This is a genomic window from Kiritimatiellia bacterium (assembly GCA_018001225.1).
Classification (GTDB): Bacteria; Verrucomicrobiota; Kiritimatiellia; order CAIQIC01; family JAGNIJ01; genus JAGNIJ01.
The window spans coordinates 1-57,671 of sequence record JAGNIJ010000003.1 but is presented as its reverse complement, the minus strand read 5'-3'; the positions used below and the strand labels follow the sequence as shown (position 1 = coordinate 57,671).

49 protein-coding genes (1 of these 49 running past the window's edge) are annotated in these 57,671 nt (G+C 68.3%); 23 read left to right on the top strand and 26 right to left on the bottom strand.

The window, feature by feature from the left end; genetic code table 11:
- The 10 genes from KA248_02020 to KA248_01975 all read right to left on the bottom strand — a co-directional run.
- On the bottom strand, positions 1-1,062 hold the 5' portion of the coding sequence (locus KA248_02020; protein ID MBP7828675.1) for an AAA family ATPase. 603 nt of this gene lie to the left of the window's left edge; the window shows 1,062 of its 1,665 coding nt (coding positions 1-1,062); its start codon is at positions 1,060-1,062; its stop codon lies off the left edge, out of view.
- Positions 1,059-2,132 carry a hypothetical protein gene (locus tag KA248_02015; GenBank protein ID MBP7828674.1) on the bottom strand — a complete coding sequence of 358 codons (1,074 nt, stop codon included), beginning with the start codon at positions 2,130-2,132 and terminating at the stop codon, positions 1,059-1,061. The genes KA248_02020 and KA248_02015 overlap by 4 nt, the downstream gene beginning before the upstream one ends.
- A 58-nt stretch (positions 2,133-2,190) precedes the next feature.
- Complete coding sequence (locus KA248_02010; protein MBP7828673.1) at positions 2,191-2,457, bottom strand: hypothetical protein; 267 nt, start codon at positions 2,455-2,457, stop codon at positions 2,191-2,193.
- Positions 2,454-3,218, bottom strand: a complete 765-nt coding sequence (locus KA248_02005; GenBank protein MBP7828672.1) for a hypothetical protein — start codon at positions 3,216-3,218, stop codon at positions 2,454-2,456. Before KA248_02005 ends, KA248_02010 begins: the two co-directional genes overlap by 4 nt.
- Positions 3,211-3,825 carry a hypothetical protein gene (locus tag KA248_02000; GenBank protein MBP7828671.1) on the bottom strand — a complete coding sequence of 205 codons (615 nt, stop codon included), beginning with the start codon at positions 3,823-3,825 and terminating at the stop codon, positions 3,211-3,213. Before KA248_02000 ends, KA248_02005 begins: the two co-directional genes overlap by 8 nt.
- The gene (locus tag KA248_01995) at positions 3,822-5,021 is read right to left on the bottom strand and encodes a ThiF family adenylyltransferase (protein ID MBP7828670.1); all 1,200 of its coding nucleotides are present in this window, start codon (positions 5,019-5,021) and stop codon (positions 3,822-3,824) included. Before KA248_01995 ends, KA248_02000 begins: the two co-directional genes overlap by 4 nt.
- Entirely contained in the window at positions 5,018-5,563 is a 546-nt protein-coding gene (locus tag KA248_01990) for a hypothetical protein (GenBank protein MBP7828669.1), read from the bottom strand. Before KA248_01990 ends, KA248_01995 begins: the two co-directional genes overlap by 4 nt.
- Before the next feature lie 194 nt (positions 5,564-5,757).
- Positions 5,758-6,483 (bottom strand): hypothetical protein, encoded by a 726-nt coding sequence (locus tag KA248_01985; protein ID MBP7828668.1) that lies wholly within the window; start codon positions 6,481-6,483, stop codon positions 5,758-5,760.
- 365 nt (positions 6,484-6,848) lie between these two features.
- Positions 6,849-8,897, bottom strand: a complete 2,049-nt coding sequence (locus KA248_01980; protein ID MBP7828667.1) for a hypothetical protein — start codon at positions 8,895-8,897, stop codon at positions 6,849-6,851.
- Between the two features lie 58 nt (positions 8,898-8,955).
- Positions 8,956-9,528, bottom strand: coding sequence for a hypothetical protein (locus KA248_01975; protein MBP7828666.1), 573 nt, complete (start codon positions 9,526-9,528; stop codon positions 8,956-8,958).
- Positions 9,529-9,765: 237 nt separating this feature from the next.
- On the opposite strand from KA248_01975, the gene KA248_01970 reads away from it, so the two are divergent.
- Genes KA248_01970 through KA248_01955 form a run of 4 tightly spaced genes read left to right on the top strand, consistent with a single transcriptional unit; the run spans position 9,766 to position 15,526 of the window.
- Entirely contained in the window at positions 9,766-11,334 is a 1,569-nt protein-coding gene (locus KA248_01970) for an extracellular solute-binding protein (GenBank protein ID MBP7828665.1), read from the top strand.
- On the top strand, positions 11,321-12,718 hold the full coding sequence (locus KA248_01965; protein MBP7828664.1) for a hypothetical protein: 1,398 nt from the start codon (positions 11,321-11,323) through the stop codon (positions 12,716-12,718). The genes KA248_01970 and KA248_01965 overlap by 14 nt, the downstream gene beginning before the upstream one ends.
- Before the next feature lie 4 nt (positions 12,719-12,722).
- A complete protein-coding gene (locus KA248_01960; GenBank protein ID MBP7828663.1) occupies positions 12,723-14,648 on the top strand; it encodes a hypothetical protein in 1,926 nt (641 codons plus the stop codon).
- A complete protein-coding gene (locus KA248_01955) occupies positions 14,645-15,526 on the top strand; it encodes a hypothetical protein (GenBank protein ID MBP7828662.1) in 882 nt (293 codons plus the stop codon). The genes KA248_01960 and KA248_01955 overlap by 4 nt, the downstream gene beginning before the upstream one ends.
- 20 nt (positions 15,527-15,546) lie before the next feature.
- On the opposite strand, the gene KA248_01950 is transcribed toward KA248_01955, so the two are convergent.
- The gene (locus tag KA248_01950) at positions 15,547-15,972 is read right to left on the bottom strand and encodes a hypothetical protein (GenBank protein ID MBP7828661.1); all 426 of its coding nucleotides are present in this window, start codon (positions 15,970-15,972) and stop codon (positions 15,547-15,549) included.
- 185 nt (positions 15,973-16,157) lie between these two features.
- Positions 16,158-16,646, bottom strand: coding sequence for a hypothetical protein (locus tag KA248_01945; protein MBP7828660.1), 489 nt, complete (start codon positions 16,644-16,646; stop codon positions 16,158-16,160).
- Between the two features lie 497 nt (positions 16,647-17,143).
- Between KA248_01945 and KA248_01940 the strand changes: the two genes are divergently transcribed.
- Positions 17,144-17,524, top strand: a complete 381-nt coding sequence (locus tag KA248_01940) for a hypothetical protein (protein MBP7828659.1) — start codon at positions 17,144-17,146, stop codon at positions 17,522-17,524.
- A 16-nt stretch (positions 17,525-17,540) separates the two neighbouring features.
- On the opposite strand, the gene KA248_01935 is transcribed toward KA248_01940, so the two are convergent.
- The 7 genes from KA248_01935 to KA248_01905 all read right to left on the bottom strand — a co-directional run bounded on the left by KA248_01935 (position 17,541) and on the right by KA248_01905 (position 24,913).
- On the bottom strand, positions 17,541-18,518 hold the full coding sequence (locus tag KA248_01935) for an alpha/beta fold hydrolase (GenBank protein MBP7828658.1): 978 nt from the start codon (positions 18,516-18,518) through the stop codon (positions 17,541-17,543).
- 141 nt (positions 18,519-18,659) lie between these two features.
- Positions 18,660-19,898: a PD40 domain-containing protein gene (locus tag KA248_01930; protein MBP7828657.1), complete on the bottom strand. Its 1,239-nt coding sequence runs from the start codon at positions 19,896-19,898 to the stop codon at positions 18,660-18,662.
- 29 nt (positions 19,899-19,927) lie between these two features.
- Positions 19,928-20,332 (bottom strand): hypothetical protein, encoded by a 405-nt coding sequence (locus KA248_01925; GenBank protein ID MBP7828656.1) that lies wholly within the window; start codon positions 20,330-20,332, stop codon positions 19,928-19,930.
- Between the two features lie 13 nt (positions 20,333-20,345).
- A complete protein-coding gene (locus KA248_01920) occupies positions 20,346-20,678 on the bottom strand; it encodes a hypothetical protein (protein MBP7828655.1) in 333 nt (110 codons plus the stop codon).
- Between the two features lie 14 nt (positions 20,679-20,692).
- On the bottom strand, positions 20,693-21,286 hold the full coding sequence (locus KA248_01915; protein ID MBP7828654.1) for an RNA polymerase sigma factor: 594 nt from the start codon (positions 21,284-21,286) through the stop codon (positions 20,693-20,695).
- A 54-nt stretch (positions 21,287-21,340) separates the two neighbouring features.
- Positions 21,341-22,876 (bottom strand): hypothetical protein, encoded by a 1,536-nt coding sequence (locus tag KA248_01910; protein ID MBP7828653.1) that lies wholly within the window; start codon positions 22,874-22,876, stop codon positions 21,341-21,343.
- Between the two features lie 3 nt (positions 22,877-22,879).
- Complete coding sequence (locus KA248_01905) at positions 22,880-24,913, bottom strand: hypothetical protein (protein ID MBP7828652.1); 2,034 nt, start codon at positions 24,911-24,913, stop codon at positions 22,880-22,882.
- 183 nt (positions 24,914-25,096) lie between these two features.
- Between KA248_01905 and KA248_01900 the strand changes: the two genes are divergently transcribed.
- A complete protein-coding gene (locus KA248_01900; protein MBP7828651.1) occupies positions 25,097-25,474 on the top strand; it encodes a response regulator in 378 nt (125 codons plus the stop codon).
- A 46-nt stretch (positions 25,475-25,520) separates the two neighbouring features.
- Positions 25,521-27,812 carry a glycogen debranching protein gene (locus tag KA248_01895; GenBank protein MBP7828650.1) on the top strand — a complete coding sequence of 764 codons (2,292 nt, stop codon included), beginning with the start codon at positions 25,521-25,523 and terminating at the stop codon, positions 27,810-27,812.
- Positions 27,813-27,841: 29 nt separating this feature from the next.
- Here the strand turns inward: KA248_01895 and KA248_01890 are convergent, their stop codons facing one another.
- Positions 27,842-28,195, bottom strand: coding sequence for a hypothetical protein (locus KA248_01890; protein ID MBP7828649.1), 354 nt, complete (start codon positions 28,193-28,195; stop codon positions 27,842-27,844).
- A 184-nt stretch (positions 28,196-28,379) separates the two neighbouring features.
- Between KA248_01890 and KA248_01885 the strand changes: the two genes are divergently transcribed.
- Positions 28,380-28,934: a GNAT family N-acetyltransferase gene (locus KA248_01885; protein ID MBP7828648.1), complete on the top strand. Its 555-nt coding sequence runs from the start codon at positions 28,380-28,382 to the stop codon at positions 28,932-28,934.
- Between the two features lie 89 nt (positions 28,935-29,023).
- Here the strand turns inward: KA248_01885 and KA248_01880 are convergent, their stop codons facing one another.
- Positions 29,024-30,316, bottom strand: coding sequence for a nucleotidyltransferase family protein (locus tag KA248_01880; protein ID MBP7828647.1), 1,293 nt, complete (start codon positions 30,314-30,316; stop codon positions 29,024-29,026).
- 144 nt (positions 30,317-30,460) lie between these two features.
- Here KA248_01880 and KA248_01875 point away from each other — a divergent pair, with 144 nt between their 5' ends.
- The 7 genes from KA248_01875 (at position 30,461) to KA248_01845 (ending at position 34,385) form a co-directional block, all read left to right on the top strand.
- Entirely contained in the window at positions 30,461-30,934 is a 474-nt protein-coding gene (locus tag KA248_01875) for a nucleotidyltransferase family protein (GenBank protein ID MBP7828646.1), read from the top strand.
- A complete protein-coding gene (locus KA248_01870) occupies positions 30,921-31,106 on the top strand; it encodes a hypothetical protein (protein MBP7828645.1) in 186 nt (61 codons plus the stop codon). The genes KA248_01875 and KA248_01870 overlap by 14 nt, the downstream gene beginning before the upstream one ends.
- A 133-nt stretch (positions 31,107-31,239) precedes the next feature.
- Positions 31,240-31,530, top strand: coding sequence for a PqqD family protein (locus KA248_01865; GenBank protein MBP7828644.1), 291 nt, complete (start codon positions 31,240-31,242; stop codon positions 31,528-31,530).
- Between the two features lies 1 nt (position 31,531).
- On the top strand, positions 31,532-32,602 hold the full coding sequence (locus KA248_01860) for a radical SAM protein (protein ID MBP7828643.1): 1,071 nt from the start codon (positions 31,532-31,534) through the stop codon (positions 32,600-32,602).
- A 93-nt stretch (positions 32,603-32,695) separates the two neighbouring features.
- Positions 32,696-32,854: a hypothetical protein gene (locus KA248_01855; GenBank protein ID MBP7828642.1), complete on the top strand. Its 159-nt coding sequence runs from the start codon at positions 32,696-32,698 to the stop codon at positions 32,852-32,854.
- A gap of 87 nt (positions 32,855-32,941) precedes the next feature.
- Positions 32,942-33,802, top strand: a complete 861-nt coding sequence (locus KA248_01850) for a hypothetical protein (protein ID MBP7828641.1) — start codon at positions 32,942-32,944, stop codon at positions 33,800-33,802.
- Positions 33,803-33,821: 19 nt separating this feature from the next.
- Complete coding sequence (locus tag KA248_01845; protein MBP7828640.1) at positions 33,822-34,385, top strand: hypothetical protein; 564 nt, start codon at positions 33,822-33,824, stop codon at positions 34,383-34,385.
- A gap of 8 nt (positions 34,386-34,393) precedes the next feature.
- Here KA248_01845 and KA248_01840 read toward each other — a convergent pair whose 3' ends face one another.
- A complete protein-coding gene (locus KA248_01840) occupies positions 34,394-35,749 on the bottom strand; it encodes a purine permease (GenBank protein MBP7828639.1) in 1,356 nt (451 codons plus the stop codon).
- 7 nt (positions 35,750-35,756) lie between these two features.
- Positions 35,757-37,457 (bottom strand): hypothetical protein, encoded by a 1,701-nt coding sequence (locus tag KA248_01835; GenBank protein MBP7828638.1) that lies wholly within the window; start codon positions 37,455-37,457, stop codon positions 35,757-35,759.
- 137 nt (positions 37,458-37,594) lie between these two features.
- On the opposite strand from KA248_01835, the gene KA248_01830 reads away from it, so the two are divergent.
- The 3 genes from KA248_01830 to KA248_01820 are packed head-to-tail and all read left to right on the top strand — an operon-like array spanning position 37,595 to position 39,976.
- On the top strand, positions 37,595-38,404 hold the full coding sequence (locus KA248_01830) for a diaminopimelate epimerase (protein MBP7828637.1): 810 nt from the start codon (positions 37,595-37,597) through the stop codon (positions 38,402-38,404).
- Entirely contained in the window at positions 38,401-39,255 is an 855-nt protein-coding gene (locus KA248_01825) for an SDR family NAD(P)-dependent oxidoreductase (GenBank protein ID MBP7828636.1), read from the top strand. The genes KA248_01830 and KA248_01825 overlap by 4 nt, the downstream gene beginning before the upstream one ends.
- Position 39,256: 1 nt before the next feature.
- A complete protein-coding gene (locus KA248_01820; protein MBP7828635.1) occupies positions 39,257-39,976 on the top strand; it encodes a methyltransferase domain-containing protein in 720 nt (239 codons plus the stop codon).
- A gap of 15 nt (positions 39,977-39,991) precedes the next feature.
- Here the strand turns inward: KA248_01820 and KA248_01815 are convergent, their stop codons facing one another.
- Positions 39,992-46,999, bottom strand: a complete 7,008-nt coding sequence (locus KA248_01815; GenBank protein ID MBP7828634.1) for a VCBS repeat-containing protein — start codon at positions 46,997-46,999, stop codon at positions 39,992-39,994.
- Between the two features lie 584 nt (positions 47,000-47,583).
- Here KA248_01815 and KA248_01810 point away from each other — a divergent pair.
- A complete protein-coding gene (locus tag KA248_01810; GenBank protein MBP7828633.1) occupies positions 47,584-50,739 on the top strand; it encodes a hypothetical protein in 3,156 nt (1,051 codons plus the stop codon).
- A gap of 64 nt (positions 50,740-50,803) precedes the next feature.
- Complete coding sequence (locus KA248_01805; GenBank protein ID MBP7828632.1) at positions 50,804-52,117, top strand: phenylacetate--CoA ligase family protein; 1,314 nt, start codon at positions 50,804-50,806, stop codon at positions 52,115-52,117.
- Here KA248_01805 and KA248_01800 read toward each other — a convergent pair.
- Together KA248_01800 and KA248_01795 are read right to left on the bottom strand one after the other, a co-directional pair.
- A complete protein-coding gene (locus KA248_01800) occupies positions 52,091-52,528 on the bottom strand; it encodes a hypothetical protein (GenBank protein ID MBP7828631.1) in 438 nt (145 codons plus the stop codon). The genes KA248_01805 and KA248_01800 overlap by 27 nt on opposite strands.
- A gap of 12 nt (positions 52,529-52,540) precedes the next feature.
- Positions 52,541-53,857 carry a hypothetical protein gene (locus tag KA248_01795; protein ID MBP7828630.1) on the bottom strand — a complete coding sequence of 439 codons (1,317 nt, stop codon included), beginning with the start codon at positions 53,855-53,857 and terminating at the stop codon, positions 52,541-52,543.
- Between the two features lie 423 nt (positions 53,858-54,280).
- On the opposite strand from KA248_01795, the gene KA248_01790 reads away from it, so the two are divergent.
- The 3 genes from KA248_01790 to KA248_01780 all read left to right on the top strand — a co-directional run.
- On the top strand, positions 54,281-55,621 hold the full coding sequence (locus tag KA248_01790; GenBank protein ID MBP7828629.1) for a VWA domain-containing protein: 1,341 nt from the start codon (positions 54,281-54,283) through the stop codon (positions 55,619-55,621).
- Between the two features lie 67 nt (positions 55,622-55,688).
- On the top strand, positions 55,689-57,302 hold the full coding sequence (locus KA248_01785) for a HAMP domain-containing histidine kinase (GenBank protein MBP7828628.1): 1,614 nt from the start codon (positions 55,689-55,691) through the stop codon (positions 57,300-57,302).
- The coding region (locus KA248_01780) for a response regulator (GenBank protein ID MBP7828627.1) at positions 57,299-57,671 on the top strand (373 nt) is incomplete at its 3' end. The genes KA248_01785 and KA248_01780, both read left to right, overlap by 4 nt.

Genomic DNA, 57,671 nt, shown 5'->3' with positions numbered 1-57,671 from the left:
CGGGTCCAGGCGTTGAAGAAACGTTGTGAGGATCCGGTCATAGACCCCGTCGTGGTCCGTGCCGCGGTGCCGGCCGAGTCCCTCGATTTCCTCGCCGACGACGATGACCGGCAGCGGCACGGCGGTGCCGTGCGCGCCCCGGACGGGCGCGCGGGCGAGCTGGCCGATCTCGTCGAAGCAGCGCGCCACGTTGGCGTCCGAAGTACCGAGCCAGGGGCTCAACAGCTGGTCCGGCCGGAACCGGATCACGCGCGGCGGGACCTGGGCCGGCGGCACGCCGAGCGCCCGGGCCATGAGCTCGGCCGCCCCGCGCAGGATCGCCTGGATCGCCAGCGTCTTGCCGGTGCCCGTCGGCCCGACGAGCAGGTGGAAGGCCGAGCGCGGAAGGCCGTAGCGGCGGCGGACCCCGGGGGCGCGCAGTTCCTGGTCCAGGTGCTGCAGGCATTCCTCGATCAGGGCCGGCGGGCCGCCGATGTCCCGCGCCGGGACGATGTCGGGGATGGGCGCGCGGTCCAGGAATTTGAACCAGGAAAACTCGTTGGATTCCGGCAGGTCCGCGAACGCCACCCGCTGGCGCAGGTTGGCGATCAGCAGCGCCCCGGGCCGGACCTCGCCCGCGGCGACCCGCCGAGCGAGCCGGCGCGTGCAATGCAGGACATGACGCTCGTCCCGGCTGGAGACTTCGACCAGGGTTTCGGAGAGCGTCCGCTCCAGGCGCACCGTTTCGCCCGCGTGCGGTCGCGCGCCGTCCAGGCCCAGCAGCGCCGTCGCGCGGTGGTCCACCAGCACCTGGTCGCCCGGCGCCAGGGCCGTGGCCAGCTCCGGGTCCAGGACCACGGGGATCGCCTCGGTCCCGTCCTCGAACACGCACAGCGCGCGGGTGTGCGGACCGAAGCCCGGCATGATGCCCAGGAACACGGCGGGCCGCGCCGGGCCGGACCTCAACTCCTCCTTGCGCTGCTCGTATTCCTCGATGCTCTCCTCCAGCCGCGTGGCGGCGTCGGTTTCCTTCGGGGCCAGGCTGAACAGGTCGCCCAGCGTCGTGCGGTCGCGCTTTTTCATGCATCCTCCCCGGGGTGGATTGGAAAATCTTCGGGCCGCCGCGAAATCACGTTGTACGTCCTCGCCTCCCAGGCGCCGCCCTCCAGGCTGTACAGCCCCTCGGCGGGGCCGCCGCGCGCGTCGAGCCCGAAGACGTGCGCCACCTGCCACGGGCTGCGGTGCGCGAACACGGAGGCCATCCACCGCCGATCTTCTTCCGACATGAAGACGGAGGTCACGTCGCATTCTTTCCGCCGCGCGCAGTCCGGGCAGGCCGAGGCGTCCATCCCCGGCAGGAAGGGGTGCCCGTGCGCGAACCCCACCGGGCGCGCAACCGACCCGGATTCGCGGCGTCGGCGCAGGATCGCCTGCAGCGAGGCCCACGCGCGGCCGGTCATTTCCATGTGGTAGGGGCCGGCTTCCGCGCCCTCGATCAGCAGGGCCTCCGTGATCACCAGGAACAGTTCGCCGCTTTCGGGACAGGAGCATGGATGGCCCAGCAGGAAGCATCCGGTCTCCACCGGCGGCGACTGCGCCGCGCCGAGCCGGGCGAAGCGCTCCGCGCGCTCGCGCGCGCCGGCCAGGTAGTACACCGGGAACGGCGCCGGCCAGGGGGCCTCGCGGTTCGCCGGCTCGGGGAACCGGCGCAAGGGATAGCGGAGCAACCCGGGCGGCCGGTAGGTCACGCCCGGCCGGTGGAAGGCGTCGCCGAGCGGCAGGCCCTTGGCATCGATCACGATCCGGCCGGAGACCCGGGCGTCCGGGTCCGCCGGCCGGCTCTTCATCAGCGCCGCGGTCATTTCCAGCCACACGACCTGCAGGGCCGGGGGCAGAAACTCCAGGCGGGCCCAGGGCTCCGCCGAATCCCGGACGCGGCCCCGGAGCGCGAAGCCCCGGTCGAGTCCCGGCACGAAGCGCCCAAGCACGAGCGCCAGGTCGAGATCCTCGAACGTCACGTCCGGGCGGCCGCGGCGCAGGAACTGTTCGCGCCAGAATTCCGAGCCGCACAGCGCCAGGTCGGCGGGCTGCAACGGGCGCTCGAGCAGCACGCGGCCGGTGGCCTGGTCCAGCAATTCCAGACGGGCGGACATGGTTCCTTTCCGGGCTCCTCCGGCCCCGGGCCCGCGCCCGGGGCCGGCCTCACCCCGGCTACGCCGCCTTCGGGTTCGGCGTCAGCGTGACTTCCAGCATCCGGCTGTGATCGGCTTCCACGTACGAACCGATGGGCCGGTCGGTCGCGGCCAGGAACTCGCCCGTGTCGGACCGGTGGAAGCTCCACGGCACGTTCTGCGGGAGCTGGAACGCGGAGGTGAACGACTGGATCACCTCGCTCGTCTGCGCCGTGGGAGCGACGTCCATCTCGAGACTCGCGTCGCCGTCCAGCGTCGTGGCTTTCATCCTGATCATTTCCGTCATGGTTTTCTCCTTTTCCGGTTGGTGTCTTCCGTTAAGGCCGGCCGATCCCACAGGAAGGCGATGCCGGCCAGCCAAGGCATATTTTCCCGCAGCCGCCGCAGCGCGGGCAGGATCGGGCCGACGGCATGCCGAAGGCAGTCCGCGGCCGCTTGAACCAGGAACTCCGCCACGGCCGCGGGCGCGCCCGTCAGGTCCGTCTCGGCGACGAACCCTTCCGTCGGGTCCGCCACGATGCGCGCCATTCGAACTCGCTCTTGCCAGTCCAGCAGCATCCGCTCGGCCAACGCCCCGCCCGGCGCCGTCGCCGGAAACGGCGGCGCGAGCGCGACGCGCAGCACGAGCGCGTGCTCTTCGCGCAGGACGCGAAGCTCGCGCAGTTCCCGGCCGCACCGGAGCGTCCGGGCAGCGGGCGGGATCCATTCGGCCAGGTCCGTCTCCGCGGGCGCGGTCCACATAGAGGGAGCCGCGGGCGCGGCCGAGAAGGCGGCCCGCAGCCAGTCGGCCAGGACGGCGTGATCTTCGGAGTCCAGCCGCAGGGTGGGGAAGTCCGCCGCCCATGAACCCCGTCGGCGATTGGGCGACAGGATGGGCCGCCACAGGGCCGGGCGCTGTGCCGCCCGGTCCAGCGAGATCTCCCGCGCCGCGGCCGGCCGGATCAGCCGCGACCAGCCGCCGGGTTCCCGGTGGAGCGTAGCGCCGCGCCGGGCGGGCCGGTGCGCGCGGACGGGCCGGGCGGGCATCTGGACACGGGCATCAGGCATCGGCATTCTCCTCGCGGCGCAGGAACGGCTCGGTCGTCAGCGGCAGGGCCGCCGGATGGGCCTCGAAGAACCGGCAGGCCTCCAGGTTGAGCACGCCCACGGGATCGGTGAAGTCGATCGTCACGCTCTGGCCGCAAAGGGCGGCGTAGGAGAGCAGGAGGATTTCCCGCACCGGGATGCCGCGCGGCATGACGGCGCCGAGGCACAACTGCTGCCGCGGGCCCGGCGCGCAGTTCGGATGGAAGACGTCCGGCGGGTACAGCACCTCGACAAAAAACGAGCCGGGAAGCGGCTGCCGCAGCACATCCTCGGGATAGACGATGCCCAGGACCGCCAGTTCGCCCGTGCGCAGTTCGCCGTCGGTGTTCGGCGTCCGGGGCACGGGCACGTTCATGGCCACCATCATGTGCAGCGGCGCGGCCGCCAGTTGGCAGTCCGCGAGCTTCATCCGGTATCGCGCGGCTTGGTCCAGCTTCACGACGTCGCCGTATTCCGCCAGCTTGCGCCGCCCCCAGGTCGTGGAGGCGTCGATCTTCCGGCGGGCGTCATCCATCCTCTTCATCGACGCGGCGTCGAACTCGATCCGGTCCAGCGCGTTCAGTTTCATGTCGTGTGCTCCTTTCCCGGGCCGTGGAGCAGTACGCCGTCCGGCCCCGCCGTGAGCACGGCGTAGCGGGCCTCCGCCGCACCGAGCGCGGCCAGCGGGACCGCGCGGCGCGCGGCCCAATCGCGCAAGGGTGCCTCGCGGCACGTCCCGATGCCGACCGCGGCAGCCAGGCCGCCGCAGGCGCAGCCCGGCAGCGCGTCGGGCTGCCGGGTGAACCGGCCGGGCGCCAGGTCCCGCCCGCAGCGGCAGTGCGCGAGCTCCACGAACACGAAGTCGTCGTCCACGGCCAGGTACGCGGCCTCCGCCGGCAGCGCGGCGGCCTCGAGCAGATCCGCGGGCGTGCACGCGGCGAGGGGCTTCCGCATCTTCACGGGTTTCAGGACGCGGTGCGCGGCGCGGCAGTCCGGCGCGCGCGCGAGCCGGCCGACGAGCGCGCGGTGGGCGAGCGCCGAGTAGGAGATCGCCGTGTCCCGCACGGGTTGCCCGAGCGCGAGCGCGTCGCGCAGTAGCTGGTGCGCGCACAGGTCCGCGGCCAGGCTGCACAGGCTCGGCAGGCTCATCGTCGGGGCCTCCGTCCCCGGCGGCAGTTCCGAGCCGTCGCAGGCGAAACGCCGCCCGGCGTCGAGGTCGCGCCAGTCCCGCGTCCCGAACAGGCAGCCCGGGCACGGGTCCGCCTCCGCCCGGTTGCCGAAGCACTGCACCTGCGCGGTCAGCGTCTCGCCGTGGACGGCCGGGCGCAGCAGGGGAATGCCCAGCGCGCGGCTGACCGCGCCGGCCGCCAGCTCGGCCCGCGGATGGTCCACGGCCGCGACCAGGTAATCGTAGCCGAGCAGGTCGTAGAGGCTTTGCTGCTCCAGTCGGCCGACGAACGCGCGGGCGTCCACCTCCAGGTTGGCCCGCTCCGCCAGCGCGACGGCGACCTCGGCCTTCGGGCGCCCGAGCTCCGCCGCGGTGACCGGGTGGGTCAGCAGGCTCTCGGGCTTGATCTTCTTGCCGTCGATGCAGAGCAGCCGGCCGATGCCCAGCCGCGCCAGGTGCAGGACGAGGGTCAGGCCGACGCTGCCGCAGCCGGCGACGATCACGCCCAGCGCCGCGAGGCGCGAGACCGGATCGGCCGGCGCGCCCACGATCGAGGGAAAACGGCGGGTGCGGTCAAAGGGTCCGGCGAGCGGTTGTGATGTTTCCCGGGCGATCATGATGTCTCCTCGGTGGGCGGCCAGTGCGTGAAGCAGCCTTTCGTCGAAGGGGTAACCGGCTGCGCGCAGCGCGGGCAGTTCTTCGCGTCCGCCGCGCAGCCGCCCCGTTCGGCGCACAGCACCACGCCGCAGGCGCAGTGGTACACGGTCGAGCCCGGGACGAGGGGCGCGCGGCACAGCAGGCAAATCCGGCCCGCGAGCGCCTCCGTGGCGGTCCGGAGCGTGGCCTCGCGGAAGACCGTCACGTGCACCGCCAGGTCGAAGCGCGGGAAGATGAACTCGTCCCGCTCGGCGCCTTCCGCGAGGAGCGGGGCGGGCTCTCCGTTCCAGAGCATCCGCGCCGACGCCGCGCGCGCGACGGCCAGCGGGCCGGGCCCGGCGCCCGGCGCCGCGACGCACAGTTCCGACCCGGAGCCGGGCGGCTGCCAGGGCCGGCCGGCGGGTGCGCCGTTCTCCACGACCAGCGCCGTCGGTTCCGCGACCGGGATCACGACCTCCGGCCGGTCACCGAGCCGCGCCACGAGATGGTAGATGTCGCTCATCTGTTTATATCCTGGCTCCAGTGTGAACGAGTCCGATCCATTCGTCACTGCATCCACCCTCCTTGTCCCGCCGGGCTCTTTGCCGGAGATCGCGCGGAAAACCGCGCCGACGCCTCCCTGTGTCCTCCTCGCCCGGCTCGGAGCGCCCAGGCGGGAGTACGGATGGAGGCCCGCGCGCAGACCGCTGAACGGGATCATGGGTCGCTCCTTCGTGCGTCGCGGATCAGTTGATTCACCTGCGCGATCGGCTCGCCGCGCAGGAAGGCGTCCATCGCGGAGGCCGGCGGATCCTGATGCTCATCCTGCACGTCGTCGGGGAAGAAGAAGTAGCCCTGTGCTTCGATCAGTCCGACCATGGCGCGCGGCGGGCCGCCCGTGCTCCAGCGGATGGAGCGGCCAGCGAGCAGTTCGACGGGATCATCGTTTTTGAACTCGCTGCCGTGCCGCGTCGTGGCCCGCCCCGTTTCGTCACGGAAGGTCATGATCACCGGGACTAAACAATCGGAGCCCGAGCTCATGCCGAGCGGTGTCTCGATCCAGGCCGGGCGGCGCAGCTCGATGCAGCTCGCGTTATGGGGGGAGTGATACGTATGCGTCACATCGCGCCCGAGGGCGAGCCCGATGAACACGAGGCCCGCGATCACGCTCTCCGCGGTCAGAACCAGCCGGCGGCGTTCGCCGCCCGGGCCGTGCCGGTCGCGCAGGAGTCGGCGCGCGAGGAAGCCCACGGCGGAGAGCGCCCACGCGATCAGCAGGGCCAGCCCCAGCGCCCCGGCCAGTTGGAGACAGAACCAGAATGGATACTCGCGGAGGGCCGAAAGCACGCCGGGCAGGCCCCCGCGGCTGCGCGCCGCGGCGATGGCCGCCGGCGCGATGACGACCGCCACCGCCGCCATCCCGCACCTTGATTTTTCCGTCATGGAGCCTTATCCGTTGTACGTGGCATGCCATGCGCTCGCGTCCGCGCTGGCCGTCAGCGCTGGCGCCGCCACCGGGATTATGCCCGGCGGCCGGTCGCCGCGCCGCGCGTTCAACAGGTGCGTGTCGCTCATGGTTTTATTACTCTGACGACAGTATTGAGCCTCGCCGCGAAAGCGTCTAGGACACGGTTCTCCTCGTGCCGAAGTATGGGGCGTCCATGATTGCTCCGGGAAAAGGCGATTCGTCCCTGCCGGGCTCCTCGTGACCTCCTCGTGGCGTCCGGAGACGGCGGTCCCGCGGGCCGGCCCTGGGGCCGGCCGAGCGCGACGCGGGCGGGTTCCCACGGGTAGTCTCGCGAGCCAGGTCATGGAAACAGGACCTCCAGCGCGGCGCGCCACCGGGGATCGGTGCGCACGGCTTCATACACAACGTCGGCGCCGCCGTCCCGGGCGCGGATCGTGTGGTAGAGTCCCGCGACATGGAAGAAGGTGTTCAGGGTGATCTGCGCGCTGTGCCATCGTTCCGGCGTCGTTCCGGCGTGGCCGGCCTTCACGCCTTCCGGGACGCCGATCAGCGGCTGCAACACGCCGAGTTCGCGCAGCCGGACAAGGAACGTTTCGAGGCCGGGCCCATCGAGGCTTCCCGCCATGACGGCATAGTGCGGACATATCCACCCGCCGCCGTCCTCCGCCGGCACGGTGGGGGTTCCGATGCCCGCGGCCAGGTACGCCGTATTGGCCAGGGCATTGATGACCTCGATGGAGCTGAGCCCATACAGCCCGAGGGTGGCCGCGAGACTCGCGGGATGGTTCGCGGGGTAGTAGGCCTTCTGGGCCGCCAGCATGTCGCGGCGACGCGCGCCCCAGTCCACGCCGTACCGGTCCACGCCGTCGAGCCCGGCGAAGGCCGGCGCCAGCAGGCCGGCGATCTCGACAATGAAGCCCCGGCCGCCGTAGATCGGCGCGGCGGGATCCATCGTGAACAACGGCGCCGAGGGATCCTGGAGCAACCGCAGCATTTGTACAACGGCGCCTTCGCCGTCCCAGTTCACCCAGAAGTAGGGCGACGTCGACAGGTCCGCCGTGTAGCCATGAGCGACCTGTCCCTGCGCGTTGATGAGCGGGTCCCATTCGATCGCGTCGATCAGGTTCTGCACGGCGGCCAGTTCCGCCGCCAGGCCGAGGATCTGGCAGGCCAGCCGGCTCGAGATCAGCGCGAGCCCGGTGTCCACGGTGGACCAATCCTTGGGGACGCCGTGCTCCATCCAGTGGGGCAGGAGTCCCCGATGCCTGGGCGCCGCGACCAGCGCGGCCACGCTGCGCGCCACGATTTGTGTCGCCGCCTCGTACGCCATGAGCCCCATGTCGTACGCGAGGGCGGCCCCCAGGGCCTGGAAGCCGGCGGCGGGCATCGAGTCGAAGTGGCCGGCGGGCCAATGAATATGGTCCCGCGTATTTCCCGACGCGGCGTCATAGCCCCGGTACAGCGACGCGTGCGAGGCGGCAAAGGCATAGCGCAGGACGTCTTCATGCAACCAGCGCGGCACGGAAAGCTTCATCCCGATTTCATCGAACTCGAGGGCCGAAGGCGATTCGACGACCAGGTTGACCAGCTTCACGGCGGGGTACGCGGCCGGGTAGGCGATCGGGAAACGCACTTCCTGGAAACCGGGCCCCCAGGTCCCCGCGCTGGTCCAACTCGCGAGCAGGTTGTTGGCGCTGCCCTTCAATTCCATCTTGATGGTGCCGGATCCCTTCAGGCGGACATACAGGGCGTTGACCCGGGGCTGCCAATTCTCGCGGATCAGCGGCGAGAACGGCGCCGCGAAATTCAACACTTCCGCCGTCTCCAGGGCCGTGTGGCTGGTGGAGTGCCACCGGCCGACCCACGAGGTGCCCTGTGGCCCGCTGGTGGCGACCGCCACCAGGGTCCCGTTGGTCACCGTGAGGCTGTGAGCCTGCAAGCCGGCACCCATGTCGCCGCGATCACTGCCCAGGCGCCCGTAATATCGATAGCCGCGCTCCTCCTGCCCGGTCGGATCCGCATCGGAGGGCCAGGCAAAGTCGTCGAGGAGCTGGATGACCTCCACCCAGCCGGTGGGCAGCGCGGTGGCGCTGACACGGTAGAAGCCGTGGCCGGCAACGGGCGATGTGCTGCGGACCACCACGCCCGTGCCGATGATTCCACTGTACAGGTTGGACCAGGACAGCAGGTCCGGGCTTCGGTCCAGTCGGTACGTCACGCCCGTCGTGCCTGCCCAGGCGAATTGTAGGGCGCCGCTCGAAGCCGCGAAGCGTTCAATCTGCGGCGCGGCCTCCACGAACGGCCGGCCCGCGAAAAGCAGCAACCCGCCGCACACCCACCGCCGTGCTCCCGTCCCGAAGCGTTTGTTGCGTGACTGATTGGGATTCATGAACTCGTCCTCCTGTTGGCTGCTGTCGGTTTCTTCCTCGTTCTCATGGGTTGATTTTTCAGCGCTCCCGGGCGGGCAGATCCTTAAAGATGGCGCGGGCGTGCAAGGTGTAGCCGGCCGTCCCGCGCTGGTGAGTCTCGATCAGGCACTCCTCCAGGTGCATCCCGCGCAGCCGTTTTCGCAGATCCGCCACCAGGCGATACACGGTCGCCGGGTTGGGATCGGTCCAGCACGGCTTGCCGCGCCAGGTGTAATCCGCCGCGAGGATTCGAATATCCGTGAGCAGGTCCTCCGTCGGGATGGGATCGCGGCCGTCCCCCTGGGCGAGCGCCAGGAGCAGGACAAATACGCGGGGGGATACCCGCAGGGTGAACGGTTCCAGCGCCAGTTCGAACGTGTCACTGCGGCCGGGCACATGCCGCAGGCCCAGGAGTCCATGGTAGTGCGGATAAACCGTCACGGGCGTGCCAGCCCCGTGCGGGGCCGGGTCCGGCCGACGTGCCGCGGAGGCGGCATCCGACGCCAGGGCCAGCGCCGCGGCGGCCAGCGAGCGCAGGCGACCCGCGACGTGCTGGGCGGCCGCCCGGGGCCGCCGCGCCCGCCTGTTGTCCATGCTGGCTGACTTCGTCATGTCCGTCTCCCTTCCACAGAGAGACGGAAAAAATCACAAAGAAAATTTCTTTCTCTGAAATGCGCAATAAGCGCAAAATTAGCGAGTTGAGTGTAAACGCATGGGCCGGGTTTATAAGAGTTGACCCAGCCTGCGGGACGGGGCTAGCGTACGGCAATGAAGTCGGGTTGGCCGTGTTGGCTGCTTCTGTGTTGTGGCGCCCTGGTGTTCTGGCCGGGGCCCGCTCCGGCATCGGACGTGGCCCCCGCGGAACCGGTGCGGCTGTGGATCATCGGCCACGAATTGCCGCTGGAACGCGCCCCTTCCGCGGAAGCGATTGACGCGTTCTGCGCTCGGTACGGGTCCATCCTCGACGACGGGGATTCCGCGGAACAGCTCAAGCGGGCGCCGCACCGCGCGCAATTGGTCCTGGCCCAGGAACGCGAGATGGGCGTCTTCCTGGCGTTGCAGCGGGAATGCGGCATTCCGCTTCGCCTCCGGATGCTGTATTGGACGGGGGCCCATGGCGAGTTGATGGACCTGGCGCGGCAGGCGAACCCGCTCCATCCGCCGCACATCATTCACGATCCCACTACGTGGCATGCGGACTTGGTGGAGCAGGGGCTGCTCCGGCCGCTGGGCGCCGGCTTCGAGGACCTGGTACGCTCGTTGCAGGCCGCCGGCCGCGGGAATCTGTTGACCACGTGCGGGGCGCCCGACGGGGTCCTCCACGCGCTGCCCTGGCACGTGGACGTGCGCGTGTTGTATGTCCGGAAGGCGGCGTGGCCCTCCGGCGTGCCGGCCCTGTCTACGTTCGAGGCCTTTCGAGACGCGTGTGCCGGCGTGCAGCCTCAGGTGGCGGGACCGCAGACAAAATTCATCCGCGCGCTGGGCTTGGATCGCGTCCGGGACTGGAATCAACTGCATACGTTTGCCGCCTGGCTGCATGCCATGGGCGGCCGGGTGGTGGATCCCGCGAGTCGAGCCGTGTTGCCGGCGGAAGGATTGATGACCACCCTGGAGTACCTGACCAACCTGGTTCCGCACACCCAGGCGTTCGTCGGCGACCTGCGGCGGTTGGAGAAGTTCTTTCTTAACGAAGAGGTGGCCTTGATCGTGACCGGCCCCTGGTTTGTCGCGGACCTCCTGGAGCGGATGGGCCCGGACTGGCCGGCGCACGTGGAGGTGCGGCTCCTGCCCTCGGCATCCGGCCGGGCGGAGGATTCCAGGACCTTCCTGGGCGGCGCCCATCTCGCGCTCACCCGGTTTGCGCGGCATCCCGACGCCGAGCGCCTTCTCCGTTTCCTGGTCGGGGACGGCATGCGCAGGCAGGTGGACAGCCTGGGCCATGTGCCGGCCTTCCCGGACCCGTTCGAGCACTATTTCCGTTCGCGCTATCCGGCCTGCGCGTCCGCCATCGACATGGCGATCCGGACGGGCGTGGCCTATCCGAGCCTGCCCCGCTGGAGTCACATGGAGAACGACGTGGGCAACGACGCCTTTTTCCAGCTTTGGGGCGGCATCCTTGACGGGGTCCCGCCGGGGCAGTTGGCGTCGCGGCTGGCGAGTTGGCGTCATCGGATGGCCGCCGTGCTCTGGCCGGTTCCGTGGCCGCGGATCCTGGTCCTGGTGGTGCTCGGGCTGATCCTGCTCGGCGGCCTGGCTTTCGCCGCGGAGCGACTCTGGGTGATTCGTAAACTGGCCGCCCTGCGCCGCCAACTGGCCCGGTTGCAGGCGGAACAGGCGCGGGACGAGGAATTCCTGCGTCGGTTGAGGGAAAAAGACCGCCCGTCCTCGTCGGAAGGTGGATCCCATGGCCGGCCGTAACCCCAGCGGGCCGCCCCGGCCCGATCCGGACGGGGAAGAAGAAGCCGAGCAAAACCCGGAGAGCAACAGGCCCCAACAGGAGTGGGTTCGGGAACAGATCGACTATTACGAGTCGAGGCGGCGCCGGTTGATCCGGCCCCGGGCGGTCATCCCGCTGGAGGCCTCCAGCCATTTCTTCTGGACGCTCTGGTTGTGCCTGCGCGCCCTGCGCGACGGCACGGATATTCCCCTGCACAAGGGGTCCTGGTGGATGTTTCATGCGCACACCCGGTCCGGCGGGGACGAACAAGGCGGGTTCCTTAGCGGTCAGGTCAACACGCATATCACCATCATCGGCACGGCCACCGGCTTCATGACCCGGCCGCCGGAGCAGCAGACGATCCGCGAGTATTTTTCGCGGAAGCACCCGGCGAAGGACTGGCTGCTCCGGCAGGCCCTGCTGGAACAACGCTTGAAGGAGACCGTTGAGCATCCCGAACCGTCGGGGAACTTCCTGCGCGAATTCCAGCTCGCCGAGAGCTGTCGCCGGAACTCGGATTGGGGCGGACTGCTCAAAGCCGGGTACAGGGCCCTGACGGCCTACGAGCTGTTTGTGGACCCGCCGCCCACGGATCGCCTGCGCGCTTTCTTCGGACTGATCCTGCTGTTGTGGCCCATGCTGAAGGCGGTATGCCACGAGCAGGGGCAATGGACGCCGGCGATGCAGACCTACCGGGCCCTGTGTTACCGCCTGTTGCTCGCGGAGATGGGGAGGGTGACCGAGGCCATGCATCGGGTGGGCGAGTACATCCTCGGCTGGGAGGAGCGGCGGGAGGCCGGGAGAAAACGAAGGGCCGACAAGGAGCGCGCCGCGGCCGACCGACGAAGTCTCCTAGCCTACCTGGAAACACTGCGCCAGATCGAGCATGAAATCCTGTCCTCCAAGATCGCCTGGTGCGCCCGGGCGACGCCGGAGGATGACCTGGCCCTGCTGGCCGAAGGCGCGGAAGGCCTTCGGACCCTTTGCTGCCGGGTGGGGGCCGTCCTGAAGACCTCTCGAAAGAAGAACCCTGCGCCGGAGGGACAAGAGCATGGGGCCCGCGCCGATTGGGACAATGCCGATCCCCTGGCCCGCATGCCGTATGATGACATGGAGGAGCGGGAGGCCCTAGACTCCGACGAGGATGACCTCGAGAAGGTCGCTTTGTTTAAGAAAGCACAGGAGCACTTGCGTGATCACGAAGGCGGCTGGGAATCGGCCCTCGAGGCCGCGCTGGACCGATCGCTCCCAAACTATGTCGTCCTCGTGGAGTACGCGTATGAACTCGTATTGTCGGGCCCCGAGCAGCAACGGGCATTGAACGAACTGGCCGCCCGGTACCGGCGGTTCATGTTGAGGAGTTGACCCCGTGTTCGCGTTCTCTTCATACGGAGCAGGAAAGGCCCTGTGGCTGGGTCTTCTCTGGGCGTTCGCCGGGTGGATGCCGGATGCCGCGGCGGCCCCGGGTCGCGGATTCCATCAACCCGGCCTGGCCTATGACGCCGTTACCGGGCTGACGTTTGACGGCCACCGGATCGATCCGAAGACCGGCCGGGCGGAGGGTGGCCCGCGACGATGGAGCGCGGCCTCCAAGGAGTCGTTGCACCTGGCCCTCCTCGCCCTCGCCCTCGACGGGAACCCCGAGGCGCAGGCCTTTGTCTGCCCCGGCTCCCCGGATCGCGCCCCGGCGCTGGCGCTCGACCTGCTGACGCGCAAGATCGAAACCTACGAGCATTTCGATCGCCGCTATCCCGGGTTCGGCGGTTGCCTGCCGTGGTTCGAGGTCGCGCCGGACGGCATCGTGCCGTCGGACGAGTGGGGCGATGCCGTGCCGGGGCTGGATAACGGACAGTTCGCCTGGAGCCTGCGCGCGGTGACACACGTGCTCGCCGCCAGGGGCCATCCGGAGCTGGCGTCCCGCTACCGGGCCGCGTTCGACCGGATCTCGGATCACTGCGTGATGATGTTCTACGATCCGGCCGAAGGTAAGGTCCGGGCCGAGTGCCGCGTCTTGAAACCCGGCATGCCCCCCTCGTTCGGCCAATACGACAACCCCAAGCCGGGATACTGGCTCGACGATCCGTTTGAAGGCGAATTGCTGCTGGTCCTGATGGCCCTGCATGGACGTTGGCCGGACCCCGACGCCGCGGAACGCATCTGGCGGAACCGCCGCTGGGAGCGCCGGGAATATGAAACGCCCGAGGGCTTGGTCACCGTCGGGCGGGGCTTCCGATTCTCCTCCCACGAGCAGTGGAAATACCTCGTGCTGCCGTACACCGATGTGGACCTCGCGCGCCGAATCCTGGCGAACGAGGAGAAGGCCAGGACCTGGTATTCGAGGAGAGAAGAGATTCCCGGCCTGCTGGCCTCCGCGAATGACACGTCGGAGGAAGGTGAAATCCGTTATGTCTCCGACCTGGGCATCCGGGAATTGGCCGAAACCAACGTGGCACAGGACATCGTGACGCCGTACGCGGCCTTTCCCGTGATCCTGACCGATCGCGAGGTCGGCCTGGAATGGCTCCAGGTCATGCTCGACGCGCCCCGCATGCGGGGTCCGTGCGGTGTGACGGAGGCCATTCGCGCGGACGGCGCGCGCATTTCGCCCATGGTCACCTGGGATGTCAATGGCACCCTAGCCCTGGCGCGGGCCGGCGGGCTGGGAACCAGCCTGCGGCAGGCCATGGAAAGCGACGGGGTGTACGAGCGCTTCCTCGCCTTGGTCCGTCTGGAATACCGGAAGATGTTTCCCGGGCCGGTTCATGGAGACACGGTACCCATGGCCCGCCCCTCGGCGGCGCAGCCCCGGTTACGCGCGGATTTTGCAGGCGGGGATTCGCCAACCCCCGTCATCCAGGCTGGGATACCTATTTTGCAGAACACCCGTTTCGAGGGCGGCGGCCAAATCAGGTTCTTCCGTTCGGCGGACGGGGGGCTCGTGATTCAGGGCGGGCCGGGTTGGTTGTGGAGCTGGATCCCGCCCGTGGACCTTCAGGATACGCCGGTGCTTACCGCGACGATCCGTTCGCGCAACGAGTGCGACGTCTGGCTTGAGCTTAAGGACGCGCTGGATCGCTCCCTGGTCGGCCGCCCGCGGCACGGCGTCCGCAAGGTGCGATGGTCCCTTCCGAATACGCGCGGCCGCCCCGAGGCGGTCACGCTGGATCTGGCCCCGTGGTTGACATCGGACATCGACCGGCACGTGGCGCGGATCCTCGTGTTCTCGGATGCATGGCGTGGGGCAGAGATTCTGACCCTGGATTTCCGGCAGGGCCGGAAAGGAGACAACCCATGAAATGGAAGATCGGCCTGTGCGGCGCCGTGGTCCTGGGCGTATGTGGTGTCGGCCCGGCGGTCGGTGAGTCGACCTGGCAAGAACGCCTGGACCTGGCTGTCCAGTCCCAAGTGGTGTTTCAGCACGACGGATTTACCGATGTCGTGGACCCCTATGACGGCGTGGACGCCTGGCTGGAGGCGAAACTCGTCGGCTGGTTCGATGCGGCCCGGCGCGTCGGCGCCTACTTCAGCCTGGTCCCGACCTATGCCTCGGTCGACGAGTTTTTCTGGTCCCGGCACGTGGACGTGGCCGGTGGTGTGCAATACTACCCGCTCTACAGGCCCGAGTCCGCCACGCTCGTCAATCCGTTGCGCCTCTACGGTCAGGTCGTGAACCGCGCCTACTATGACCGGCAGGGCGACACGGAGGGCGACCTGGACTGGCAGGTCGGCGCGGACCTGTACTGGGATAATCTCGGGGCGACGCCGGTCACCCTGCTCCTCTACCAGAATGCCGCACTCCGCCGAACCAACTTCTCGCAGGATGACTATGAAGCGCTGCTCTGGAACGGGAACGTCAAGGCCGGCCCGAGCTGGTTCATCGGCGATGCGTTGATCCTGCCGCATGTCATCCTGGACCATGCCTGGGCTCCGGATCACGAGGACCGCTGGTGGGAAAACTACGTGAGACTCGGTGTGGGCCTCCAGTGGTATCCCGCGAGCCGCGGCCTGTCGGACCAGGGGGATTTTGTGGACGATATCGCGCGGCGGTTCCACCTGTTTGTCGAGGGCGTTCAGAATGTGTCCTGGCTTGGCGACGAACCGCCGGAGAGCGTGGACGAGACGGATATCCGGGCCGGCCTGGCGTTTTCCAGCGGGCTGTATTTCCGGGATTAGTTCCCACGCGCGACGGTTTACTACCGTTGCTCCGGGGCGGAGGACTCCCAGGGTAAATCGAGGATCACGCGCGAGGCGTGCAGCCGGTAGCCGCCGTCGCGGCGCGGGTTGGTCTCGATGACGCAGGCCGTGCAGCCCGCGGCCTCGAGGTCCTTGCGGATGGCCGCGACCAGGCGGTGGACGTCGCCGGGCGCCGGGTCCTGGAAGACGTCGCGCCCGCGCCACAGGTACCGGCGGCCCTCGGCGGCGATCGCGTCCAGCATCGCGGGCACGGCCAGGTAATCGGCCACGGCGAGCAGGCAGAGCACTTTCAGGACGATGAACTCCCGCAGGCGGAGACACAGCCGTACCGTGCCCAGCCACAATTCCCGCGCGCCGTATCGATCGGCGCTCTGCCGCAGGACCAACGCGCCGTTGTAGAACTCCACTTTCGATTTCTTCTTCATCGGTTGCCTCCGCGTGAGCCTTTTCCTCACTTCGAGCGCATCGTTACACTCGGCGGCAACAACCGTGTCACCGGAAAAAAATCATTGCCTCGTTTGGGCGCATCTCCTTTGAAGAGAACAGGGGCTCGCCGGCGGACCCCCTATAGTGACACCGTATTACAGTACCTGGATCACAGGCGCGGCATTCAGACCCGCAGGCCCCTGAAACGGATGCGCTGGCCGCCCTTGGGCCGTTCCAGCAGGTGGGCGTACGCGCCCAGCCAGTCGCGGAGGCGGTGCGCCAATTGATTGAACGACTCGAGGCTGATCGGCTCGCCGGATTCGTCAGCGAGCTGCTCGCACAGGACGGCCACGGATTTCCAGTGCGCGATGCCGGCGTCCACGCCCGGGACGGCCTGGTTGTCCAGGAGCAGCGCGAAAAGCTGCGTCAGGCGGGCCGAGAGCGCCGGCACCCGCAATCCGTTGATCCTGACCGCGCTAGACCCGTCGGGACGGATCGCCATCTGGACGTCGACCCGGCTGGTCCCGGGTGCCAAGCTGCCGGGAGGCACCTTGAGATTGTTTTCCAGTAGGAACAAGAGTGACTCCGCGGCGTCCACCACGTAGTTGGCCTTGCGGGCCAGTTTTTTCGCCTGGCGTTGCATCCGGAGCAGGTCGCCTGCGTTCATGTTCATGGGTCCTCCCGGTGTTGGTCTGCATGTAAAAAATGCCAGCAACCGCCTTCTCTATGGGGAAGGCGTTTCCACGGTCTATGGAAGCGCCTACCTGTGGGCCAGCGCCAGGCCGCACGGGAGGGCCGCCACGCCCAACCCGCGCCGGAGGGCGCCAAGGGATACACACAAGGAACGACTCGACGAGCCTCGCCCGGCCGCCAGCCAACCGGCGGGAACGGGCGCACGCGCGGGGACCAGGGTCCACGCGCACGGTGTGCCGCCATGGCCAGGGCTGGCCCGGCGAACACGCAGGGAGGGAACGATCCAGGGGAATGCAGCGGCACCGGCATGCCACCACCGCTGTAGAGCCGCCAGGATGTAATACAACAGAGTCCTCATGGCCGGATCTATAGTTACACTTAAGTATACGCCTAGCCAATTTTTAACCGCCTGTCAAGCAGCGAGGGATCGCAAAAGAGCGTCCGGGACGTAACCGCCGTTGAACAGGGGGATAGTGCATGGAAGGATTTTTCGAGACCGCCGCCCTGGGACGAAACCGGTCTTCGGACCCTCCGAAATCCGCCCGGCGCGAAGCGTTTTCCATTGCCGGTGGCTCGGCCTCCCTGTTCGACGCCGTCGTCGACGGCACGGTGGAGCGGTTGCGCGGGATTTTCGGACCGCTGCCGTTCGGGTTCGGCAGCCTGACCGTCAGGGACGGAGGGAACCCGGTTCCCTGCGCGTTGCTGCTCGTCGAGATGGCCCGCCTGGCTTGTTCGTTCCGCTTCCTGCGCCGCTCGTTCAAGCGGGATATTCCCGGCCGGGACATGGCCGCCGAGATCGGCCGAATCCGGGCCCGATGGAAGGAGTTGCGGAACCGCTCGGCGGAGGACGGGGATTGACGCCCGGGCCGGCGCATCAGCGCGGTTGGTCTTTGTCGGGGCCGGTTTCCATGAGATAGCGGGTGAGCAGGGGGGCCCGCTGCTCCAACACGCGGGCGGCGTCTTCTCTTCCGGCGACGTATCGCTCCAGGAAAGCCGTGGAGTACCGACGGATGAGTTCGAACTGCTCCTCCGTTCCCCCCATGCCCAGGGCGCGGGGCGCCTCGGCGAAGCAGTTGTTGAACGAGAAGTGATGGGCCTCCTTGATCTCCAGCATGTACTTGGGGGGCGGCAGGTTCGCATACACCTTGTCGGCCAACTCGGCCATGGTATGTTCGCCGCGCCTCCGGTTTTGCACGCGTTCCCGCTTGCCGAGATAGAACATGGACGGTATCTTCACCGCCGCCAGTTCGGCCCCGGTGAACAGGTAACCGCCCGCGCCGGTGGAAAAGAGCAACACCGCCCGGATGCGGGCGTCATGCCGTTCCGGGATGGTCCCACACAGGCCGAGCGCCGTGAACCCGCCCAGGGAGTGCCCGCCGGCCGCGATCCGATCCCGGTCGATCAGCCTGCCCAGCGGTTCGGAGGCCAGCAGGCCGTCCAGCGTGCGCCGCAGCTCGTCCAGCCGGTAGAGATACTTGTCGCGGTCCCCGGGCCCGGAGGCGGCGATTTCCCGGCCGTGTTTCAGCAGGCCGCGCCGGTCCACGTCCTTCTGCGCGCCGGTGCGGATGCGGACGGCCGAGTAGCGATCGCGATGGTCCGGGCAGGCGACGATCCAGCCGCGGGCGGCAAGGGCTTCGGTAAAGAACACCGAGCTGATCCCGCTGCCCCCATACCCGTGCGAGAACACGAGCAGGGGATATAGGCCCCCTTCCCGGGGCGCGGCGTCCGTGGCTACGAGCCCGTGCACGGCTCCGCCATAGAGGTGCCCCTTCGGTTCGGCCGTGGTGGGGTACCAGACCGCCACGGTGAGCGGCTGCTCTTGTCCGTCCCTCGGGCCATCAAGATCCAGCACGCGATAGCCCACATGGAATGGGGCGGAGTTCGGTCCGGTTTCGGCCGGCGCCGTCCCGCAGGGCGCGCACAAGACGAGGATGGCGGCAGCGAAACACACCGACGGCGGAGCCTTCAGCCCGGGACATGAGGTCATGGCGGTCTAGTTCCTGGCGGCCTTCAGATTCAGCCTGTAGATGTTGAAGGCCATAAAGGGCCACTGGAGCCTCGCGCCATTGCTGACGCTGAAAACAATCGCGTCGCCGCCCGGCCCCCAATCCAGCTCCCCGCAGGCGGTCGTATGGCCCCGGGATTGATACATCTGCCGGTGGGGATGGCCCGGCTTGTTGAAATAGGTGAGCTGCCGGGCGGCGCGGCCGTCGCTTTGCATGAGCCAGATCTCCACTTCCTTCCCGGGCTCCGGGTCATCGTGATGCGACCAGGCGATGTGCCTGCCGTCGGGCGAGTACTCCATGTTCTCATTTCCCTGGCGGAGGGGCGCGGACCGGGTCAGGCGGACCGGGTCCCCGCCCTTCAGATCGCTGACGTAGATGTCGCCCCACCACATCTTTCCCCCGGTCTCGTGAATGTTGGCCGCTTCCCAAATCAGGTGCTGATCATCCGGAGTGAAGCCCGATCCCTCGATCAGGCGCAAGCCCGGATGGATTTCATTGATGTGGACGGTCCTGGGGTTGAAGACGCGCGGGCCGTCAGGACCGAAGGCGAGGTCCGCCAGCTTGATCCGCCACAAGCCCCATTCTTCGCCCTTCGGATTTTTCTCCTTGCTCCATTCCGAGCCGACGCCGGGACGGGCTTCCATGGAATATTCCTCGTTCCAATACAGCCTCTTCCCGTCGTGCGAAAAGCTCGGGCGGATTACGCCCCCGTTGCCGGGATTCCTCGTGATGCGCCAGTAGCGCCGGCCGTCGCTGGACATGATCCACACGTCGTGGTTGTGGCCTATGCCCGGGAACGAGTCCATGTTGCGTTTGGATGGCTTCGTGTATTCGTTCTGCGCGGTGAACACGATGTAGTCGCCGCCCGGATGCCAGCAGGGTTGACCCTTGTGAAATCCCGCGAGCCCGGCGGGCGCATGTTCCGTCAACCACCGCACGTCGGACCCGTCCGGCTTCATGGTGAAGATCTCGTACGTGCCGGGGATCCTGTCGGTGAAGGCGTTCCCCGCGCGCAGCGCGTTGAAGACGATCAGGTTCCTGGCATGGGACCACTTGGGGTAGAGCCCGCCCCGGTGGATAAGTTGAAGCTCCGGAGTTCCCTCGGGAAGCTCCTGCGCCGCGCCGGGATTCAGCAGGCATAATGTCACCCAGGCCGCGATACAGAGCGGTGCCCGGAAAACCCGGCAGGCCGGGAGCGGAACGATCATGCGAAGGAATGAACTCATCTTTGCTCCATTCTTGAAAGACCAAGGGCCTATGGCGTCTCTTTTCCCGCCGGCTCGCCGTCCTCCTGCCAACGGCCGCGCTGCTGCCGGAAGAACAGCCGCAGCCCGACGATCTGGTCCGGGGTGAGGTGGGGCGCCATTTCGCGCGCCCGCTCCACGACGACCCGGTGGACCTCCGGCTGGAGCCGGCTGCGCACCTGCTGCAGGTCCTGCTGGAGCGCGGCGAGGATGGGATCGAGCTCGTTTTGCTGCCGGAGCGACAGCTTCAACTCCCGCGTCAGGCGGGCCAGGATCACGCGGCGGGTGGCCTCCGGGTTCCAATCGGCCAGTTGTTCGACGCGGCGCCGGACGACCCAGCGCGTGGCCGTGACGCCGGAGAGAAAACCGGCGACGAAGATGACCGCGAGGCCCAGAAAGATCTTCCACTTTTTCATGGTGTACTCCTTCTTATAAGAGCGACCGAATCCATTGCTCCCGGTTGAACGCCGGCGCGGTCGGATCCGAGAGAACCCTCTCGATCCGGTCCCACTCGGATGTCCGGTTCCAATAAAGGTTGAGCCCCAGCAGCAGGACCAGGGCCGCGGCGCAGGCCGGGACCGTCCAGCGCATCGGCGCCTCGAGCAGGACCGGCCAGGCTTCCCGCCCATCCGGCGACGCGAGGCGCCGGACCTCCCTCATCACGCCGTCCTGCCAGCCGGGGGCGGGCTCGTGCGCCGGCCGGGGCCCGCGGGCCGCCAGCAGGGCTTGCTCGATGCGTTCGGCTTTTTCCTTCTCTCTCATGGCGATTCTCCCGTTCAGCGAATCCATTGCCGGATGATCTTCCGCAGTGCGTGCCGGGCCCGGTGGGCGCGGGCCTTGACCCGCGCGGGGCTCCAGTCCAGCAGCCCGGCCGCTTCGGCGACCGTCCGCCCCTCGGCATAGAGCATCACGACCACCGTCCGGCTGCCCGGATCCAGGCGGGCAAGCGCCAGGTCCAGCACCTCGGCGGCCTCGCGGCGCGCCGCCGCGTCCTCGAATTCGGTCTGCGAGCCGGCGGACCCCGTCCGCTCCATCCATGCCCGGTGCGCCTCGGACAGGTCGCTCACGGGTATCTCGGGATCTCGCCCGCGCTGCCGCCAGAAATCGTGGCAGGCGCAGAGGGCGATCCGGCTCAACCAGTGCGAGAACGGGTGGCGCCGGCTGTAGCGGCCGAGCGCCCGGTACGCGCGGACGAACGCCTCGTGGGCCACCTCGTCCGCCTGCTCCGGCGGCACGTGGTTGAGCACGATGGAGAAAACGCGGGCGCGATACTTGGTCAGCAGGCGCTCGAACTCATCCACGTGGCCCGCCAGGACCCGGCGGATGGTTTCGAGGTCGTCGGTCTCGATCTCGGCGCCTTCCATGAACATCTCCCCGCTCCTCCACGATGCCTTCCCCGGCCGCCCAATCCAAGCGCATTTCCGTTACGGCGCCGCGCCCGCCAGGCGCCGGAACTCGAGGCCGGCCTCGGTGCGATAGACCGCGCCGGACGCGATGACGTCCCGGAGCGCCCGGTCCGCCATCGTGAGCCGGTCCATCGGCGCCAGGTCGTCCGGTGTCCCGCCCGGGGCCAGCTCGAAATCGTCCGGGTAGCTCCAGTAGCGAAACTGGTACGTCGGCCAGAAGAAGCAGAGGAATTCCGCGTTCTCTTTCAGGGCGAGGCCGGCGAGCTGGCGCATGAACACGACATCGAGCGGTTCCCAGAAACTGTAGAGATCGCGCGCGTAGATGTCCTGGAAGTCCATGCCCGCGGAGGCCAGATCCTCGCGGTCCGCCTTGTAGAGCCAGGCCTCGCCGAGGGTGACGCCCTTGCCGGCGGCGCGCGCCGCCGCACACCAGCCAACCAGGTTCGTCAGGTAATGGCCTTCCGCGCTGCGCACGGGGAAGACGTGGAAATCCACGTAGTCCAGCCCCGCTATCTCCACGAAGTTCTCCGTGTACGCGGGATTTTCCCAAGTGCCCTGGCCGGCGCCGAACCGGGTGGCGGCGCCGGGAAACTGCGCGCGCAGGGCGGTGACCACGGCCTCCGCGTGGGCCGTCCACTGCGTAGGGTTCATCAGAGGCGCGCCGCCCGGGAATTCGCCGAAGCGCTGGTTCTGGCTTTCGGGCTCCACGACGAGGCTGAACCAGTCCGGCGCGAGCCGTTCCTGGATCAGCGCGCCCTCGGAGGCCAGCTCCGCCTGCACGCGCAGGCGCCCGGCCTGTTCCCCCAAACCGCGGATCGTGTCGAAGTAAAAGCCCGGGTCGGTCACGGAGTACGACGGGATCAGCAGGCTGTGTTCGACCAGCACGCGCATACCGCGGTCCCGCGCGCGCTGCACGACGGCCGTGTAGACGGCCAGGTAGTCCTCCTCGTGGACGCCCGCATACCACTCGTATCCCGGCTGGAGGGCAAGCTGCTCGTGGAAAGCCCGCGTCAGCAGGGGGTAGGTGATGTCCAGCTTCAGAAGTTCCGCGCCCATGGTGTGGTACAGGTCCACCTCGGCCAGCATGCGCGCCCGGTTGGTTGCCGAAAGAACGGCGTAGCCCCGGTTGCCGTTGGGGACCATCGCGGGCAGGCCGAAGAGCGTCTGCGGGGCGTCGGTCTGCGCGGGCAGGCCCTCCAGGATGGGCGCGAAGACGGCCAGTCCTTCCTCGATGTCGTCGTAGCGTGCCCGGTGATTCGTCGGCACGGGATTCTCCCGGAGCCGGAACATCGCGGACTGCTCGCCGTGGCGCGCGCATCGGACCTCGCCGGTGGCCGCGGGCAGGCGGACCGAGCACGGGCTTCGCCACCGGCCTTCCGCCAGGTCGTCGCATTGCTGCACGTGGTAGCGCTCCCCGGCGTTCCCCCTGAAGAACACAGAAAGGTTCGTCCCGGCCGCGCCGAACCCGAGAATCGCCGCCTCGTCCGCGGCGGCGACTGCCGCGAAAAGCACCGCGACGAATACACTGTACAAAAGCTGGTCCCTCGCTTTCATGGCTTACTCCCATTCCGGAAGACGCGCCGGAGTCACGTTGGTGCCGAGGGTTTCGAACTGCGCGCGCGTTATGTAGTGAATGACCGGGTGATAGGGGCCCATGACGCCGGGACGATTGGAACCCACCAGCGCGCTGTCGTAGTGTTCCGCCGACCACGCCCCGTTGCTCCAGGGGATATTGACCTCGTCCGGTGCATGGGCCGGCAGGTGCCACTCGGGCGCGACGCACAGCCAGCGGATCACGACGGCATGCGGCGATTCCGGCGCCCAGGCCTGCCACGTGACGCCGTGGGCCGGGACCGCGTTGGTCGGCCGCTCGTCGGGATAGGAGTAGACAATGATGAACTCGTTGCTCGAGTTGACGGCCACGTCCTCGTCCATCAGGGCGTCGTAGCACAAGCTGGTTTCCCACTTGTCCTGCTCCCCGTTGCCGTATTGCGCGATGGACCAGTACCGGACTTCCCCCGGCGCCATCGGGGACTCTCCACCGCGGGTCCTGGGGGCCACGGGCAGTTTCCCGGTGATGGCATAAAGGCGGCCGGTGTTGAGCATGAAATGCCGCACCAGGTAGTGGTTGTAATTGCACAGCGTGGCGCTGCTTTCATGGTTTCCCGGGGGAGTCGCGTCGCACCCCCGGTTTTGAATCAGGTTGAAGATATTCCGTATCTGCGCCTTGGTCTCCGCCACGGTGGCGGTCGGCTGGCCCCAGGTGGCGAGGTACCGGTCGCTTTCGTAACGCAATAGCACGGCTCCAAAGACCTTGAACCAGCCCACGGAAGGGCCAAAGCTGGGATGGGGATCGAAAGGAGAGTCTGTGTCGATGGGGGCGGTCGTGGTCTGGCGGCTCCGCGCCAGGGAAAGATCCGGTTGAAGCCAGAAGCGGTTCGTATCGCCTTTCAGTTGCATAGTGGCCCTGGGAATGGGCACCCCGGCCAAGGGTCCCGTGTTCGTGTCCGGCAGGTAGTAGCGAAGCCACAACACGCCCGGCGTGAATACGTTGCTCCCGAACGGCCCCGAGAAGCCAAAAGGTCCGCCCACGCGATGGTTGTCGGTCGAGGGATCGCGGTACGGATGGGCGGGATTGTTCATGACCACGGGATTCCAGGTCACCGAATTCCCTTTTTCGAGTTGGAAGGTGACGCGGTAATGCCGGTTGGTCGCGTGGCGGTCGGCACCCGGACGAAAGGGATTCACGTGGCCCGGCTCCGGCTCGATGTCGGCGTCCACGATCGGGACTTCGGGCTGCTCGGGCCGCTGGCCCGTGCAGGGATGGTAGACGTCCAGCGGTTGGATGATTTCGTAATCCATGAACCGGCAATGGGGAAACTCGCCTTCCACCGTGATCCGGGCGCCCAGCGGGGCGACGTACAGCAGTTTCAGGTAGGTGGCGTAGGGCTCGCTGGCCAGCATGTAGCAGTCCTCGTACTCGGGATCGATCTCGTGGGCGGGGATGACATACCACTGTTGCGCCGGCTCGATCTCCACGTCGCGAAGCAGGCACCAGTCCTTCGTCTTCTCCCGGTCTATGTACTCGGGCAGCAGGCCCGACGGTACCTCGGCGTTCGTTTCTCCCGCCAGCCAGGCTTTGACGTGATTCTCCAGGGCGTCGGACAGGGCTTGCGCGCGGTTCGTCACGTCGGCGACATGGACATCCCAGTCGGCGAGGGCCTGGGTCGCCAGCGCGATGCGTTGCGTATCCGGTAACTCGGGCATGTCATAGTGCGCCCAGTACCCGGGCGGAAAATCGGGGATGGTGTAACTGACGCGGTAGAAGGCCGCGGCGCCCGTCGGCGCGACGGGGAAACAGACCGGGCCATCCTGCGCGGGATTGGTCCCGCCCAGGGACGTCCAAGCTCCGGCTTGGCGCGGGTCCGAGGTCTCTTCCACGCTATAGGATCGCACCGACTTGCCGTACCAGCCCAGGCTGACGCCGGAGTCCAGCCGCGAGAAGTTGGTGATCACGGTGGCCGCCGCGGCGTCGGCAGATCCCGCCAGGACGAACCCTCCCGCGATGCGCGCGGCCAGCGTTATTCTCATGGCGTCTTTCCCGGCGGGCATATATACATGACTCATCTTGGCGGTGGTCCCGATGCTTCGGGTTCCATCCCCATAGTCGTCTGCGCTGGGCGAGCGGTTGCCGAAGAATAAAGAAATTTTTCTGCAACCGGCCGCCCGCGCGGGACGACGTAGAGGAGGACAGAGGGGGTTGGTATGGCTGTAATGGATAATGCGTGGGCGGTGGGGCGGACTGTCCTGATCGTGGACGACGAGGAAAGCATCCGGAAAATGCTGGGCCGTTGCCTGACCCGGTGGGGATTCCAGGTCGCGTTCGCGGAGGATGGCCGCGAGGCCTGGCAGATGCTGCAGGACGGCGCGTATGACCTGGTCATCACCGATAATTCCATGCCGGTCATGCGCGGCGAGGAACTGGCGCGGCAGGTCAAGGTCAAGTACCCGGGCATGCCCGTCATCATGTTGACCGCGCTGAACGCCTTTCCCGGGCCGGAGGGCGGAAAGCCCCCGGGCGTGGACTTTCTCCTGCTCAAGCCGGCCTCGCTGGAGGACGTGCGGCGCGTCCTGCGCCGGGCCCTGTCCTGACCGGTTTGCGCTGGCGATTCCGATTCGGTTCGGTAGGATGCCCCTCATGGCGTTCGAGCAGGAACAACTCTTCGAGGCGCTGGCGATCCGCGTGCCGCGCCGGCGTGCGGCGCCATATTTCTTCGGCGACAATGTCGAGGGTTACTTCGAGGGCCAGACCCACCGCTATGCGGAAGGCGCGGGCTACCTGCTGCGCGGCCGCGCCCTGTTCCGGGATTTCTTGAGCTGGCGCGGCGCGCTCTTCAACGACCGGCTCAAGGCCGAGGGGGCCGTGATCTATCCGTACGGGATCCGGCACGACCACGGGCCGTCATGGTGGGACGAGATGATACTCCTGCGCCGCCAGCAGGCGGTCGCCTTGCGCGCGTTCTCCCGCAAACCGCAGACGCTGGCCCTGGCCCCGCTGCTGGACCTCGCACCGCGCCATCTCGTGGCGCAGGCCAAACCGTGGGGCTGTTTCATCTCGGACCGGAAGAAGACGTTTTGCATCGGCGTCAGTTCGAGCCAGCCGTTCCGGTGCGAGGAGATCACGACGCACGGCCGCTTCGCCGCGCCCGTCTTCCGAACCCTGCAGGAAGAGTCGGAGTTCACGCTGTACCTTGCGTTCGACCGCGATCCGCGCCGCGCCCAGGGCCGGGCGCTGGCCCTGCGCGAGGCCGACGGCGTGCGCCGGCACAAGGCGGAGATCTACGGCCTGCTCACCCGCAGCCACCTCTGGACCGACGACGAGGGCTACAACCGCGCGCTGATGTGGGCCAAGCTGTCGAGCCTCTTCCTCGTCGAGGACGAGTTCGGCAAGGGGATCTGGGCCGGCCTGCCGTGGTTCAAGAACAACTGGGGGCGCGACACGTTCATCGCCCTGCCCGGCACGCTGCTCGTCAGCGGCCAGTTCGATGAGGCGAAGGAGGTGATCCGGAATTTCGTCCGCTGGCAGAACACGGACAAGGGCTCGCCGGACTACGGGCGCGTGCCGAACCGCGTCACCGGGACGCGCGCGGCGGACAAGATCTACAACACCGCCGACGGAACCCCGTGGCTGATCCGGGAACTGTACGAGGTCCTCTGCTACACCGGCGACCGCGCGTTCGGCGAGGAGCTGTACCCGTTCGTCAAGACCGCGATCGCCGGCGCGCTGAAACACCACGGCGACAAGCTCGGCTTCCTCGCGCACGACGACGCCGACACGTGGATGGATGCCCGCATCGAAGGGAAGGAGCCCTGGTCCGCGCGCGGCGACCGGGCCGTGGAGATACAGGCCCTGTGGTTCAACGCCCTGCTCGCCGGCGCGCGGCTGGCGGAACTGACCGGCGACGCCAGGTCCGCCCGGGAATGGGCCGCGCTGGCCGGGCAACTGAAGAAGAATTTCCTGAAGAAGTTCTGGGATTCGCGGAAGAAGCGGATGGCCGACCGGCTTCGCGCGGACGGCACGGCGGACTACAAGGTCAGGCCGAACCAGTTGCTGGCCCTCTCCGTGCCGCTGATCGAGCCGCTCGTGGACGACGCCACGGCGGCACGCGTGACGGAGAACGCGTGCGGCGAGCTGCTTTACCCGCACGGGATCGGGACGTTGAGCCCGACGGACCCGTACTTCCACCCGATTCACCACCGGGACGAGTCCTATCACTTCGACGCGGCCTACCACAACGGCATCGTCTGGGGCTGGAACGCGGGCTTCGCGACCACCGCGCTATGCCGGTGCGGGCAGGCGGAGCTCGCGGGCCAACTGGCCAAGAACCTGTCGAAGCAGATTCTCGATCTGGGCTGCCGCGGCACGATGAGCGAGCTGGTGGACGCCTGGCCGGACGCGAAGGGGCAACTCGTGTTGAGCGGTTGCTGGGCGCAGGCCTGGAGCACGGCGGAATTCGCGCGCAACGGCTACCAGGATTTCGGCGGCTTTGAGCCCCGGTTGCTGGACGGCCGGATCGTCCTGCGCCCGCGGTTCCCGGCCGCGTGGACGCGCTTCGCGGCGACCTTTCCCTTCGGCCGCGGCGCGGCACTGCAGGCGACCTATGCCCGCGAGCACGGCAAGGACGTATACATTCTCACGCTGGACGGTAAAATCGATCACCTGACCGTTTCCCTCGATGCGGTCGCCGGCGGATTCCGCTTCGCCCTGGACCGGGAAATGAAATCCGCGGACACGTGGATGCTGGTGATCGAAAAGGGCCGCGCGATGTCCGGGCTGAACGGGCAGTGGGAAGCCCGGCCGCTGCCCGGAAAGAAGCTCCCCAAGGTCAAGCCGCTGGCTTTCGCCCAGCCCAAGCCGCGGGCCCGGCCGCCCTGCCTGAAGCAGAAGGATGAGCTCAAGGGGATCATCCTCGCGGGGAAATACCGCTGAACCGTGCTCGGCCGCCGGCGGCCGAGCGATCAGTTGACCAGGTCCGCGATGATCCGGGACCGGCTCTTCAGCTTCTGGATGGACCCGTCCAGCGCGTGCAGTTTCCGCACCGCCCGCGCCACCAGGTAGACGCCCAGGACCACCAGCCCGAAGGACAGCGTAAGGACCAGGGCCAGGAAGATTTTCACCTTGGACACGTCGTACAGCTTGGACGTGGTGATCAGGACGCTCAACACCGACAGGGGCAGCGCGAACACCGCGATGCCCGTGCACAGCACGGACAGCCACGTCCGCTTTTCCGAAAGGAGCAGCTGCACTTCGTTCGACAGCAGGAGCGTCTCCGCGTCGGCGCCGGGTCCCCGGGGCGGGCTTTCCGTATTCATCATGCCGCGCAGCTTGCCCTGGAAACGGGCGGGCGGCAAGCCCGCGATGGTGCTGCCGCGGCCCGGCGGGGCGTTTGACCCGGTTGTTCCCGGATGGTACAAACATCCCCCACGGGCCCGGCCCGGGCGAAAGGGAGAATCGGTGTCGGCCGCGATGGCACGGTGATCCAGTATTGAGGTGCGCATGCCCGACTCCTTCATGCTTTCCGCGAGCCGACTGGCCGGCCGGGTGCTGGGCTCGCCCTGCGTCGCGGCCGTTCTGAAAGTCCTGTGGCCCTTGGAGCCCGCAGTCCGCGAAGCCGATCCCACGCGCGACCTGGATGCGCTGGCTCTCTTCGGCGCTACGCTGCGGCCGGGACGGCGGCCGGCCCTGCGGGCGGCGTGGGAGCAGGCATTGCGCGAGACTGCGCCCGGTTTCCGCCGCGTTCTCGTGGCGGCGGACGCCCGGCGGCCGGACCGGCTGGCGGGTTACATCCATCTGCAGAAGGGCCGGCCGGATTGGTGGATCGCCGGCATGGAGGTGCGTCCGCTCTACCGGCGGCGCGGCCTGGCCGAACTCATGGCCCGCGAGGCGATCCGGCGCGTGAAGGCGGAGGGCGCTCGGACGATATGCCTGTCCGTGCGGAGCGGCAACAACTCGGCGATCCGGCTGTATGAAAAACTGGGATTCCGTCCCGAGGCGGACCTTGCCGATCCCACGTTGCATCCCGGCGACGTGGGGATGAAACTGGATCTCTAATTCGGCGTCGCGGGAGCTCGCCCTCCGACGAAGAAACATGGAGGGGCGAGCTCCTGCGAGCCCGCCTTCCGCCTGCGCCGCAACTTCCTTCACCCGCGGGACAAGCCCGCGGGGATCGTGTCCGGCGGCGCCGTTTTCCCGCGCCGCCACTGGCTGCGCAGGAGATCGGCCAGTCCGAAGGCCAGCGAGGCGCATCCGTCCGCCATGTGCCGCCAGCGGCGGATGAACCGGCCGCGGTCCGGATACTTCTTTTCGAGATACGCCGCGTCCGGCCACAGGTAGAGCAGGGCATCCAGCAGCCGCACTGGCCGAAACGCGACGTCATGGCGAAATCCGGCAACCCGCCGCGTGGGTTTCTCCGCCTCGGGCGCGAGCGCGCGGAGTTGCCAAAGCTGGAGCCGGCGGGCGAGGCGGCCGGGTGGCGTCGCGCCCAGGTTCTCGATCAACCCGGCCGGCACGGGGGCGCAGAGCAGTTGCTCGGCACAACGCAGGCTGGCCCGGACGGCGGCCCCGATGTTCCAGCGCCGCGCCTTGTCGGCGACCCGATTCCAGTCCAGCGTATCGCGGCCGCGCTCCAAGGCCTCGGCCACGTCGAGGACATGGATCCACCAGCCCGCCGCGAGAATCCGCTCCGCGGCGTCCGGCTGGTTCAACAGCAATTCCACGCAGGGGGCGTGCTTGACCAGGTGAAGGCAGAGCGACAGCAGCATGTCCTCGGGCGACAGCGTCAGCGCGGGCGCGCCCGCGATCGTCCCGGGGCGCGCGTCGCGGAAAATCTCCGCATAGTCCACCAGCCACGGCGTGAACCGGTGGTCCAGTGCCCAGTGAATTTCCGCCATGACGCCCGTCTTCCGGTGCACGTACAGGAGGTGAAGGTGCTGCCTTTCGTAGTAGCCGTCCTCCAGGGATTTCGCGGACGGGCCGTAGCCGGCCCCGCGGAGCAGTTCCTTGGCGGCGGGCAGGTCTTCCTTGAGCAGCAGAAGGTCCAGGTCGCTGTACGGGCGCAGCGCGCCGTCGCCGTAGACCGACTCGCCCACGGCCAGGCCGCGCAGGAGAATGACGCGCGCGCCTTCTTGGTGAAAGAGCTCCAGCAGTTCCCGGGTCGCCTGTTCCAGGATCGCGCCGCGGAGCAGTTCCTGGCGGAGGCGCTGCTGGAGCGCGGCGAGGATGTCCGCCGGCAGCGCGGCGTCGAGCCCGCCGGCCTTCAGGTTGCGGTAGAGCAGGGGGGCCAGCCGGTTGTGGTCCACGAGCGGCCCCAGGCGCCCGGCGTCCAGCCCGGCGGCGGCGGCCTCGCGACCGGCGGCGAGGTCCTCGATCCGCGGCCGCAACCGGGCCAGTGCGGCAAGAAAGCGGACTTCCGGGTTGGGGTCGGGTGTGCTCATCGCGCGATGGGCCTCGTATAGACCAGGCGCCCGCGAAACGAAAGCCGAATCCGCTGTTTCCAACCGCCGAGGGGACCACGACGCGGGACCGGGGGGCCTCACAATAGCTTCGTTTTCTTCGTTATCTTCTGTTTCAATACCCCCATGCATTTGTACCTCGAGTTCGACGCCATCGTTCGCCGTTTCGCGGAGGAGCATGTCCGGTATGCCGTGGCGGGGGCCTTAGCCGTCGCACTGCACGGCTTCCTAAGGAACACAGAGGATATCGATATCCTTGTGGGCCACGAAGATCTGGAGCGAGCATCGGGCATTCTGAAAGCGATGGGGTACCAATCTTCCTCGGCGCCTTGGACTTTCAAAGATACCCAGATCACTCTCTGGCGTTTCATAAAGCCCGATAGGAATTCCGAGGAGCTGATGGTGGTGGACGTGATGGTGCCGGAGTCTCCTGAAGGCCAAGCCATCCTGGATCGTTCGGTCACGGTGGCGTATGCGGATCTGACCCTTCGAGTGGTCGGTAGAGATGACTTGATCGCGATGAAGCGCGCGCGCAATTCGGCGCTCGACAAGGCCGACATAGAGAAGATCAAAGGAAACGGCACGGATGAAGCCGTATAAAGACATGACGCCCGCCGAGCGGGTTGTGTACCGGATCAGCGAACTTCGGGACCTGGGGCTCAAGCTGTCCCGCGCCGGCCGGAAGGCCGGCCTGCACCAGCGCCCGCCCCGCGGGGCCGTCCGCGAGGAGCCCGCGCCGTACGACAAGGGCGCGCGGTCCGCGCCCGGCTGAATTCGGCCCCCGCCCGTTGCAGGGCCGGTCTCCAGCCGGCCGTAAGGAGACGTGGATGGCGTCGTTTACGGGCTTGAGCGAGCGGCGGAGGTCCGGCATGATGCGCCGCAACAACTCAACCGGGGAGAGGCGCATGTCGATAGAAAAAGCTCGGATGGCGAAGACGGGGGACGTGGTGCGGCGGCAGATCGCGGACGAGATTATCCTGGTCCCCGTGCGCAAGTCGGCCGAGGAACTCGACAGCATCTACTCCATCAACCCCATGGCGGCCCAGATCTGGGACCTGCTCGACGGCCAGAAGACCCTGGGCGAGATCCGCGACCTCCTGCTGCAGCAGTACGACGTCACGCCGGAGGAACTCGACCGGGACATCGCCGAGTTCGTGGAGCAGCTGAAGTCCGAGAAGCTGATCCGGGAAGCGTAGCATGGGCGACGCGAAGGTCCCCGAGGTCGGCTACGAGTACTTCAGCGAGCGGGTGCACAACCAGTCGCTGCGCCAGCGCCTTCCGTTGTCCGGCTCGATCGAACTGACCTTCGCCTGCAATTTCCGCTGCATCCATTGCTACTGCGTCAACGAGGCGCCGCGCCGCGAGCTGTCTCTTGAAGAAATGCGCGGGCTGGTGGACCAGGTGGCGGACGAGGGCTGCCTCTGGATGCTGCTGACCGGCGGCGAGCCGCTGCTGCACCGCGACTTCGAGGACATCTACAGTTACTGCCGGCAGAAGGGGCTGATCACGACCCTCTTCACCAATGGCAGCCTGGTGACCGACCGGATCGCGGGCCTGTTAAGCGACCTCAAGCCGTTCGTCGTAGAGGTGACGCTCTACGGCTTTTCCCCGGAAACCTACCGCGCGGTGACCGGGCGGGCGGAGCATTTCGAGAAGGTCCTGCGGGGGATCGAACTCCTGCAGCAGCGCGGGGTCCCGCTGAAGCTCAAGTCCATGATCATGCGGCAGAACATCCAGGACCTGCCCCGGCTCCGGGAGTATGCGCAATCCCGCGGGTTGAATTACCGGTTCGATCCGATGCTGAATCCTACTCTCTCCGGCTCCCGCGCGCCCGAGGACATGATGTTGACGCCGGAGGAGATCGTCGCGCTGGATGTGGACGACCCCGAGCGCATGAAATCCTGGGAAGAGTTCTGCGGGAAATACACCTTCGCGGCCGACAACGGGCTGTTGTACAAGTGCGGCGCGGGCCAGTGGAGCTTCCATATTGATCCGGAGGGCAAGCTGTCGCTCTGCATGTTCGCCCGCCAGCAGCAGTACGACTTGCGCAACGGGAATTTCCACGAGGCCTTTTACACCTTCCTCCCGTCGATCCTCGCCCAGAAGGAAGCCCGCGTGACCAAGTGCGGAGCCTGTGCGATCCGGAGCATGTGCGGACAGTGTCCGGGCTGGGCCTCCCTGCACAGCGGCGATCCGGAAGAGCCGGTGGAGTACTTGTGTCAGATTGCCCATGCTCGCGCCCGGGCTTTTGGCATCAAGGGATTGTGATTGGAGGCTTGTTTTTTTAATTGACGCTATTACGGGCCTATTTTAGGCTGCGAGTCCTGACAGTAGGTGAGCAGCAACCAAGGCAGGGGGATCATGAAGAAAAACTACGAGAAGCCCAGCATCCGCAAGATCAAGCTGGTTCCGTCGGAAGCCGTCCTGCAGGCGTGCAAGACCATCCCGAGCGGAGGGCCGCAGGCGACCGGCTGTATCATGCTGTCCACCGTGGGTCCGTGTTCGACGATCGGATCCTGACGTTAACGCTGGGCTAGCACAGGAAAGAGGCCTTTGCGAGGGCAAGGGCCTTTTTCTTTTTTGACGTGGAATGGCGAGGAGAAAGCAATGTCCCTGAACGCCGTTTTTGATATTGCCGGCATACGTTACAGCCTGGAGAAAAGCCCGGGCGGCGTGCCGATGGAGTTCGGTTCGGCCCACCGGCATTTCCTGTCGGACGGCGAGCCGGACCTGCAGTTCAGGGCGGTGGACGGGCCTTGGCCCGCCCTGGACGGTCTGGAGAAGCTGTTCGATTCCACGTCGTACTGGTCGCTGTTCAAGGCCGGCGACCGGCGGGTATTTTCCTTTTTCGACACGGTGCCCCCGTACACGGAAAACCGCCGGGCGGTGCTCTCGGCCGACTTCCGGTCCGGCACGGTGTACTGCCGGCGGGAGGTCGAACAGAAGTTCCCGTTGACCTATCCGCTGGAAGAGCTGATCTTCATCAGCGCGCTCCCGTCCTTCGACGGCGTGATCATCCATTCCTGTGGCGCGGGCGACGAGACGACCGGGAACTTGTTCGTCGGCGTGTCCGGCGCCGGCAAGAGCACGATGTCGAAGGTGCTGATGAAGGGGACGGATTGGAAGGTCTTGAGCGACGACCGGATCATCCTGCGGAAGGTGGGCAACGATTTCCGGATGTTCGGGACCCCCTGGCACGGCGAGGTGGACGTCTGCGAGAACCTGGGGCTGCCGCTCCGCCGCATTTATTTTCTGAAGAAGTCGCCGGAGAACCGGGCGGTCCGTTGGCCGCCCGCCCAGGCGGCCGCGCACCTGATCGCGCGCTCGTTCCCGCCGTTCTGGGACGCGGAGGGCATCGACCGCACCACGGGCCTGTGCGCCGAGATCGCCACGCGGGTTCCGTGCTACGAACTGGGCTTCGTGCCCGAGGCGTCCGTGCTGGAATGCCTGGCCGGGCTGAAGGATTGAACCCACGCCGCGGGGCCGCATGGATTCCAGCGCCATAACCCGTGCGCTGCTGGCCGAAGGCAACGAGGTGCTGCTGCATACCGCCGGCTTGAGCATGGGCCACGCGATCCGCGCCGGCGAGGCCATCGTCATCCGGGCCGTGCCCGAGCGGGATATCCGCTTCGGCGACATCCTTGTGTTCGAGCGGGGGGAGCAACTGGTCTGCCACCGGGTCCTGCGCGCGCGGCGCTCCGGCACGGGTCGCGAGTTCGTGACCAAGGGCGATCCCGTCCTGGGCTTCGATGATCCCATCCCGTACTCCGCTGTACTCGGCCGGGTGATTCGCATCAAGTGGCCGGGCGGCGACTTCCGGCTGGACACCCGGCGCGGCCGGTGGAGCAACCGGTTCCTGGCCGTCTCATCCCTGGCCATCGCCGGCCTGTACCGGCTGTTCCCCTGGAAGGGCGCGCTGAAGAAACCGGGGCGCGGCGTCCACGCCGTGTGGCGAATCCTATCCCTGCCTTCCCGCGGCGTCCGCCGGCTCAACGAGCGGTTGAATCGGCGCCGTCGACGGCGCGTCCGTGACGCGCCGGGCGGCTCATAGAGCCGCCGCTACAGAGGTTTCTGTGGAGTTCCCCGGTCCGGCAGCAGCGCGTTGCAGAGCACGGCCGTCAGGCCGCCGGTGACCGCGCCGGACGCGAAGATGTGCCGGGCCCATTCCGGCAGGGCCTTGAGCACGTCCGGCGCCAGCACCACGCCCATGCCCGTGCCCAGCGACGCCGCGAGGATCAGGAGGGCGCGCCGGTCCAGCGGTTGCTGGGCGATGATCCGGATACCGGCCGCCGCGACGGTGCCGAACATCAGCAGCGTCCCGCCGCCCAGCACCGGTTCGGGCATCAGGGCGAACACGCCCGAGACCAGCGGTGAGAGGCCCAGCAGTATCAGCAGGCCGGCGATCCAGTAGCCCACGGCCCGGCTCGCAATGCCCGTAAGCTGGATCACGCCGTTGTTCTGGCTGAACGTGGTGTTCGGGAACGTGTTGAACGCCGACGCGAGCGCGGAGTTGAACCCGTCGCCCAGCATCCCGCCCGCCAGCCGTTTCCCGTACAGCGGCCCCACGATCGGCTGGCGGGAAACGATCGAGGTGGCCGTGATGTCGCCGACGGTCTCGATGGACGTGACGACGTAGAGCAGCGCCACGGGGATGAAGGCGGACCAGCGGAAGGACAGGCCGTACTGGAAGGGGATCGGCAGAACCACGCGGTCGAGCTCCGCGATCGGCCGGAAATCCACGCGGCCCAGCAGCGCGGCGACCGCGTAGCCGGCGAGCAGCCCCGCGACGATCGAGCCCATGCGCACGAGGGCGTTTCGGCTGCGGTTCAGACCCAGGATCACGGTGAGCACCAGCCCGGCCAGTGCGAGGTGCCGGAGTTGGCCGAACGTTCCGTCCGCCATCGCCGCGCCGCCGCCCGCGCAGTTGAACGCGCCCGCCCCGACCAGGCTCAACCCGATCAGCGTCACCACGATCCCGCTGACCAGCGGCGGGATGAGCCGGCGGACGAGCGGGATGAACCGGCTGATGACCATCTCCACGAGCGAGCCCGCGAGGCACACGCCGAAGATCAGCGGCAGCCCGCCGGTCTGCCCGATCGCGATCAGCGCCCCGACGAACGTAAAGCTGGTGCCCTGGATGCTCAACAGCCCCGAGCCCAGCGGACCGATCCTCCGGACCTGGATCCAGGTCGACACGCCCGAAATGAACAGCGAGAGGGCCACGATGGTCGTCGTGGTGGGCACGTCGCATTTCAGCGCGCCGCAGATCAGCAGCGGCGGCGTGATGATCGGCACGAAGATGGCCAGCAGGTGTTGCAGGGCGGCGAACAGCGCGATCCAGAACGGCGGCCGGTCTTCCAGTCCAAACAGGAGTTCAGCGGGCGGCGCGGCACCGGTCGGATCTTCTGGATTCATCGCGGCATCAGATTCCGGGGGCCGGGTTCAGTTTTTCCGTGGACTGCAGCATGGCCTTCAAAAGGGTCTCGCCGGGGGGCGCCGGCTCGCGGATGATTTCCATGCCCAGGGCCGGGTCCCACGCGGAATCGGCGTCCGCCAGCAGAACCAGCCCGGTTCGCGGCCGCAGCTTGCGGATGGCCCGGGCCAGGGCCGAGGCCTCCTCGCCCAGCAGTTTACGATCCAGCACCAGCACGCTGATCTCGCCGGGGCCTTCCACGGCGTGGAGCGTGGCGACGATGTCCTCCGCCAGGCGGACGTCCGTGTTCAGGTCGCGCAGCAGCCGGGCCCAGTCGTCGCGCGCGGCGGTGCGGGGACCGGCCAGCAGGACGCGCCAGGAGGCCGCCTGCAGGGCCTGCTCTTCGGTCAGGATACCGAGCGCCAGGTTCTTCTCCGCGACAGGAAGACCGGGTATGCACAGGCGGTACCCGTGCCGGCCTTCCTGGGCCAGGATGTCCAGCTTCCCGCCGGATTCGCCCAGTATCGAGCGCACGACGGACACCACGACGCCGGCCTCCAGCGGGGTGGCCTTCATCGATGCGGAAGAGGCCCCTTCGACTTCCGACGCGGCGATCCATACGGCTGCCGCGCACCGGTTGCCCACGTCGAACAGGGAATCCTCGGGATTCGGAGTCCGGGCGCGGACCTGGAGATGCCCGGGATGGCCGAGTTCGTCGGCGGCCAGCAGGGACAGGCTCAAGATGATCTGTTCAATCTGGCTTCCGGTCAGGAGGGTGGGGCCGAGTCCGTCCTGTATGTCCACGGCCAGGCGCCATCGGCTCGAGAGGCCTACCTTGAGTAATTCGACGGTGCGCTGGAGTTGCTCGGCCAGGCGGGAGCAGGGATGCCCCTGGGCTTCGGCCTGGCTCAATCGCAATACGTGCGCGGCCAGGGACGCGCCGCGCCGCGACTCGTGCGAGATGGCCTGCAGACTGGCCGCCTGGTCCGGGCCCGGAGCGCTGCGCCCGGCGAGTTCGGCGTGCCCCGAGATCGCGCAGAGGATGTTGTTGAAATCGTGGGCCACGCCCCGCGCAATGCGCCCGATAAGCTGTAGGGTCGCCACCTGCCGCGCGCGGATCTCCTCCGTTTTCCGCTGCGTGACATCGCTGACCAGGATCAGCTGGATGTCCTCGGACGGCTGGGAGCGGAAGCGCAGCGCGCGAAGGCCCTCGGCCTCGCGCACGAGGCATTCGACTTCCTGGGGTTCGCGGCTGCTCAGCAGGAGAAGTTCCTGTTCCGCGGTCAGGGCGCCGAACAGGTCGCGAAGCCCGCTCTTGGGCCCGGGCTCGATCCCGGCGAACCGGCGCGCGGCCGGGTTGGATCCGGTGATCCGGCCCCGCCGGTCCACCGCCAGCAGACCGTCGCTCAAGTACTCCATCGCGTCCACAAAACGCCCGACGCGTCGGCGGCTCTCCACCTGGGCCGTCGAGCGGATCGCCCAGACCCCCAGCGCGCCGGCCAGGAAGAGGAAGCCCATCGTCAGCGCGAGGATCGTCAGGGTGATGATGCCCAGGTAGCTGTGCAGGGCCTCGGGCGTGGCGGCCGGGGCATCGGTCAGCAGGAACTTCTCGATCGAGGACAGGGTGGACATGGCCGCGACCGCGGCCAGCACCAGCAGCAGCAGGATCAGCACCGCGTACCGCCATGTCCCACGCGGAAACCAGGCCATGCATTCCTTTCCGATTCCCGAACCTCGATACGCCCGATTGTAGCCGGGACGTTCCCGCGGCGCAAGAAGGCCGGCGTGCTGGACAGGCCGCGCGCGGCGTGTATAGTGCCGCTGGATCCAAACGAGCGGCGGAGAGAATGCGCATTCCCTTCTGGAAGATGCACGGGGCGGCGAACGATTTCATCCTGGCGGATGACCGGGCCGGGACCTTCCCCGCGGGCGACCGCGGCTGGCTGGCACGGATCATGGCCCGCCGGACCGGGGTGGGGGCGGAGGGCGTGCTGCTGATCCAGCCGTCCGACCGGGCCGATTTCCGGATGCGGTTCTTCAATCCCGACGGCGGCGAGGTGGATATGTGCGGCAACGGCGCGCGCTGCATCGCCCGGCTGGCCCACGAGCTCGGCGCGGCGCCGCGCGAGATGCGCATCGAGACCCGCGCCGGCCTTGTCCGCGCCGCCGTGGACGGCGAGAGTATTCTGCTCCACCTGACCGAACCCCGCGATTGGAGCCTCAACCGGCAACTCGAGGCCGCCGGCCGGATCCTCGACGCGCACTCCGTCAACAGCGGCGTGCCGCACGTCATGGTCGAGGTTCCGGACCTCGACGCCGTCAACGTGCAGGAGCTGGGCCGCGCCCTGCGGTACCATCCGGCCTTCGCGCCGGGCGGGACCAACGCCAATTTCGTCCAGGTCACCGGCCCCCGTTCGCTCCGTCTCCGGACCTACGAACGCGGCGTCGAGGCGGAAACGCTCGCGTGCGGGACCGGCATCGTCGCGTCCGGCCTGCTGGCCGGGAAACTGGGCCGCGTGCGGCCTCCCGTTTCCATCCTCACCGCCGGCGGCGACACGCTGGAAGTCAACTTCACGCCGACGGCCGACGGCGCGACCGGTGTCACGCTGCGCGGCCCGGCCGTTCACGTCTTCCAGGGCGTGCTGGACTACCCTTGAAAGCCGCCCCGGTCCAATCCCGCACCGCCCTGGTCACCGGCTGCTCCACCGGCATCGGCCTGGCCGCCGCCCGTCTCCTGCGCGAGCGCGGCTGGACCGTGTGGCCCACCGCCCGCAAACCGGACGACCTCGCCCGCCTGCGCGCGGAGGGATTCGATCCCATCGAACTGGACCTGCACGACCCGGCCTCCGTCCGCCGCGCGGCCGAGGAAGCCCTGAAGCGGGGCGGGGGCCGCCTGGGCGCGCTGGTCAACAACGCGGGCTACGGCCAGCCCGGCGCCGTCGAGGATCTTACTCGCGAGGCCCTGCGCCGGCAGTTCGAGGTCAATCTCTTCGGCCTGCATGAACTGACCGCCCATGTCCTGCCCGCCCTGCGCGAACAGGGCTACGGCCGGATCGTCAATGTCAGCTCCGTGCTCGGGCGGCTGACCATCCCCTTCATGGGCGCCTACTGCGCCAGCAAGCACGCGCTCGAGGCGCTCTCCGACGCGTTGCGGATCGAGCTGCTCGGCACCGGCGTCGCGGTGAGCATCGTCGAGCCCGGCCCAATCGAGACCGCGTTCCGGAAGAACGCGTTTGAAAGCGGCCAGGAGCATCTCGACCTGGACCGCTCCCGGTTCGGCGAGCGCTACGCGAGCGAGGGCAAGCGCCGGGCGGCAAAAAACTTCCGGAGTTCGGACCCGTTCACCGCCCCGCCGGAGGCCGTCGCGCGCCGGATCGTGCATGCGGTGGAATCGTCCTCGCCGCGCCGCCGCTACCCCGTGACCCTGCCCGCGCGCGCCGGCTCGATCCTCGCGCGCCTCCTGCCGCACGCCGTCATGGACTGGCTGCTCGCGCGGCGGCTGGGATAGCATGAAGAAACACGACACCAGGCAGTGGTTCGGCGACTGGGCGAACGAGTACGACGCCACGCTGGGCAAGGTCCGGCGGCACCATCAATTGCTGGACCTCGCCGTGCGCCGGTCCGGCGTGAAGGACGGCGACCGGGTCCTCGACGCGGGTTGCGGCACGGGCCTGCTCTCGCTCAAGTTCCTGGAACGCGCGGACTGCCGGATCACGGCGGCGGACTACGCCCCCGACATGCTGAAGCTTTTCCAGGCCAAGGTTGACGCGCTGGGCCTGCGGGACCGGGTCCGCTGCGTGCGGCAGGACGCCGCGAAGCTTCGGTTCCGGAGGGAATCGTTCAACGTCATCGCCGCCACCGTTGCGCTGCATCACGTGGAGAACAAGCTGCCCATGCTGAAAACCATGCGATCTCTCCTGAAGCCCGGCGGCCGGCTGGTGATCGGCGAGATCGACGTGGACACGTCGGGCGACCACGCGGACCCGAAACGCCTGTCGCGCCTCCTCGACTTCCTGAAGGCCGAGATCCTCATGGCCCTGAAGGAGGGCGGTGTCCCCGCCTTCAGCCGGATGTACGACAACGGCAAGAAGCACATTCTGAACCAGGGCGAGTACTGCGTCAGCGCCCGGCAGTGGAAGGCGCTGTGCCTTCGCGCCGGGTTCCGCCGCGCAACGATCCACGACCTGCGCGCGTTCCGCTGGTTCAAGGTCGTGGTCGCCGTCCGCTGATTCCAGGCCCCGTGTTCACGGCAGGCCGACGCCCACCCGGTACATCCCCCGCGCGGCGTGGTTGGTGTCCGTCAGGGTCGTCGTCCCGCTTGCGTCGCCGGGCACGTTGGTTTGGCCCTCCACCGCGATCCAGGATTCGATTTCCAGCATTCCGCAACTCTCCAGCGCATACACCCGCGCCGTCGAGCTGCCGAACGTGACGGCCATCGAGTTGGTGCGCCATAGGCGAGTGACGTGGAAGTAGTCGTTGCTGTCTGCCGGACTGGTGTCCGCGATGCGCTCGTCGCGGGCGTTGAAGGTGTCGCCGTCCGCGTCGTTGGTCTCCGCCTCGTCGAACGTCAGGCCGCCGTTGGTCAGGCCCCACTGCGCCAGCCACCACCAGGGCGTGCCGTAGAAGGCCGTGTGCTCGCTGAACTCGGCGTAGACCGCGCCGTCGGCGGTGACGTTGTCCCAGGTCGACGTGTAGACGTCCAGGCCCGCCGCGGCCGGGTCGGCCGCGCCGTTGGTGAGCAACTGGCCGATGAAGTAGTAGGCGTCGGCCGTCACGACGAAGCTCGTGCCGCCCCCGCCGGGCAGGAGCACGGGCGTCGAGGGCTCGATCGCGCCGTGCAGGCCCGCGGAGGGGGTGATCCGGTGGGCCGCGTTAAGCCACAACTCGTCCGCCACGTTCTGGTTCGCGACGAAGGCGTCCACCGCGCCGTCCCCGTTCACGTCGCCCAGCGCCGCCGCCATGCTCAAGGCGGAGCCCAGGGACTGCCCGCTGTCGGTGAACGCGCCCGCGCCGTCGTTGATCCAGACCTTGTTGGCCCCGTTGTTGAGCACGACGGCGTCGAGGTCGCCGTCGGCGTCCACGTCGCCCAGGGCGACGCTGCGGCCGTTGTCGCTGCCGGGCGACTGGCCGAGGGTGAAGATGCCGAGCCCGTCGTTGATCCAGACCTCGTCGGCCGCGCCATCGTTGGCCACGTAGGCGTCGAGGTCGCCATCCCCGTCGAGGTCGCCCAGCGCGACCCCCCGGCTCCTGGCGGTGGCCAGGCTCTGCCCGTTGTTCACGAGCACCCCGGTCCCGTCGTTGAGCCACACGCGGTTCGCCTCGTTCCGGTTGGCGACGAACGCGTCCACCGTGCCCTCGCCGTCGAGGTCGCCCAGCGCAACGCCGTACCCCGCCGCGCTGCCCAGGCTCTGCCCGCTGTTGAAGAAGGCGCCCGCGCCGTCGTTGGTCCACACCCGGTCGGCCGCGCCGTTCACGAGCTCGTAGAGGTCGAGCCAGCCGTCCCCGTTGAGGTCGGCCAGGGCGACGCCGAACGTCGCCGCGCTGCCCAGGCGCTGCCCGCTGTCGCCGAATACGGCGTGCCCGTCGTTGGTCCAGACCTCGTTGGCGGCGCCGTCGTTGCCGAACACGGCGTCGAGGTCGCCGTCGCGGTCCACGTCGCCGAGGGCCACGCTCCGGCTGGGATTGTTCGTGCCCAGCAGTTGGCCGCTGTCGGCGAACACGCCGCCCTGGTTGGTCCAGACCAGGCCGGCCTGCTGGTAGTTGGCGATGACCGCGTCGAGGTCGTCGTCCCCGTCGAGGTCGCCCAGCGCCACGCCCCAGCCGTTGTTCGTGGCCAGGGCCTGGCCGCTGTCCACGAAGGTCCCGAGGCCCGCCGGGGCCGCCGCGTGGAAGGTCCAAGTGTAGTGATCGAGGGTCACGGTCCCGGCGGCGTTGGTGACGCTCCGCAGCTCGGCGAACAGGAGTTCGCCGGGCTTGAAGTCCAGGAAGAGATCCAGCGTCGCTTCCGTGGACGCCCCGTTGAAGCTGATCGCGCCATACCGGGGCTTGCTCTGCCCGCTGTAGAGGAAGAAGTTCCCGGACGAGACGGACGGCTGGGAGACGGCCTCGCCGAACTGCGCGATCACGTCCGCGCCGGCCGCCACGTCCGGGGCCGCGGGGGCGGGGACGGTATTGGTCAGCAGGAAGGCGCCCGTGGCCTGCAGGTTCAGGAGGTACGGCGAATTCGTGGCGTTGTTCACGATCTCGACGATGGCGGTCCGGAGCCCGACGGCCTTCGGTTGGAATGTCACGGTAAAGTTGCTGACGGCGTACGGGTCCACGCGCGCGGGCATGCCGGACAGGGCGAAGAAGTCCGAGCCGGACAGGTTCGCGGACAGGATCGAGAGCAGGGCGCCCGAGGGGTTGGTCACGCTGAACGTGTGCGCGGCCTGCTGCCGGAGGCCCACGTCGCCGAAGTCCGTGCCCGGTTCCACCGCGGCCGGGGCCCCGTTCACGAGCGCCGCGCCGTTGGTGCCGAGCAGTTGGATCTCCGGGTAGGTCTGGATCCAGAGGCTGTTGGGTTGCCCGTTGGCGGAGATCAGCACGTCCAGGCGGCCGTCCCCGTCGAAGTCGCCGAGGTTCGCGTTCCGGCCGACCCCGCCGTCCATCTGCTGGCCCGAGTAGGAGAACGAGCCGGCCCCGATGTTCCAGTACACGCGGGTGGCGTAGTTGCTGGCGTGCGAGGTGACCGCGTCGAGGTCGCCGTCCCCGTCCACGTCGCCCAGCGCGACGTCCCGCGGGTAGGCGGACAGGCCGAAGTTTCCGCCGGAGGAGAAGCCGCCGGTCCCGTCGTTGAGGAAGATGCGGCAGCGGCTCTGGTACTCGAAATACTTGTCCTCGGTCACGAGCACGTCGAGATCGCCGTCGCCGTCCACGTCGCCCAGGGCCGTGCCGTGCGGTTGCACGCTGCCCAGGTTCGTCCGCTGTGCGAAACGGCCGGTGCCGTCGTTCAGGCAGGTGTAGGTGCTGCCGGCGCTCCGCGCGGAGACCAGGTCGAGGTCGCCGTCCCCGTCGAGGTCGCCCAGCAGGATCCGGTCGGAGTACGTGTTGGCCGTGGCCGGCCAGGCGTACCCGAACGTGCCGCGGCCGTCGTTCGTGTAGACCACGTCCGGGTCGAAGTTGATCATGCCCACGAGGAGGTCGAGCGCCCCGTCGCTGTTGACGTCGCCCGCCGCGACGGCCCAGCCGTAGGTCGTGGCGAAATTCTGCGCGAGGCCGAAGGCCGCGCCCCCGTTGGTCCAGACCTCCACGCGGTACGCGTTGTTGATGACCAGGACGTCGAGCCGGCCGTCCCGGTTCACGTCGCCGGCCGTCGCCTGGACGCACTGGTTGGTACCGAGCCGCAGGCCGGTGTCGTACAGGACCCCCGCGCCGTCGTTCGTCCAGACCGCGTGGCCCGCCCTGTTCGAGCGGGCGCCGATGAACAGGTCCATCGCGCCGTCCCCGTTGAAGTCGCCGAGCACGTGGCAGGAGGTGTTCGAGCCCGGCTGCTGGCCGCTGTCCGCGAAGACGCCCGAGCCGGGCGCCGTCGAGGCGAAGAACGGCCAGTGGTGCGGGTAGAGGCCGATGTCGCCCCCGGCGTTCGTGACGCCCCACGGCAGCCAGGCGGTCACCGGTTCGCCCGGCAGGAACCCGGCTGCCGGGCCCAGGGTCGCCTCCATCCCTCCGCCGCCGAGGGCCACCGCGCCCTCGTGGAAGCCGCTGAAGGCCCCGTGAACCAGGAAGGTGTTCGAGTAAATCGTCGTGGCCAGCATGGCCGTGTCGAACTGCGCCGCCAGGATGACGTCCGGGTCGGCGTCCGCCGCGCCGCGGGCCGGGATCGTGTTGGTCAGCCGCAGGCCCGTGCCCGTGCCCTTCAGGCCGAAGGCGTAGGGCGTGTTCGTGCTGCTGCTCGCGAGGGTCACCATTGCCGTGACCGTGCCGATGCCGGCCGGCCGGAAGACGACGGGGAAGTTGCTCGCGGTCCCGGCCGCGACGCGCTCCGGCACGGCCTCGAGCAGGAAGGACGCCGCGCCCGTCCCACCCGTCGTCGCGCCGTAGATCACCAGGTCGAAGGCGGAGGGGTTGGAGAGGGAGAGGAGGTTCGTCTCCGCGCGGTTCATGAGCAGGTCCGCGAAGACGGTGCCCTTGGCCGCCGACGCGCCCTCGCCGTTGGCGATGAGCGCGCCGTTCGTGCCCAGCACCTCGATGGCCGGTCCGCCGTTGAGCCACAGGAGACTCGCCCCGGATTCCCTCGACGCGAGGACGTCGGGGATCCCGTCGCCGTTCGCGTCGCCGAACGCCGCGGCGACGCCGTTGCCGATGCCGAGCTCCTGGCCGCTGTCGGTGAACAGGCCGGTCCCGTCGTTGAGCCAGAGCGTGTCCGGCCCGCCGTAGTTGGCGGTCCAGGCGTCGAGGTCGCCGTCCGCGTCCACGTCGCCGAGCGCCACGTGGCGGGCGTCGTTGGTGCCGAGCGCCTGGCCGGTGTCGTAAAACTGCCCGGCCCCGTCGTTGGTCCAGACCATGCAGCCCTGGCGATCCAATGCCCAAAACATATCCAACGCGTGGTCGCCGTTCAGGTCGCCCAGCGCCACGGCCCACGTCTTGTTCGTGGTCGCGCCCAGGCGCAGCCCGGTGTCGCCAAACCATCCCGTTCCATTGTTGGTCCAGACGCGGCCCGAGCCGCCATAGGCCGCGGTGCACAGGTCGAGGGTCCCGTCCCCGTTCACGTCGCCGACGTCCATCCAGCGCCCGTTGACGATGGCCTGCCCGGTGTCCGTGAATACGCCCGCCCCGTCATTGGTCCAGACCCGGGTGTTGTCCGTGCCCATGCGGTTGATCACGGCGTCGAGCGTCCCGTCGCCGTTGACGTCCACCAGGGCCCCGCGGCGGCCCTGGCCGGAGGAAAGTTCCTGCCCGCTGTCGAAAAATACGCCGCCCAGGTTCGTGTAGACCTGCGCGGGCTGCCCGTCGTTGAGCACGAGGGCGTCGAGGTCGCCGTCCCGGTCCACGTCGCCCAGCGCGACGGACACGCCGTTGTTCGTGCCCAGCCGCTGGCCGCTGTCGTACAGGACGCCCGCGCCGTCGTTGGTCCAGACCTGGTCGCCGTCGGCCCCGCCCGTCGCGAGGAATGCGTCGAGGTCGCCGTCGCCGTCCACGTCGCCCCACGCCGCGCCGATCGCGTTGGTGCCGGGCCGCTGGCCGCTGTCGTCGAACACGCCGCTGCCGCCCTGCACGGCGGCGAAGAACGACCAGGAGTAGGGGGTCAATTCCCCGAGGCCCGAGGCGTTCAGGATGCCGAGGGTCAGCTCCGCGAAGACCCGCTCGCCGGCGCGGAAGTCGGCCGAAGGATTCAGCGTGGCCCGGTTGGTCTGGGCGTTGAAGGTGATCGCGCCGTACCGGAACCCGCTCTGCTCCCCGTACAGGAGGAATCGGTTCGACGTGATCGTTGTCCCGCGCATGGCGTCATTGAAGTCCGCGACCAGGTCGGCGTTCGGCGCGACGGCCGCGGTCCCGTTGGCCGGAACGGTGTTGGTGACGCGCGGGGCCGCGCCGTTGCCCTGCACGTTGATCTCGAACGGCCGGTTGGTGCCGGTGTTGGCCAGCGAGATGGTCGCCTCCGCTGCGCCGGGCCCCGTCGGGCCGAACCGGATCGTGAAGTTCGAAGCCGTGCCCGGGGCCACGGCCGCCGGCACGCCGGCCACCCGGAACAGGGCCGCCCCGGCGCCGCCCGTCGACACCCCGGTGATCGCCAGGTGCACCGGCCCGGCATTGGTGATCGTGAAGGTATTGGTCCGCGCCCAGCCGGCGAGGAGCGATCCGAAATCCGTGCCCTTGACCTCCGACGGCGCCTCGCCGCTGGCGACGGCCTCGCCGTTGGTCCCGAGGACCTGCAAGTCCGGGTAGACGTTGAACCACGCGGCGAGTCCGTCCTCGCCGCACGTGACCGCGTCCACGTCGCCGTCCCCGTCGAGGTCGGCCAGGGCGGCGTCGAAGTTGAGGTTTGTCCCCAAGCCCTGGCCGTTGCTCCTGAACGCGCCGGTTCCGTCGTTCAGCAGGACGGCGTCCGCCTGGAAGCCCGCCAGGTAGATGTCGAGATCGCCGTCGTCGTCCACGTCGCCCAGGGCCAGGCCGAATCGGTTGCCGGCGATCTCGTTGGTGGGGACGGAGGAGAACACGCCGTCGCCCCGGTTCGTCCAGATGAAGCAGCCGCCCGAGTACGCCATCACGGCATCGAGGGAGCCGTCCCCGTTGACATCGCCCAGTTCCAGGTCGTTGATGTTCAGGGGGCCGACGGACTGCCCGCTGTCCTTCAGCCCGCCCGCCCGGTCGTTGGTCCAGACGGTCGCGGTTTCGTTGTAGCGGGCCTGGAGCAGGTCGAGCCAGCCGTCGGCGTTGACGTCGCCGAAGACGGCCCAGTTCGCGCCGTCCGAACCCAGCGACTGCCCGCTGTCCGAGAACACTGCGTTCCCGTCATTGATCCACAGCTTGTTCGGGCCGCCCCCCGAGGAGGCCGAGTAGATGTGCTGAAAGGCGTCGAGGTCGCCGTCGCCGTCCACGTCTCCGAGCACCACGTCCGTGCTCGTCCGGTCCGGCCCGAGGCGCTGGCCGCTGTCCGCCAGCATGCCGGCGCGGTTGTTCGTCCAGACCTGGCACGGTTCGGCCCACGGGGCGATGAACAGGTCCAGCCACCCGTCGTTGTTCAGGTCGCCCAGCGCGAGTCCGTAGGCATTGGTCCCGGGCGTCTGCCCGCTGTCCGTGAACGTCCCGTCCCCGTTGTTCAACCACAGGACGTTTCCGATCCCGATCAGTCCGTACACCACATCGAGGTCCCCGTCGTTGTTCACGTCGCCCACGGCGGAGTGATAGCTCCAGTTGGTGCCCAGGCTCTGGGTGCTTGCCAGGAAGGCGCCGCCGCCCCCGTCCACGTCGGTATAGAACGACCACCCGTACGGCACCAGCGAGGCCGTGTGGCCGGCGTTGAGGATCGCGTCCGTGAGTTGGGCGAAGATGTGCTCGCCCGGCCGGAACTGGCCGACCGGGTTGAACTTCGCGAGGTTCGTGGCGGCGTTGAAGGTCATCGCGCCGCGCCGGAACCCGCCCTGGCTGCTGTGGAGCAGGAACGTGTTGGTGGAATCCACCGTGCTCCCGTCCACCGGCGCGCTGAACTGGGCCGTCACGTTCGAGCCGCGGGGTACGGCATTCCACCCGTTCGGCGGGGCCACGTTGGTCACAGTGGGCGCCTGCGCTAGTGCGCTGGAACCAGTCCGTAGTAACATGCTTATATAAAACAGGTAACAAACCAAGGAGAGGCTTTTGCCGCGGATTGGGCGCGATATTTCATGAGCACGCGCGCGATAAACACAATCGGAATTCATTTTTACTTCTCCTACATGTGGTTATGAGAGGGTGCTCCTCGCCCTCCGCTATGATGATAACCGTGCGATTTCGAGATGAACACACTTATTTCATTTTTTTCCGAGTCGAGCGATCCCGTTTGTACGTGCAATTCTGTTGCGACGCGTGATCGAAAGTGATGACAAAGCGATTGCCGGGATGCGTGCGTGCATCGTGGTTCAACCATCCCCGTTGACGCAGGGGAAGGGCATGCGGAAATTGCCCTATACAAGAGGGAGGCAATCAGGTAATAGGTAAAGCGTTTTACTTGATTCAGGAGTAATCCTTGAAAAGCCTATCTGTTCCACTTCTATGCGCTGGAGTGTTGGCGGCATGGAGCGCGGCGGCTGGTTCTTTACCTGTCGGACTGACCGGGCCGGCGGTTTCAATCCGGGCGGCCGCGGACGGCTTGGCGGATATCGTGGCCGAAGGATGGAGCGTCGCCGGCGATCCGGCGCGCCCGCGACTGCCGCGGAAGACACTGTACTACGCGCTGCCGCCCGACGCGGACCCGGAGTCCGTTTCGATCGTAATTACCAAGCTCAATTATCGCGACGAATCCTTGCCGCAGCCGGTGCGGCCCGGCCCGCCGCTGCGTTTTTCCGGCGAGCCCGATGCGCCGGTGTCGTGGGGCGATGCCGTGAATGTCGTGGACGGCAGGGACCAGGAGGTCTACGGCCGCGACGTGTTTTATCCCGAAGCCCCCGTCACGATCGATGGTTTCTCGCAGATGCGCAAGTGGAAGATGGTCCGGGTGGCGTTCTCGCCCGTCCTCGTCAACCCGGTCGCGGGCACGGCGCGGATCGTCGAGCGCGTGGACTTCGAAATCCTCTACGCGCCCGGCCGGACGATCCAATCCGCCGCGCTGGGCGACACGGTGCTGGACTCCGCCGCGCTGGCCCTGGTGGAAAACGACGGCGAGGCGCGGGGCTGGTACGCGACGCGAACGAAGGCCGCGACCTCTTCCGGCAACACGTATCTCATCATGACCACGGACGAGATCTACACGGCCAGCCCGACCCTCTACGGCCTGACTTCGCACAAAGAGGACATGGGCTTCACCGTGCACGTGGTCACGGAGACGAAGCTCGACGGCAGCGCCACCGCGACCGGCTGGAATGAAGTCACCGGCCAGTACCCGGACGGCAAAGCCGACCGGATGCGCAAGTGGCTGCAGAACAACTATGTCGGTCTGCAGATCGAGTACGTCCTGCTGGTCGGCAATCCCGCCCCGGACTGGGGCGACCTGCCTATGAAAAACTGCCACTACCAGGCCTACGTGTACCCGGTGGACGGTTTCTACGCGGACCTGACCGGCAACTGGGACATCGACGGCAACGGCTTCTACGGGAACGAGACCAACGACGTGGGCGCGGTGGGCGGCGTGGACAAGGTGCCCGAGGTCTACGTCGGCCGCATCCCGGTCTACACTTCCGATCCCTCCTGGCGCGAGATGCTGCGCCGGATCGTGTGGAAGACGATCAAGTACGAGCAGGAAGGTTCCACCGGCTGGCGCCGGTCTGCGCTGCTGCCGGAGAGCTGGTCGGACAGCTACACCGACGGCGCGTACCTCGGCGAGTACGCCCGGACCAATTACCTGTCCTCGAAGGGCTACACCGGGTACACGCTCTACGAGCAGGGAAGCGTCAACCCCATCTACGACTCCAGTTTCCCCTCGGACGAGGAATTGCTCGACAATAGCACGGCCCGGCATTGGATGAACCACGACTACGGCATGGTCCTCTGGTGGGGCCACGGGTGGTCGCGCGGCGCGGTGGTCAATGCCGGCGGGACGCTCTACGAGAGCGACCAGTGCCCGATGCTGGACGACGACCATCCGGCCTCGGTGTTCATGGTCTCCTGTTTGTGTGGCGATCCGACCGACGACCAGAACATCAGCTACTCCATGCTGCGCAACGGCGGCATCGCGTCCGTCGCCGCCGGCAACGTGTCGTGGTACTACTACTGCTCCTGGAGCCCGTCGGATGCCAAGGGCATGAACGCCTCGATGGGCTACGATTTCTTCCGCAAGGTCGTCAGCAACGAGACCACCCATGGCCGCGCCCTGGCCGAGGTGAAGCAGGAAATGGACGACTGGTGGAACAATTTCTACACCTTCAGTCTCTACGGCGACCCGGCGCTGCGCATCACCTCACAGGGCGTGGACGCGGATGGCGATACGATGGCGGACAACTGGGAGGCCGACCACGGACTGGACGCCGGGAATCCCGACGACGCGGGCTCGAATCCCGATGGCGACAATTACTCGAACATCGAGGAGTACCGGGCCGGTCTCGACCCGCAGGTGATTGACGCGCCCGCTTCGAGCTACAGTTCCATCGCCGTGCCGGGGACATTCAACGGCTGGAGCACCACGGCGCACCCGCTGCGAAAGATCGGCGGCGGGACCTGGCAGGCCGACCTCGTGCTGACCAACCAGTCCGCCGTCGCCTTCAAGTTCGCCGCGAACGGCTCGTGGACGACGAACTGGGGCGAGTACAACCAACTCGCCACGAACGTGCCGTTCAGCGGGATGGCCGACTGGGAGTCCGACAATATCACGATCGCCGGCACGCTGGACGGCCGCTACCGGTTCACGTTCAACGAGTTGACCCGCGGCTTCCGCGTCGAGCCGACGCCCGCGCCGGACGCGGACCTGGACGGGATGCCCGACGCCTGGGAGAACGCCCACAACTTGAACCCGAACCGTGCCGCGGACGCCGCGGAGGACCCGGACTACGACGGCTACACGAATCTCCAGGAGTACGGGAACAGCACGGATCCTCATGTCTGGAATCCGCGGGCGGGCAATTACAATTACATTTCGGTCCCCGGCACGTTCAACAGCTGGAACGCGGCGGCCTCGAACATGTGTCTTGTGGCGGACCACGTGTGGCGCTACGACACCACGTTCTCCGGCGAGAGCGCCATCCAGTTCAAGTTCGCGGCCCACGGCGGGTGGGCGGTCAACTGGGGCGACAGCGACCAGTCGCAGTTCAGCCCGCCGATGGCCGGCGGCGGGGAGAGCGGCGCCGCCAACATCAGCATCAGCGGCTCGTTGAGCGGCCACTACCGCTTCACGTTCAACGACCAGACGCTGGCCTGGGGCGTGGAGGCCATCGCGACGCCGGACACGGACGGCGACGGGATGTCGGACGCGTGGGAAAACGCGCGCGGCTTGAACTACCGCTCGGCCGCGGACGCGAGCGCGGATGCCGACGGGGACGGCCTGTGCAATCGAGAGGAATACGATTTCGGGAGCGAGCCGGGCGACCGGGACAGCGACGACGACGGGGCGGAGGACGAGGCCGAATTCGTCGCGGGGACCGATCCGACGGACGAGGAGTCGCTGTTCTGCGCCGAAGCCGCGACCGCGCCGGGCGCCGGTACGCTGGCCTGGCCGGGGGCGACGGGCCGGACGTACTGCGTCTTCTCGGCTACCGGTATGGTGGGCGCGGCATGGACCCCGCTGCCGGGCTTCACGAACATCACGGGCACGGCGGGCGACATGACCATCGGCGTCGGCTTGCCGCCGGACAGCGCGCCGCGGTTCTACAAGGTGCGGGTGCGCCATTAAGCGTCGCCGGTTTGCGCCCGGGCCGTGCGGATGCTAGGCTGGCGTCGGTTAGGAGTTCCGGCACATGGCCTGGTCCGGCGCACACGTTCAACTGCTTCTGGCCGGCTTGACGACCTGGTCGCGCTTCCCGGCCTCGCCGGGGGCGCTGACCCGGCTCCAGTCGCGCCGCCTTCGCGCACTGCTGGACTACGCCTTCCGGCATTCGGCCTATTACCGCGATGTCATGACCAGCCGGCAGCTCCGGCCGGGCGATTTCCGGGCGGCCGGGGACCTGGAACGGCTCCCCTTGCTGGAGAAATCCGCGGCGCGCGACCGGGCCGCCGAGCTGTTCAGCGATGCATTCTCCTTCCGGGACTGCCCCCGGCGAAATACCCACGGCACCACGGGCGAACCCCTGGACATTCCGACGCTGCCGCAGGAGCGCTGGCTCGACGCCGTCCTCTGGGCCCGGGCCTACCTGGACGCCGGGTTCCGCCCCTGGCAACGGCAGGCGAAAGTCGCGCTGCCGTCGCGCATCCCGTCCCGCCGCTACCTGGCCCAGCGTCTTGGGTTGTTCCGGCGGGTCCACGTGGCGGTCACGCAGCCGGTCAGCGAGAAGATCCGGGTGCTGCGCGCCGCCCGGCCGCGGGCCCTGGTTTGCTGGGCCAGCACGCTGGACGAAATCACGGCCGAGTTGGAGCGCGCGGATTCCTTTCTCGACGTTCCCCGCGTGTTCAGCACGTCGAGCATGCTGTGGCCCTCCGTCCGCGCGCGCGCCGAGCGCCGGCTGAAGGCGCGCGTCACCGACATGTACGGCGCGATCGAAACGGGCCCGATCGCCTGGGAATGCGAGCACCAATGCGGTTTTCACGTCCATAGCGACCGGGTCATCGTGGAACTGCTCGACGAGGCCGGCCGCCCCGCCCGCGCGGGGCGTGTGGTCTGCACCGTGCTGTGGCGGAGGGCGTTCCCGCTCATCCGATACGCGCTCGGCGACACGGCCGAGTGGGCCGACGGCCCGTGCCCCTGCGGGAGGCCCCAGCCGCTGCTGCGGAGCCTGACGGGCCGCGTGACCGAACTCGTCGAACTGCCCGGCGGCCGGCATTTGAGCAGCGTGGTCTTGCGGGCGGCGGTGTACGGGAAGCCCGGCATCGAGCAGTACCAGTTGGCGCAGGAGACCCCGACGCGCTTCCGCCTGCGGGTGGTGGCGGGAGCGGCCTTTACGGCGGAGGTTGAGCGCGCGCTCCTGGACGAATTTCACCGCCAGTTTTCCGGCGCGTTCGAACTGCGCGTCGAAAAAGTTCCGGACCTGCGGGGCCCGCCCGGCGAGAAATTCAAACCCATGGTCCTGTTGAAGCCGGCCGGCACCCGGTTAGAGCGCCAGGGCGATGGCCCGTAGCGCGCAGACCAGCACCCCGAGGGCGACGGCGGCCATGAGGGTGAAGAAGAAGCGCTGGGTCCGCTGGTTCGCGGGGCTGCCGACCCGGACGCCGTGCCGCTTCAGGCTCGTGAGCTTGGCGACTTCCCGGCCCGCGGTGTCCAGGTAGATGCCCCCGGCCACCAGCGCCGCGGGAGGCCACCAGGGACTGTTGAAAAGCATCAGCACCCCGGCGAGGATCAGCGTCCAGAGCACCAGGCCGTCCCAGCGCGCGGCGTTGCGCTCCGCCGTTCGGAAGAGGGGATCGGTGCCCTCGCTTTTCTCCTGGAGGCCCAGCCTCTGGGCCAGCCCGTAGTTCATACCCGAGATGACCTGGCCGATCCAGCCCAGCGCACCGAACAGGATGCAGACGATCGCGAGCGCGGTTTTCATCTCCTCCTCCTTCTACTCCGCCAGCCTCGACCTGGCCTGCTCGCTTTTCAATTCGCCCAGCAGCCGCTCTCGTGCGCGCCGCCGGTAGTCGTCCAGCGGCGGCAGTTCGGTTCCGGCCCTCGCCCGGCAGAGCGCCGCCAGGTGATCGTAGCCCGCCGCGCGCTCGTCGTACCCGAGCGCCCGCCAGTACAGGCCCTGGTAGACGGTCTGCTCGATCAGCGCGCCGTAGTCCGGCGGGGCCGACCCTTCGATCTCGCCGGCGTAATGGCCGAACACGAAGGCCTCGAAGCCCGGCGGGGGCTCCCCGGGCGGCGCGCCGGCCTTCCACTCTTCAAAATAGCGGCGGGCCTCGGGCTCGCGGTCCAGCGTGAAAAACATCAGCACGGCATCCCCGAGGATGGAGCGGCGGACGCCGCGCATTTCCGCCGTCCACGCGGGCAGGGCGATGAATTCGTCGAGCGCGCGGAGCAGGCCGGGCAGGACGTCGAGGTTGGGGAGCAGGACGAGCAGGCCCTCGTCCGTGTCATACGCCAGACGGCCCTGCAGGAAGGCGTCGCGCAGGGACTGGTAGATCATGCGGTTGCAGGCCTGCTGCTCGAAGCCCGTGGCGTACGGCCGGCCGCGCCAGGCCCAGTAGACCGCGTGGGCCTGGGGCAGGCGCCAGTCCAGCGGTCCGAACTGCTCCTCGATCTTTCGCATCAGGTCCGGGTCGAGGCGGTACTCGTCCGTCATCCGCCGGCGGGCCTCGGGCCGCAGATGGTCATAGTCCGGGGCGGGGCCGTCGAACAGCGCGGCCATCTCGCGGGCCCAGGCCTCCTTGTAGTAGAGGTGGGTCTGGTCCATGGCGGCGCCGAGCTTGTGCTGGAACAGCCAGCCCAGCTCGCGGTAGAGCCGCGCCTCGCCGGGGTTGTACTTCAAGCCCTCGTCGCGCAGGAGGCTGATGCCGTGGCGCACCCAGCGCCAGCGGTCGGCGGGCTCGGTGAACAGCACGCTGATGTTGTACGCCATGTTCCAGGCGTGGAACGCCCACGCCTGCGGGAATCGCGGCTCCAGGCGAGTGACCCACGTGGCGAGCTGGACCAGCTCGAAGTACTGGCCCTCCTCCTGCAGCCGCGCGGCGCGCAGCCACAGCAGGTCGGCGAGGATGCCCCGGAAGCCGCCCAGCGCGACCGTGGTGAACGTCATCAGCGGCGGCGCGTCGCCGACGGGATCGGAGGGATTCAGGCGATGCCGCGCCCGCTCCTCGCGCAGCGGCCGATTCATCCGGCCCGCGCCCCAGAACAGCCCGAGCGCGGCCAGCAGCACCAGGATGAGGATGCCCCGTTTCATGGTCCGGGTTCACTATAGTCTCCCGCGCCGCCGTGGCACAAGAAGCCGCTGCGGGCCCAAATCCGCGCGTAAGGACCTCCGACCCTATGCGATGCCGCGCAGGTTCTCCTTGGCGGTCGCGGCTCGCGGGACGCTCGCCCTCCAGGCGAGAAAAATATCGGCATCGTATAGAAAGCGTTCTGGAGGGCGAGCGTCCACGCGAGCCGCAAAGACAGCGGCGTGCGCAGGGAATGCCCGAGTGAACGCCATCCTTACGCGCGGATTTAGGGCGGACGTCCGCGGATGTGACAGTTCTTTTACAAACGTTTTGCAGGCCCGTGACGACATTTCCGCGCGGTGGGGGTCCAATGGTATGCGGAAAGGTTGGGACCGCGCGCGCTCTTGACCGGACCGGAGAGAACAACCAACAATAGGAGATAGGCCATGAAGTCGAAGATCATACTGTGGGCCGCCGGCCTGGCGCTGGCGGCGGCGTCGGTCGCGGGGGCCGCCCGGACGGAACCGCGCGACGTGCTGTGCCGGATCGAACTGGACCGCGGGGTTCTGCCCGCCGACGCGCCCCAGCGGGCAATCGTAAAAGTGACCCTGGACGCTCCGCCGCTGGAACGCGCCGGCGATCGCCCGCCCGTGAACCTGGCCATCGTGCTGGACCGGTCGGGCTCCATGTCCGGCGAGAAGATCGAGAAGGCCAAGGAGGCCGCCATCGAGGCCTTGCGCCGGCTCGGGCCGCGGGACGTCTTTTCGCTGGTCATCTACGACGACCGCGTGGAAACCGTCATCCCGGCCCAGGAGGCCCGGAACGCGGAGTGGATGGAATCGCGCATCCGCGAGATCCAGCCGGGCGGAAACACCGCCTTGTTCGCCGGCGTCAGCCAGGGCGCGGCGGAGGTCCGGCGGAACCTCGAGGGGCGTTACGTCCACCGGATCATCCTGCTGTCCGACGGGCTCGCGAACGTCGGGCCCAGCTCGCCGGACGACCTGGGCCGGCTCGGGGCGTCGCTGCTCAAGGAGAATATCTCCGTGACGACCGTGGGCGTCGGGACCGACTACAACGAGGACCTGATGACCCGCCTCTCGCAGAACAGCGACGGCAACACGTACTTCGTCGAGAACTCCCGCGACCTGCCCCGCATCTTCGCGGCGGAATTGGGCGACGTCTTGAGCGTGGTCGCGCGCAGCGTGGTGCTGAAGATCCGCTGCCTCAACGGCGCGCGGCCCGTCCGCATCATCGGCCGCGACGGCCGCGTGACCCGCGACGGCGTGGAGATCCAGCTCAACCAGCTCTACGGCGGCCAGCAGAAGTACGCCCTCGTCGAGGTCGAGGTGCCCGCCGGCGCCGAGGATCAGGTCCTCGAGATCGCCTCCGCGGACTGCCGCTACCGCAGCGCGCTGACCGACCGGGACCGCTCCTCCAGTTCGCGTGTCGAGGCCCGGTTCAGCCGCCGGGAGGACGACGTGCGGCGCTCGGCCAACATCGCCGTGCAGGAGGAGTACATCCGCAACGAGATCGCCGTGGCCAAGGACAGGGCCGTCGAGCAGTGGGACGCCGGCGAGCGGCAGCAGGCCGTCGATGACCTGCGCAAGAAGAGCGAAGAGCTCAAGGAAAGGGGCGCCGCGTACGACGTCAGCGTCGAGGTGCTGTCGGAAACCGAGGCCCTGTCCGGCGAGGCGAGCAAGCTGGACGCGGTAGGCATGGACAAGAGCGACCGGAAGCGCTATCGGACCGATAGCTACCAGCAGCGCAACCAGCAGATGCAGCAATAACTGAAAGGGTCGGCCGCGCGGCCCCGACGCGGCGTCGGGGCGCGCGGCGGAAGTGTGGGCGGATCGAATGAAGCGGACCGCGGTCATTATCTACTGGCTGATCCTGCTGGTCTCCGCGCTGGCGGTGGGGGCGGGCGCGTTCCGCCTGCTCCTCCGCGAGCGCGGCCGGCTGGAGTCCGCCGGGTTGGCCGCGGCGCGGGGCCGCGCGCAGTTCCTGGCGGACGAGGTCGCGCTGTCGGTCCAGGAACTCGAGCAGAAGCTGGGCGAGAACCTGGCCGCGCTCCCGTCCGCGAATCGCGTGGCGGCGCTCTCCGAGTGGGAGCGGAACAATCCGTTGATCCGAAACGCCTTCGTGCTGGACGGGCTCGGTGCGCTGGTCTATCCGCCGCCCGGCGAGCCGTTGACCGGCGAGCAGGAGCGCTTCCTCCGCCGGTACGAGGCCCTGTTCTCCGGCCGCGCGGCCTGGGCGCCGCCGGCGGCGGAACAGCCGGCGGCCTATACTTCCGCGCGCCAGGAATTCAGCCGCCTGGCCGTCGCCCAGAAGTCGTTGTCGGCTTCAGATGTGGCCGGGAAGGAAACCGGCTGGCTGCCCTGGTACGCCGACAACCAGGTCCAGTTGCTGGGCTGGGCGATCGATCCCGCGGACGGCGCGCGGTACGGCGTGGAACTGGAGATGGCCGCCGTGCTCTCGCGCCTCGCGCCTTCGTTCGCCGGGGGCACGGAGCCCTATGCGCTGCTCGACGGGGATGGACGCGTCGTGTTCCAGTCGGGCGCGCTCGCGACGGGCGCGGTCCCGGTCGTCACCGTGCCGGTGGGCGCGGTCCTGCCGCACTGGCAGGTTGGCGCGTACGCTTCCGGCGGGCCGGCCGGCGCGGCGCGCGGGACGTTCCTGCTGCTGACGGGCCTCCAGGTCGGACTCTTTGTCATGGCGATCGTTCTCGGAGGGTCGCTGCTGCTGTGGCAGGCGCACCGGCACTGGCGGGACGCCGCCCGGAAAACGTCGTTTGTCTCGAACGTCTCGCACGAGCTCAAGACGCCGCTGACCTCGATCCGGATGTACGCCGAGATGCTCGCCGAGGGCCGCGTGAAGGACGAGGCGAAACGGGGCGAGTACCTGAAGGTGATCGTGGACCAGAGCCAGCGGCTGACCCGGCTCGTGAACAATGTCCTCGATTTCAGCCGGCTGGAGCAGCGCCGCCGCGCGTACCGGCCGGAACCGGTCGATCTCTGCGAGGCGGTCGGCGAGGCCGTCGAAGCGCAGCGCGCCCGCCTGCAGGAGGCCGGCTTGCGGGTCGAGATCGCGCCTTCGGACGCGCCGTGTCCGGCGCTCGCCGACCGCGACGCGGTGACGCAGGCCGTGCTGAACATCCTCGACAACGCGGCCAAGTACGCGGCCGCCGGCGGCGAACTCCGGGTGGAGTTCAGCGGGGATGAAAAGGCCTGCCGCGCACGTTTCATGGATCGCGGGCCGGGAATACCGGCCGCGCACCGGGCGCGGCTCTTTGAGCAGTTCTACCGGGTGGACGACGCGCTGTCGGCGAAGCAGCCGGGCTGCGGGCTGGGCTTGAGCATCGCGCGGCGGATGATGCGGGATCTCGGGGGCGACGTGCGCTTCGAGCCGCGGGAGGGCGGCGGCGCTGTCTTCGATCTCGCGGTCCCGCGGGAAGGGGCGGGGGCATGAAGAGGGTAAGGATCCTGGTGGCCGATGACGATACCGCGATCGCGCGCGGGCTCGAGGACGCGCTGGAGAGCGAGGGCTACGCGGCGGTCGTCGCGCGCGACGGCCGGGCCGCGCTGGAGCGGTTCGGGCGCGAGGCGTTCGACCTCGTGCTCCTCGACGTCATGATGCCCGGCGTCAACGGCTACAACGTATGCCGCGAGATTCGCAAAACGAATGCCGCCGTGCCCGTCGTTATGCTCACGGCCAAGGGCGAGGAGATCGACAAGGTCGTCGGGCTCGAACTGGGCGCGGATGACTACATCACCAAGCCCTTCGGCGTGCGCGAACTGCTGGCCCGGATCGCGGCCGTCCTGCGCCGCTCGCGCCGGA

Bases quoted from the DNA above. Each gene is read 5' to 3' on its own strand.
- KA248_02000 (MBP7828671.1), bottom strand. From the start codon at position 3,825: ATGAAACTGAACGCGCTGGACCGGATCGAGTTCGACGCCGCGTCGATG.
- KA248_01975 (MBP7828666.1), bottom strand. From the start codon at position 9,528: ATGACGAAGTCAGCCAGCATGGACAACAGGCGGGCGCGGCGGCCCCGG.
- KA248_01870 (MBP7828645.1), top strand. From the start codon at position 30,921: ATGAAGCCGTATAAAGACATGACGCCCGCCGAGCGGGTTGTGTACCGG.
- KA248_01800 (MBP7828631.1), bottom strand. From the start codon at position 52,528: ATGAAAACCGCGCTCGCGATCGTCTGCATCCTGTTCGGTGCGCTGGGC.
- KA248_01855 (MBP7828642.1), top strand. From the start codon at position 32,696: ATGAAGAAAAACTACGAGAAGCCCAGCATCCGCAAGATCAAGCTGGTT.
- KA248_01885 (MBP7828648.1), top strand. From the start codon at position 28,380: ATGCCCGACTCCTTCATGCTTTCCGCGAGCCGACTGGCCGGCCGGGTG.
- KA248_01790 (MBP7828629.1), top strand. From the start codon at position 54,281: ATGAAGTCGAAGATCATACTGTGGGCCGCCGGCCTGGCGCTGGCGGCG.
- KA248_01905 (MBP7828652.1), bottom strand. From the start codon at position 24,913: ATGAGAATAACGCTGGCCGCGCGCATCGCGGGAGGGTTCGTCCTGGCG.
- KA248_02010 (MBP7828673.1), bottom strand. From the start codon at position 2,457: ATGACGGAAATGATCAGGATGAAAGCCACGACGCTGGACGGCGACGCG.
- KA248_01840 (MBP7828639.1), bottom strand. From the start codon at position 35,749: ATGAATCCAGAAGATCCGACCGGTGCCGCGCCGCCCGCTGAACTCCTG.
- KA248_01925 (MBP7828656.1), bottom strand. From the start codon at position 20,332: ATGAAAAAGTGGAAGATCTTTCTGGGCCTCGCGGTCATCTTCGTCGCC.
- KA248_01890 (MBP7828649.1), bottom strand. From the start codon at position 28,195: ATGAATACGGAAAGCCCGCCCCGGGGACCCGGCGCCGACGCGGAGACG.
- KA248_01990 (MBP7828669.1), bottom strand. From the start codon at position 5,563: ATGAGCGACATCTACCATCTCGTGGCGCGGCTCGGTGACCGGCCGGAG.
- KA248_01955 (MBP7828662.1), top strand. From the start codon at position 14,645: ATGAAATGGAAGATCGGCCTGTGCGGCGCCGTGGTCCTGGGCGTATGT.
- KA248_01920 (MBP7828655.1), bottom strand. From the start codon at position 20,678: ATGAGAGAGAAGGAAAAAGCCGAACGCATCGAGCAAGCCCTGCTGGCG.
- KA248_01835 (MBP7828638.1), bottom strand. From the start codon at position 37,457: ATGGCCTGGTTTCCGCGTGGGACATGGCGGTACGCGGTGCTGATCCTG.
- KA248_01785 (MBP7828628.1), top strand. From the start codon at position 55,689: ATGAAGCGGACCGCGGTCATTATCTACTGGCTGATCCTGCTGGTCTCC.
- KA248_01915 (MBP7828654.1), bottom strand. From the start codon at position 21,286: ATGTTCATGGAAGGCGCCGAGATCGAGACCGACGACCTCGAAACCATC.
- KA248_01980 (MBP7828667.1), bottom strand. From the start codon at position 8,897: ATGAATCCCAATCAGTCACGCAACAAACGCTTCGGGACGGGAGCACGG.
- KA248_01805 (MBP7828632.1), top strand. From the start codon at position 50,804: ATGGCCTGGTCCGGCGCACACGTTCAACTGCTTCTGGCCGGCTTGACG.
- KA248_01820 (MBP7828635.1), top strand. From the start codon at position 39,257: ATGAAGAAACACGACACCAGGCAGTGGTTCGGCGACTGGGCGAACGAG.
- KA248_01895 (MBP7828650.1), top strand. From the start codon at position 25,521: ATGGCGTTCGAGCAGGAACAACTCTTCGAGGCGCTGGCGATCCGCGTG.
- KA248_01845 (MBP7828640.1), top strand. From the start codon at position 33,822: ATGGATTCCAGCGCCATAACCCGTGCGCTGCTGGCCGAAGGCAACGAG.
- KA248_01940 (MBP7828659.1), top strand. From the start codon at position 17,144: ATGGAAGGATTTTTCGAGACCGCCGCCCTGGGACGAAACCGGTCTTCG.
- KA248_01830 (MBP7828637.1), top strand. From the start codon at position 37,595: ATGCGCATTCCCTTCTGGAAGATGCACGGGGCGGCGAACGATTTCATC.
- KA248_02015 (MBP7828674.1), bottom strand. From the start codon at position 2,132: ATGTCCGCCCGTCTGGAATTGCTGGACCAGGCCACCGGCCGCGTGCTG.
- KA248_01985 (MBP7828668.1), bottom strand. From the start codon at position 6,483: ATGACGGAAAAATCAAGGTGCGGGATGGCGGCGGTGGCGGTCGTCATC.
- KA248_01950 (MBP7828661.1), bottom strand. From the start codon at position 15,972: ATGAAGAAGAAATCGAAAGTGGAGTTCTACAACGGCGCGTTGGTCCTG.
- KA248_01860 (MBP7828643.1), top strand. From the start codon at position 31,532: ATGGGCGACGCGAAGGTCCCCGAGGTCGGCTACGAGTACTTCAGCGAG.
- KA248_01795 (MBP7828630.1), bottom strand. From the start codon at position 53,857: ATGAAACGGGGCATCCTCATCCTGGTGCTGCTGGCCGCGCTCGGGCTG.
- KA248_01995 (MBP7828670.1), bottom strand. From the start codon at position 5,021: ATGATCGCCCGGGAAACATCACAACCGCTCGCCGGACCCTTTGACCGC.
- KA248_02005 (MBP7828672.1), bottom strand. From the start codon at position 3,218: ATGCCTGATGCCCGTGTCCAGATGCCCGCCCGGCCCGTCCGCGCGCAC.
- KA248_01850 (MBP7828641.1), top strand. From the start codon at position 32,942: ATGTCCCTGAACGCCGTTTTTGATATTGCCGGCATACGTTACAGCCTG.
- KA248_01900 (MBP7828651.1), top strand. From the start codon at position 25,097: ATGGATAATGCGTGGGCGGTGGGGCGGACTGTCCTGATCGTGGACGAC.
- KA248_01965 (MBP7828664.1), top strand. From the start codon at position 11,321: ATGGCCGGCCGTAACCCCAGCGGGCCGCCCCGGCCCGATCCGGACGGG.
- KA248_01910 (MBP7828653.1), bottom strand. From the start codon at position 22,876: ATGAAAGCGAGGGACCAGCTTTTGTACAGTGTATTCGTCGCGGTGCTT.
- KA248_01930 (MBP7828657.1), bottom strand. From the start codon at position 19,898: ATGAGTTCATTCCTTCGCATGATCGTTCCGCTCCCGGCCTGCCGGGTT.
- KA248_01865 (MBP7828644.1), top strand. From the start codon at position 31,240: ATGTCGATAGAAAAAGCTCGGATGGCGAAGACGGGGGACGTGGTGCGG.
- KA248_01880 (MBP7828647.1), bottom strand. From the start codon at position 30,316: ATGAGCACACCCGACCCCAACCCGGAAGTCCGCTTTCTTGCCGCACTG.
- KA248_01945 (MBP7828660.1), bottom strand. From the start codon at position 16,646: ATGAACATGAACGCAGGCGACCTGCTCCGGATGCAACGCCAGGCGAAA.
- KA248_01875 (MBP7828646.1), top strand. From the start codon at position 30,461: ATGCATTTGTACCTCGAGTTCGACGCCATCGTTCGCCGTTTCGCGGAG.